Here is a 56,274-nt window from a genome sequence, read left to right as displayed (position 1 = left end):
CCGCCGCCCCCGGTGGCACGGCGCCCCAGGCCATGGCGGCCGGCTATAGCGTGGGCGGCAAGTCCGGCACGGCCCACAAGCAGGAGGGCAAGGGCTATGCCGGCAATAAATACCGCTCCTGGTTCGTGGGCATCGCGCCCATCAGCCGGCCCCGCATCATCGTCGCGGTGATGCTGGACGAGCCCAGCGCCGGCAAATACTTCGGTGGTGCGGTGGCCGGTCCGGTGTTCAGCCAGGTGGTCTCGCAAAGCCTGCGTCTGATGGCGGTGTCGCCCGATCTGGAAGTCAAGCCGCAAATCGTGGCCAAGACCCCGGTCGAAGCTGTGGAAGAGAGTTTTTGATGTTGACGAAATTGAAATCCCCCGAAGCCGCCGCCCGCTGGCTGCAGGAATGGACCACCGGCGCGCTGCGCACCGACAGCCGGGCCGTGCAGCCGGGTGATGCCTTCATCGCCTGGCCCGGCTATGCCCGCGATGGCCGCGAGTTCGTGGCCGCCGCGCTGGCCGCCGGTGCCGCCACCTGCCTGGTGGAAGACGAGGGGGTGGAGAGCCATGGCTTTGTCGACGCCCGCGTGGCCTCGCTGCCCGGGCTCAAGAGCAAGACCGGCCTGATCGCCGCTGCCTACTACGGCCAACCCGCCAAGGCCCTGGACGTGATCGCCACCACCGGCACCAATGGCAAGACCTCGACCGCTTGGTGGATGGCTCAGGCCCTGAGCCTGCTGGGCCAGCGCTGCGGCATCGTCGGCACGCTGGGCGTGGGCGAACCGCCTGTTCCCGGCCAGGCCTCCACAGCTGCGGCCATCGAATACACCGGCCTGACCACTCCCGACCCCGTGCTCCTGCAGCAGGGCTTTCGCCGCATGGCGGACCAGGGCTTTGCGGCCTGCGCCATCGAGGCCTCCAGCATAGGTCTGAAGGAACACCGTCTGGCCGGCAGCCAGCTGCGCGTGGCCTTGTTCACCAACTTCACCCAGGACCATCTGGACTACCACGGCAGCATGGCCGCCTACTGGGCCGCCAAGCGCGAGCTCTTTGACTGGCCCGGCCTGCAAGCCGCCGTGCTGAATCTGGACGACGCCAAGGGGTCTGAGCTGGCGCTGGAGCTGCAGGGCAAGCTGGATCTGTGGACCTATGCCCTGGGCGAGCGGGGCGCGCGCCTGTCCGCCCATGATCTGCATTACCGCGCCGGCGGCCTGGCCTTCACCCTGCGCGAGCAGGGCGGGGCCGAACTGCGGGTCGAGACCGGTTTGATCGGCGATTACAACGTCGCCAATCTGCTGGCCGTGCTGGGCGGCTTGCGCGCCCTGGGCCACGGCCTGGCGGATGCCGCCCGGGTGGCGGCCCAGGTCACGCCCGTGCCCGGCCGCATGCAGCGGGTGGGTTCGGGCAGCGAGCTGCCCCAGCTGGTAGTGGACTACGCCCACACGCCCGATGCGCTGGACAAAGCCTTGAGCGCCCTGGCGCCGCTGGCCGCGGCACGAGGCGGGCGCTTGAGCGTGGTGTTCGGCTGCGGCGGCAACCGCGACCGCACAAAGCGTCCGGCCATGGGGGCCATCGCTGCCGCCAAGGCTCAGCGCATCATCCTGACCAGCGACAACCCCCGCAAGGAGGCGCCCGAGGCTGTGCTGGCCGATATCGCTGCCGGTGTGCCTGCCGACGCGCCCTATCAAATCATCGAGGACCGCCGCGCCGCCATCGAGCAGGCCGTGCAGCAGGCGGGCAGCCGCGACGTCATCCTGGTCGCCGGCAAGGGCCATGAGGACTATCAGGAAGTGGCCGGCCTGCGCCATCATTTCTCCGATGTGGAAGAGGCCCGTGCCGCCCTGATCCGGAGGGCCGGCCTGTGAGCGCCCATCCCTTGATGACGCTGGGCCAGGCCCATGCGCTGCTGCATGCCTTGCTGCCCGAGGCGCGCCTGGTGGGCGACGCCGGCATCGCCATCCAGCGCGTGCACAGCGACAGCCGCACGCTGGCGGCGGGCGACCTCTTCGTCGCCTTGCGCGGCGAGCGCTTCGACGCTAACGATTTTCTTGCGCAGGCTGCGGCCGCCGGTGCCGTCGCCGCCCTGGCCGAGCGCGGCCTGGCCGAGGCCGGCCTGGCCGGCATCCTGGTGCCCGATGCCAAGCAGGCCCTGGGCCTGCTGGCCCAGGCCTGGCGCGCCCAGCTGCAATTGCCGCTGATCGCCGTTACCGGCAGCAATGGCAAGACCACGGTGACCCAGATGATTGCCAGCATTCTGCGCAGCTGGCATGGCGAGCAGGCCCTGGCCACGGCCGGCAATTTCAATAACGAGATCGGCGTGCCCCTGACCGTGCTGCGCCTGCGCCAGGACGAGCATCAATGGCACCGGGTGGCGGTGCTGGAGCTGGGCATGAACCACCCCGGCGAGATCGCGCCGCTGGCGGCCATCGCCCGGCCCACCGTGGCCCTGGTCAATAACGCCCAGCGCGAGCATCAGGAATTCCTGCAGACCGTGGCAGCCGCCGCACGCGAGAACGGCGCCGTCATCGAGGCCCTGGGCGATAGCGGCGTGGCCGTGTTCCCCGCCGATGATGACTGCGCCCCCATCTGGGCGGCCCAGGCCGGCCCGCGCGGCCATCTGAGTTTTGCCCTGCAAGGCCCCGCCGATGTGCGGGGCAGCGCCCGCTGGCAGGAGGCCGGCCACTGGGCGCTGGAGATTCAGACGCCGGCCGGTGCGATTCCCGTCGCCCTGGCCGTGGCCGGTCTGCACAATGTGCGCAATGCCCTGGCCGCCACCGCCTGCGCCCTGGCGGCCGGTGCGCCGCTGGCGGTGATACAGCGCGGGCTGGAGAGCTTCCGCCCCGTCAAGGGCCGCTCCCAGCTGCGCCGGGTCGAGCACGCCGGCCAGGCCCTCAATCTGATCGACGACAGCTATAACGCCAACCCCGACAGCGTGCGTGCCGCCATTGAGGTGCTGGCCGATCTGCCGGGCGCCTCCTGCTTGATCCTGGGCGATATGGGCGAGGTGGGTGATCAAGGCCCATCCTTCCACGCCGAGGTCGGCGCCTACGCGGCCCAGCGGGGCTTGCAAGCCCTGTGGACCGTGGGCAGCGCAACAGCGCATGCGGCCGCCGCTTACGGCCCGGCGGCACGGCATTTCGAGACGGTGGCCGATTTGATCGCCGCCCTCACAGACAAGGAACAAGCACCTCGGGTGCAGAACATCGTGGTCAAAGGATCGAGATTCATGCGGATGGAACAGATCGTCGCCGTGTTGGCGGGCGACACAGAGCAGGGCAATTCACATGCTGCATAGTTTGGCGATCTGGTTGCAAAGCATGTACCCCGAGCTGGGGTTTTTGCGGGTCTTCCAATACCTGACCTTCCGCGCCGTGATGGCGGCCATGACGGCCTTGCTGATCGGCCTGGCCTTCGGCCCCTGGGTGATACGCCGGCTGACCGAGATGAAGATAGGCCAGCCCATACGCGAATACGGCGTGCAACAGCATCTGGCCAAGAGCGGCACGCCCACCATGGGCGGGGTGCTGATCCTGATCGGCATCGCCGTCTCGACCCTGCTGTGGTTTGACTGGAGCAACCGCTTCGTCTGGGTGGTGATGGTCGTGACCCTGGGCTTCGGCGCCGTCGGCTGGGTGGACGACTGGCGCAAGGTGGTGGACAAAAACCCCGAGGGCATGAAGAGCCGCGAGAAGTTTTTCTGGCAGTCGCTGATCGGCCTGTTCGCTGCTCTCTACCTGGCCTTCAGCGTTTCGGAGACCTCTTTTCTGGGCGTGGTCCAGCTCTTCTTCCGCTGGATCAGCAGTGGCTTCTCGACCGAGCTGCCGCCGCGGGCCGACCTGATCGTGCCCTTCTTCAAGACGGTCAGCTATCCGCTGGGCGTGTTCGGCTTCATCGGCCTGTCCTACTTCGTCATCGTGGGCACCAGCAATGCGGTGAACTTCACCGACGGCCTGGACGGCCTGGCCATCATGCCGGTGGTGATGGTGGGCTCGGTGCTGGGTCTGTTTGCCTACCTGACCGGCTCGACGGTGTTCTCCAAATACCTGCTGCTGCCCTATATCCCGGGCGCCGGCGAGCTGCTGATCTTCTGCGCCGCCATGGCCGGCGCGGGCCTGGCCTTTCTGTGGTTCAACACCCACCCGGCGCAAGTCTTTATGGGCGATGTGGGCGCGCTGTCGCTGGGCGGGGCCCTCGGCACGGTGGCCGTCATCACGCGCCAGGAGATTCTGCTGGGGCTGATGGGCGGCATCTTTGTGGCCGAGGTCTTGTCGGTGATGTTGCAGGTGACCTGGTTCAAATACACCAAGCGCAAATACGGCACCGGCCGCCGCATCTTCAAGATGGCGCCGCTGCACCACCATTTCGAGAAATCGGGCTGGAAGGAGACGCAGGTGGTCGTGCGCTTCTGGATCATCACCATGCTGCTGTGCCTGATCGGCCTGGCCAGCTTGAAGCTCCGCTGAGGCAGGCGATGAGAAGCTACCAAGACCGCCACGCGCTGATCCTGGGCCTGGGTGACACCGGCCTGGCGATGGCCGTCTGGATGAATCGTTTGGGCATTGCCAGCATTCGCGTCTGGGACTCGCGCGCCAACCCGCCCCAGCTGGCGGCCTTGCGCGAGGCCTTGCCCGAAGCGACGTTTGTCAGCGGCGAGTTCGGCGAGGCCGCGGCCGAGCTGCAGGGCGTGCATCTGCTGCTCAAGAGCCCCGGCCTGTCGCCCCGCGATGCGCGCATCGCGCCCCTGCTCGAGCTGGCGCGCCAGACCGGCGTGCCGGTCTTGGGCGAGCTGGATTTGTTTGTGCAGGCCCTGGCCGATCTGAAGGCCGAGCGCCAATACGCCCCGGCCCTGCTGGCCATCACCGGCACCAATGGCAAGACGACCACCACCTGCATGACCGCCTTGCTGGCCGAGCGAGCCGGCAAGCGCGTGGCGGTGGCCGGCAATATCGGCCCCAGCATGCTGGGCATGCTGGGCCAGGCCCTGGATCTGGAGCCTGCGCCCGTCGAGGAAGCGCCGTTGGCCTTGCCGGAACAGGCGCCGGCCGAACAGGCCGAGGAGGCCTCCGAAGCCGGGGCCGAGGCCGAGCTGAGCGTGGACGCCCCTGCCGCCGAGGCTGCAATCGAGCCGGCTGAATCGCCTGAAGTCGCCGAAGCCGCCGCGCCTGCCGAGGCCGCTCCCGAACAAACAACCATGGAAATGGTCGAGGCCTTGCTGGACGAGGCCCCCCTGCCCATCAAGCCGCCATCGCCCAAGGGCCCGGTGTTCGAGCATCTGCCCGAGGTCTGGGTGCTGGAGCTGTCCAGCTTCCAGCTCGATGGTGTGCAGGGCTTTGAGCCCACGGCCGCCACCGTCCTCAATATCACCCAGGACCATCTGGACTGGCATGGCGATATGGCCGATTACACGCGCGCCAAGGCGCGGGTGTTTGGCGAGCAAGGCCTGATGGTGATCAATCGCGACGATCCCCTGGTCGAGGCCATGGTGCCGGCCGCCGTGCTGGTCAAGCAAGGCCGTGGCCGCGCGGCCAAGAGCGTGTCGCGTCGCGTCACGCGCTTCGGCCTCGACGCCCCCGACCGCCCCGGCGATTTCGGCCTGGTGGAGGAGGGCGGCATGGCCTGGCTGGTGCGGGCTCGCGAGGTGGATGAAACCATCAAGAAAAAGAAGGGCGAGGACGAGGAAGAAATCTCCTTGCAGCGCCTGATGCCGGCCGACGCCCTGCGCGTGCGCGGCCGCCATAACGCCGCCAATGCGCTGGCTGCCCTGGCCCTGGCCAGCGCGGCCGACTGCGCCCTGGCCCCCATGTTGCACGGCCTGCGCGAGTACCGCGGCGAGCCGCATCGGGTCGAGCATGTGGCGACGATAGACGGCATCGACTTCTACGACGATTCCAAGGGCACCAATGTCGGCGCCACCGTGGCCGCCATCAGCGGTCTGGGCGCCGACCGCGAGCCGGCCAAGCTGCTGCTGATCCTGGGTGGCGACGGCAAAGGCCAGGACTTCAGCCCCTTGGTCGCCGGCGTGGCCCGCCATGCGCGCGCCGTGGCCTTGATAGGCCGCGACGGCCCGCAGATCGCCGCAGCCCTGGCCGGGACCGGCGTGCCCATGCAGTCGCATGAAAGCCTGGAGGCCGCCACCGCCTGGTGCCTGGCCCAGGCCCAGGGTTCGGACAGCGTGCTCCTGAGCCCGGCCTGCGCCAGCCTGGACATGTTCCGCAACTACGCCCACCGTGCCGAGGTCTTTGTGGCCGCGGTGCAGGACTTGGCGGCCGAGCGAGGCCTGTCGGCATGAGCGAGCAGGGCGCCAGCGTCCGGCCAGGCCTGCTGGAGCGCCTGCGTGGCCTCGTGGGCGGCGAGGGCTCGGCCAAGGAAAAAGTGCCGGTGCGGGACTGGGTCTCCACTTCGGCCGGCCAGCCCACACAGATCCAGGGCCTGGACCTGACGCTGATCTGGGTGGTGCTGGCCTTGATGGGCCTGGGCCTGCTGATGGTTTACTCGGCCTCCATCGCGATGCCGGACAACCCGCGCTTTGCCAAATACATGCCGACGCATTTTTTGATCCGCCACATCGTGGCCATCTGCTTCGGCCTGGTGGCGGCGCTGGTGACGGTGATGGTGCCCGTCAGCAACTGGGAGCGCTGGGCGCCCTGGTTGTTTGTGCTGGCCTTGGTTCTGCTGATCCTGGTCTTGATTCCCGGCGTGGGCAAGGTGGTGTACGGTGCGCGGCGCTGGCTGCCGCTGGGGGTGATGAACTTCCAGCCCTCGGAGCTGGCCAAGTTCGCCATCGCCATGTATGCGGCCAACTACATGATGCGCAAGATGGATGTGAAGGAGAACTTCTTCAAAGCCGTCTGGCCCATGGTTGTGGCCCTGGGCGTGGTGGGTGTGCTCTTGCTGGCCGAACCGGATATGGGCGCCTTCATCGTGATCGCCGCCATCGCCATGGGCATCCTCTTTCTGGGCGGTGTGAACGGCCGCATGTTCTTCCTGATCGTGGCCGTGCTGGTGGGCGCTTTTGTGCTGATGATCACCTTCAGCGAATTCCGCCGCGAGCGCATCTTTGCCTATCTCAACCCCTGGGACGAGAAATACGCCCAGGGCAAGGCCTATCAGCTGACGCATTCCCTGATCGCACTCGGCCGCGGCGAATGGTTCGGCCAGGGCCTGGGCTCCAGCGTGGAGAAGCTGCACTATCTGCCCGAGGCGCATACCGACTTTCTGCTGGCCGTGATCGGCGAGGAGCTGGGCTTTCTGGGCGTGGCCACCGTCATCCTGGGATTTTTCTGGCTCTCGCGCCGGCTCTTCCACATCGGCCGCCAGGCCATTGCCCTGGACCGCGTGTTCGCCGGCCTCTATGCCCAAGGCATAGGCATCTGGATGGGCGGCCAGGCTTTTATCAATATGGGCGTGAATCTGGGCGCCCTGCCTACCAAAGGACTGACTTTGCCCCTGATGAGTTTTGGAGGGTCGGCGATTCTGATGAATTGCGTGGCGCTCGCGGTGGTGTTGAGGATTGATATTGAAAACCGGCAACTCATGCGCGGAGGCCGCGCATGACGTCCAAACACTTGGTCATCATGGCCGCTGGAACCGGCGGCCACATCATCCCCGGCCTGGCCGTGGCCGAGGAGATGCGTCAGCGCGGCTGGAGCGTCAGCTGGATGGGCACCGAGCTGGGCCTGGAGAACAAGCTGGTGCCGCCCAGCGGCATCCCGCTGGACCGCATGGCCTTCGCCGGCCTGCGCGGCAAGGGTTTGATGCACACCGTCAAGGGTTTGTTCAAGCTGGTGCAGGCCTTTGTGCAGAGCCGCCAGGTCTTTGTGACCCGCAGCGCCGATGCGGTGCTGGGCATGGGCGGTTATGTCTGCTTCCCCGGCGGCCTGATGGCCTGGCTGAGCGGCAAGCCGCTGATGCTGGTGAATGCCGACGCGGCCATGCTGATGAGCAATGCCAGCCTCAAGCACTTTGCGCGGCGCATCGCCTTTGGCTTTGACGGCGCAGCAGCAGCGGCCACGGCCAAGGCGGTGGTGACGGGCAATCCGGTGCGCGCCGAGATCGAGGCCATCGCGCCGCCCGAGCAGCGCTTTGCCGGCCGCAGCGGCCCGCTGCGCATCCTGGTGGTGGGCGGCTCCCTGGGGGCCAAGGCCATCAACGAGGTCTTGCCCAAGGCCCTGGCCCTGTGGCCGGCCGAGAGCCGCCCGCAGGTGCTGCACCAGACCGGCCAGGTCAATCTGGCCGCCGTGCAGCAAGGCTATCGCGAGGCCGGTCTGGCGCTGGGCAATGGTTTGGAGCTGCGCCCCTTCATCGAGGACATGGCCGAGCAACTGGCCCAGGCCGATCTGATCATCTGCCGCGCCGGTGCGGTGACGGTGAGCGAGCTGTGCGCCGCCGGCCTGCCCAGCGTGCTGGTGCCCCTGGTCGTCAGCACCACCTCGCATCAGCGCGACAACGCCCAGTACATGGCCCAGCATGCGGCGGCCATCCACCTGCCCCAGCCCGAGCTGAGCGCGCAAGCCTTGTACGAGTTGCTGCACAGCCAGGACCGCGACAGCCTCTTGCAAATGGCCCAGCGCGCCCGCGCCCTGGCCAGGCCGCGCGCGGCGGCCCGGGTGGCGGACGAGTTGGAGGCTTTGGTGAGTCCTCAATCATGAAACACGCGATCCAACACATTCACTTCGTCGGCGTCGGCGGCGCCGGCATGAGCGCCATCGCCGAGATCCTGCACGATCTGGGCTATACCGTCTCGGGCTCCGACCAGTCGGACAGCGCCACCGCCCAGCGCCTGGCGGGCCTGGGCTTGCGCATCTTTGTCGGTCATGCGGCCGAGCACATCGCGGGGGCTCAGGTGCTGGTCACCTCCACCGCGGTCAAGGCCGACAACCCCGAGGTGATCGCCGCGCGCGCCCGGGGCGTGCCGGTGGTGCAGCGCGCCGTCATGTTGGCCGAGCTGATGCGGCGCCAGCAAGGCATTGCCGTGGCCGGCACCCACGGCAAGACGACCACGACCTCGCTGCTCAGCTCGGTACTGGTCGAGGCCGGCCTGGACCCCAGCTTCGTCATCGGCGGCAAGCTGCTGGCCGCGGGCGCCAACTCGCGTCTGGGCCGGGGCGAGCACATCGTCGTGGAGGCTGATGAGTCGGATGCCTCCTTCCTGCATTTGCTGCCCACGCTGGCCATCGTCACCAATATCGACGCCGATCATATGGAGACCTATGGCCATGACTTCGCGCGCCTGAAGCTGGCTTTTATCGAGTTCCTGCACCGCATGCCTTTCTACGGCGCGGCGGTCTTGTGTGGTGACGATGCCGGTGTGCGCTCCATCATGCCCCTGCTGTCCCGGCCGGTGATCAGCTACGGCATGCAGGCCGGCAACCAGGTGCGGGCCCTGGATGTGCAGGCCCTGGCCGGGGGGCAGATGCGCTTCAAGGTCCGCCGTGAACTCACGCCGGCTCGGGTCTTGCCCGAGCTGGACGTGACGCTCAATCTGGCCGGTAATCACAATGTCCTGAACGCCCTGGCGGTGATTGCCGTGGCCACCGAATTGGAGCTGCCGGACGCACCCATCGTTGCGGCCCTGCAGAAGTTCGGCGGCGTGGGCCGGCGCTTCCAGCGCTACGGCGAGCTGCCCACGCAGGACGGCGGCACATTCGCGCTGATCGACGACTACGGCCACCACCCGGTGGAGATGGCCGCCGTGCTGAGCGCGGCGCGCGGCGCCTTCCCCGGCCGCCGCCTGGTGCTGGCCTTCCAGCCGCACCGCTACACCCGCACGCGCGACTGCTTTGCCGACTTCGTCCAGGTGATGAGTCAGGCCGACGCCGTCTTGCTGAGCGAGGTCTACGCGGCCGGCGAGGCGCCGATTGCCGGCGCCGATGGCCAGGCCCTGCTGCGGGCGCTGCAAGAAAAGACTCAGGTTCCGGCCCTGTGGGTCGAAAACATTGCCGCGCTGCCCAAGGCCATTGCCGGGCAGGCCCGGGCCGGCGATGTGCTGATCGTGATGGGTGCCGGTTCGATTGGCGCCGTGCCCGCCCAGACGCTTGAGTTGTTTGAAGAAGAAATGAAGAGAAGAAGCAAGGACGCTGCGGCATGAGCAATACCATCCCCCCCGTTTCATCCGCCCCGCTGGATCTGAATATCGACGCCAAGGCCTTGGGCAAGGTCGCCGTGCTGCTGGGTGGCAGCTCGGCCGAGCGCGAGGTTTCGCTGACCATGTCGGGTCCCGGCGTCTTGCAGGCCTTGCGTGAGGAGGGGGTGGACGCTCACCCCTTCGATCCCTCGCAGACGGAGTTGGGCGAACTCAAGCGCCAGGGCTTCGAGCGCTGCTTCATCGCCCTGCATGGCCGCGGCGGCGAGGACGGCACGGTGCAGGGCGCGCTGGAGCTGCTGGGCATTCCCTACACCGGCTCGGGCGTGATGGCCTCCAGCATGGCCATGGACAAGATCACCACCAAGCGTCTGTGGCTGGCCGACGGCCTGCCCACACCGCGTTACGTCAAGCTCAAGCGCAAGGACATCAGCCGCGAACGCTGCCTGGCCATCCCCGACGAGCTGGGCCTGCCGGTGTTCGTCAAGCCGCCGCACGAGGGCTCGTCCATGGGCGCCAGCAAGGTGGAGGGTTATTCGCAGATGCAGGAGGCCGTGCAACTGGCCGCCCAGTTCGACGCCGAAATCCTCTGCGAGGAATTCATCGAAGGCCCCGAGCTGACCTGCCCGGTGCTGGGTGAGGGCGAGGCGGCCTTCGCCCTGCCGGTGGTGCGCATCGTGGCGCTCGAAGGCAAGTACGACTACCAGAACAAATACTTCACCAACACCACCCAGTACCTGACCGGTTCCCTGAGCGAGGCACAGGAGCGCGAGGTCCAGGCCCTGGTGTTGGCGGCTTACCGCTCGCTGGGCTGCCGGGGCTGGGGCCGGGCCGACCTGATGCTGCGCGCCTCCGATGGCAAGCCCTTTTTGCTGGAAATGAATACCTCGCCCGGCATGACCTCGCATTCCCTGGTGCCGGTGTCGGCCAAGGCGGCGGGCATTCCTTATTCCAAGCTTTGTCTGTGGCTGCTTGCGCAAGCGCGGCTGGACAACACCCAAGCTTAAGCCGCAGCCTTCATCGCCTATCCAGCCATGCGTGCCAATCACAAAGCCCCCAGCCTCCCGCCGGACATCCGTCTGATGCAGGCGGTGACGGCTTTGCTGCTGGCCGCCTTTGTGCTGGCCTCGGCCGTGCTGGCGCTGCGCTGGTTCAGCCGCCTGCCGGTGTTCGCCATCCGCGCCATCCAGGTCGAGGGCGATGTGAGCCGCAATAGCGCGGCCTCGCTGCGGGCCAATGCCTTGCCCCATTTGTCGGGCTCGTTCTTGAGCATGAGCTTGCAAAGCGGCCGCCGCGCCTTCGAGGCCGTGCCCTGGGTGCGCAAGGCCCAGGTGCAGCGCGTCTGGCCCAATCGCCTGCTGGTCAAGCTGGAAGAACACCAGCCCGCCGCCTACTGGGAAACCAAGGCCGAAGGCGCCGATGCGCAAAGCGACGCCGCCGTGGACCGCCTGCTGGTGAATAGCTATGGCGAAGTCTTCCAGGCCAATCTGGGCGATGTGGAGGATGAAGACCTGCCGGTGCTGGCCGGCCCCAAGGGCAGTTCTGCCGCCATGCTGAAGATGTGGCAGCAGCTGCAAGCCCTCAGCAACAAGCAGCAGGACGGGGTCGACAGGCTGGACTTGTCGGGCCGCGGCTCCTGGCGGGTGACGCTGGAAAAGGGCGCGGTACTGGAATTGGGGCGCGGCAGCGAAGAAGAAGTGCTGGCGCGCTATGGACAATATATGCATGTGATGCCGCAGATCAGCTCGCGCTACCAGGCGCCGGTCTTGTCTGCCGATTTGAGGCATGCGGATGGATTTGCCGTGCGTTTGCGCGGGGTAACAACCCTGGAAAAACCCGGCAAGGCCCGCTGAACCGGATGCGGCCGGTTTCAAGGGGTTTGGCAAGAGGCTGCAGCGATGACGAGAAAACTCTAAGGAAAAAGAGATATGGCCAAGGAATACAAGGATTTGGTCGTCGGATTGGATATCGGCACCGCCAAGATCATGGCGGTGGTGGCCGAGGTGCTGGGCAATGGTGAATTACGCATTGCCGGCTTGGGCGTGGCCACCTCGCACGGCTTGAAGCGCGGCGTGGTCGTCAATATTGACGCCACCGTGCAATCCATCCAGCAGGCCTTGAAAGAGGCCGAAATGATGGCCGACTGCAAAATCAGCCGGGTTTACACCGGTATCACCGGCAGCCATATTCGCGGCCAAAACTCCACCGGCATGGTGATTGTGCGCGACAAGGAGGTCACGCCGGTGGATGTGGCGCGGGTGGTGGAAACCGCCAAGGCCATCAATATCCCCAACGATCAGCGCCTGCTGCTGGTGGAGCCACAGGAATTCGTCATCGACGGCCATGAGGTGAAAGAACCGATTGGTATGAGCGGCGGCCGTCTGGAGGTCAAGGTACATATTGTTACCGGCGCCCAGAGTGCCGCCGAAAACATCGTCAAATGCGTGCGCCGCTGTGGTTTGGAGGTCGACCAACTGGTTTTGAATCCCAGCGCCTCCAGCCATGCCGCGCTGACGCCCGATGAGCGCGACCTCGGTGTCGCCATCGTGGATATTGGCGCGGGCACCACCGATGTCGCCATATTCACCGGCGGCTCGATTCGTCATACCGCCGTCATACCAATCGCCGGTGATTTGATTACCAGCGATATTGCGATGGCCTTGCGCACGCCCACCAAGGATGCCGAGGAAATCAAGGTCGAGCATGGCGTGGCCAAACAATTGCTGGCCGACCCGGCCGATCAGGTGGAAGTCCCTGGTTTGGGCGACAGGGCGCCGCGCATGCTTTCCAAACAGGCTTTGGCGGGCGTGATCGAGCCGCGCGTCGAGGAAATATTCTCCCTGGTCCAGCAAGTCATCCGGGAAAGTGGTTACGAAGAATTGTTGTCTTCCGGAATCGTCCTAACGGGGGGGGCGGCGGTGATGCCTGGCATGATTGAGCTGGCCGAAGACATATTCCTCAAACCGGTGCGCCGCGGGAATCCCACCTATAGCGGTGCGCTGTTCGACATGGTTTCCAACCCGCGTTCCGCCACCGTCATGGGTTTGCTGGAAGAAGCGCGCATGTCGCGCACCCGGGGTTTGAAGGCGGCGCAGCAAGCGGGTTCGATGAAGACCGCTTTCGGGCGCGCCAAGGATTGGTTTCTAGGCAATTTCTAAGCCCGCTGGGGGCAGATTCAGAGCGGCAGGGTTTTGAGGACTTAACTGTCGGGAAACAACGGCAGTAAGTGAAAAAAGAGGGTGACCCCCGTAGTTTTTCACTGCTGTTAACGGCACAATCGGCACAGGAGGTTTGTTATGGCGATCGAAATGATTGAAGAGTTTGACCAAGGCACTCAAATCAAGGTGATTGGTGTTGGCGGTGGCGGCGGTAATGCCGTGGAGCACATGATTGCTCAGGGCGTGCAAGGGGTGGAATTCATCTGCGCCAACACCGATGCCCAAGCGCTCAATCGCTCGAAGGCAGACCAGCTTTTGCAACTGGGCACCTCCGGCCTGGGCGCAGGCGCCAAGCCTGAAAAAGGCCAGGAAGCCGCGCTGGAAGCGGAGGCCCGCATCCGCGACGCCATCCAGGGCGCCAATATGCTCTTCATCACCGCCGGCATGGGCGGCGGCACCGGCACCGGCGCCGCACCCGTGATCGCCCGCGTGGCCAAGGAAATGGGCATCCTCACCGTCGGTGTGGTGACCAAGCCCTTCGAATTTGAAGGCAAGCGCCGCTCCGTCGCCGCCGACGCCGGCCTGGCCGAGCTGGAAGCCAATGTCGACTCCCTGATCGTCGTGTTGAACGACAAGCTGCTCGACGTGCTGGGCGACGACGTCACCCAGGATCAGGCCTTTGCCCACGCCAACGATGTGCTGAAGAATGCCGTCGGCGGTATCTCCGACATCATCCACATTCCCGGCCTGGTCAACGTCGACTTTGAAGACGTCAAGACCGTGATGAGCGAGCCCGGCAAGGCCATGATGGGAACGGCGCAAGCCAGCGGCCCGGATCGCGCCGCCAAGGCCGCCGAAGCCGCCGTGGCCTGCCCGCTGCTGGAGGGCATCGACCTGTCCGGCGCCCGCGGCGTGCTGGTGCTGATCGCCGCGAGCAAGGCCAATTTCAAGCTGAGCGAGTCGCGCAATGCCATGAACGCCATCAAGCGTTACGCCTCCGACGAAGCCCACATCATCTACGGCACGGCCTATGACGAGAGCCTGGGCGAAGCCCTGCGCGTGACCGTCATCGCCACCGGCCTGTGCTCGCAACGTGCGCGTCAGGCCGCACCGCTGCAAGTGGTGCAGCAACAGGTGCAGCTGCGCACCGGTACCGACAATATGCCGGTGCTGACCCAGGCGGTCACCATGGCCGCAGCCGGTGTGGGCCAGGGCGTCAGCGCCGCCGCTCCGGCCATGGGCTCGGCGGCCGGCGTGGGTGCCCTGGGCGCCGGTGGCGACTTCGCTGGCATGAGCGTGCCCAGCGTCTGGCGCAACAGCCGCACGGCCGCCGCCAAGGTGGAAGCCCTGTCGTCCAATGGCATGGACGAAATCGAGATCCCGGCTTTCTTGCGCAAGCAAGCTGACTGAGCCCGCACGGCCAAGCCGGAAGGCTTGGCCCGGTCAGTACCCAACCTCCGCCGAACCCGGTGCATGAGCCTGCCGCTCATGCACCGGGTTTTGTTTTTGGCGCGCACGCTGGCTGCGTGCCCGGCCTGCCAATCCCCCAGAAGACGGGCTTGGGCGCCCGGCGCGGCGACCCCGCAACAAAGCGGCTTGCGCGGCCAAAAGCTCGGCTGTTCGGCGCGGGCCTGTGGCATGCTAGGTGCTTCCCTCTGGCCGCCTGGCGTTCGCATTGAATGCAGTTCCCGATTCTTGATCCCGGTTTGACGATGATGCGGCCGCCCATGCCGGCCGAGCGGCCGCGTGGCCCGGTAGCTGCCCGCCTATGGGCCCGCTGGCTCGGCCTGCTTGCGCTGAGCCTGCTGCTCTGGCTGCCCGCCCAGGCCCAGTCGCGTCTGACGACGCCTCCCGGCGCTGCCAACAAGCAGCTGGGCCAGCAGATGCAAAGCGCCGATCTGGCCGTCAGCTCATGGTCGCGCAGTGATTTGCATGAGTGGTGGGCGGCCTTGCGCTCCATGGATGGCAGCCCCGGCAGCATGCCCGCGCATCTGCAGCCGCCCAGCGACCCGAGCCGCTGGAGCCGGGTGCAACTGCCCGATGTGCGGGGCCGCGATGTGGGCAAGCCCTTTGTCGAAGACCCGCAGTACCAGATGCGTTGGTACCGCTTCCGCTATGCGCCGGCGCAAGGAGGCTGGCCCACCAGCGTTGCCCTGTATATGCCCCGCCTGGTGACCATGGCCGCCGCCGTGCTCGTGCATACCGACGAGGGCTGGCGCCCGGTGTTTGACAATCAGGCGGGTGCACGCGAGCAATGGGTGCGGCCGCTCTGGGTGGTTTTCCCCGCGGCCCTGACGGCCCTGCACCAGGATCAGAGCCTGGAGGTGGTCTTGGCCGTGCCGGCCATCAATGGCACTTTCTACTCGGTCTCCAAGGCCTGGCTGGGCCCGCGTGAAGAGTTGGAAGCCCTCTATCAGCGCCGTTGGGCCCTGCAGATCGGCGTGCCCCAGGCCACTGGCCTGACCCTGGTGGTGCTGGGCCTGTTCTCCTTCACGCTGTGGCTGCGGCGCCGGAACGAGTCGGCCTTTCTGCTGTTCGCGTTGGCCTCGGTGGCTTGGCTGCTGCGCAATCTGCATTACCACGTCGATCTGCCGCGCACCCGGGCGGGCCTGGAGTGGTTCTGGTGGGGCACCCACGCCTCCATGTCCTGGGTGATGTGGCTGACCTTTCTCTTCGTCCTGCGCTTTTCTCGCCGGAGCTCCCCCCGCTTCGAATTCGCGGTGGCGGCGCTGGTCTTGTCGGGGAGTTTTCTGACCCTGCCCTTCTGGCGGCCTATGTTCGATGGCCTGTACTTCCAGCAGTTGGTCAATATGCTGCTGGGGGTTGCCTGCACCAGCTTTGTGGTGGTCGTGGCCCTGCGGGAGCGGCGTTATGGCCTGCGCATGATCGCCTTGTCCCTGGTGCTGAGCCTCTTGCTGGGCATTCACGACTTGCTGCTGCTGGCGGGCTGGGCCTGGCCCGAGCATGTCTATCTGATGCCTTTTGCCACCTTGATTGTGGTCGCCAGTTTTTTGTATGCGCTGCAAAACCGTTATGTGGGCGCCAGCTATGAAGTCGAGATGCTGAATGAGAACCTGGCCCAGCGCCTGGACGCGCAAAGCCGCGAGATGCAGGCCCAGCACGACCGCCTGCGCGAGGCCGAGCGCCAGCAAGCCCTGCTGCTGGAGCGCCAGCGCCTGATGCAGGATATGCACGACGGCCTGGGCTCATCGCTGCTCTCGGCCATGGTGGCGGTGGAGCAGGGCAGCATGGACCAGGACCGGGTGGTCGAGGTCTTGCGCGAGTGTGTGGACGATTTGCGTCTGGTGATCGATTCGCTGGAGCCCATAGGCCATGACCTGGTCTCCCTGCTGGCCACCATGCGTTACCGCCTGGGCAAGCGCCTGCAGGCCGGTGGTTTGACGCTGGAGTGGGATGTGCAGGATTTGCCGCCGCTGGAGTGGCTGGAGCCGCCCGACGCCCTGCATGTGCTGCGCCTGATGCAGGAGGCGCTCAGCAATGTGCTCAAGCATGCACGCGCCAGCCGGGTGCGCATGGTGACCCGCCATCACGGCAGCTATGTGGAGATCCGGGTCGAGGACGATGGCGAGGGCTTCGACATCAACACCGCCCAGCGTGGCCGTGGCCTGAAGAGCCAGCAGCGCCGCAGCCAGCGTCTGGGCGGCTCCTTGCGTATCGACTCCAGCCCCGGTGCCGGCACCCGGCTGAGCCTGCGCCTGCCGGTCACCCGGCCGGAAGCCCCAGGCCAGCAGAGCCCGGCCTGATCGCCGACAATCGTCCCCATGCTGCAACAAAGAACGCTGAAGTCCCTGACCCGTGCCGTGGGCGTGGGCATACACAGCGGGCAAAGAGTCGAGCTGACCCTGCGCCCCGCCGCGCCCGACACGGGCATCGTCTTTCGTCGGGTCGACCTGAACACGCCGGTGGACATCCCGGTGCGCACCGACACCGTCTGCGACACCCGCATGGCCACCACCATCAGCCCGAATGGCGACCCCGGCGGCCCCAAGGTACAGACCATCGAACATCTGCTCTCGGCCTGCGCCGGCCTGGGCCTGGACAATCTCTACGTCGACATCAATGCCGACGAGGTACCCATTCTGGACGGCTCGGCCGCCAGCTTTGTCTACCTCCTGCAAAGCGCCGGCATCGAGCTGCAGAAGGCGGCCAAGAAGTTTTTGCGCGTCAAGAAAACGGTGGAAGTGCGCCAGGGCGAGGGCAAGCGCCTGATGTGGGCGCGGCTGGCGCCCCACCATGGTTACACGCTCAGCTTCGAGATCGAATTCGACAACCCGGCCGTCTCGGCCACCGGCCAGCAATATGTCTTCGACATGGGCTCGGGCCAGTACAAGCGCGAGATCGCGCGCGCCCGCACCTTCGGCATGACCAGCGACATCGAACTGATGCGCTCGCGCGGCCTGACCCTGGGCGGCTCCATGGACAACGCCATCGTGGTGGACGACTACCGCGTGCTGAACGCTGATGGACTGCGTTATGACGACGAATTCGTCAAACACAAAATCCTCGACGCCATCGGCGATATGCAGGTGGTGGGCCATCCCTTGCTGGCCGCCTACACCTCCTTCAAGGGCGGTCACGCGCTGAACAACAAGCTGCTGCGCGCCTTGCTGGCGGATGAGACGGCCTATGACTACGTCACCTTTGAGGATGAGACCAAGGCGCCGCAGGGCTTTGCCAAGCTGGCACCGGCTTGGTGATGGCAATCAGCCAGTCTCAGCTGACCAAACTCGGTGAGCGGCTGAAGAAGGAGCCGCTGGAAGAGGCGGACTTGCGGATGCTGGACGAGTACCGTCGTTCGTTTGGCGCGGTCAGTGAAATGCTGATGCGGGTGCTGCGGGACGAGATGGGTCTGGCGCCCACGGCGCGATCGGCAAAGTCCACTCTGGCCATTGTTGACAAGCTGCGCCGCCAGTCGATTCGTTTGGGGCAGATTCAGGACATTGCGGGGTGTCGGGTGATCGTGGCCGATATGGCGGAGCAAGATCGGGTTCTGGCGGAAATCTCCCAAAGGTTTTCGGGGGCCATCGTTGACGACAAGCGTGAACGGCCGACCTTTGCTTACCGCGCCCTTCATGTCATCGTCAAGCATGACGCCTATCTGGCGGAGATGCAGATTCGAACCCAGCTGCAGCACCTATGGGCTTCGCTATCTGAAAAGTTGGCCGATATTCATGGACACGAAATTAAGTACGGACGGGGCCCTGAGTGGCCTCGATCAGCCTTGTCTTTGTTATCGGCCTTGGTGCATAAGCACGAAACACAAGAGTTGAAGTTCTTTGAGCTCGACCGCCAGCGCGCCTTGGATCTCAGGACCATCGCGGATGAATCGTTCAACGAAGAGTGGACGCTCTACATTCAGGACATCGAGGAAAATCGGGCTATCTTGCTTCGCTACCTGACTGAATTCCTCTCTGATCCACAAAAAATGAATGCAGGAAAATCGTGATCTTCCTACTTGAATACGATCGACACAGGGGTGTACTGGCGAGCATTAAAAGCTATGCCGATGTCGAGCGCGAGGCCGCCGAAATGGCGCGTTTGAATCTTGAGTTGGATCTGAACAGGCGCGCATTGATGCACGAAGTTGTCTTGCTTGAAGCTGCTGATGAACAAGCCCTGCGCCTGACTCATGGCCGGTATTTTGAAAGCCTGCAGCAGATCGCTGCGGCGGGTATTCGTTCCAATGAAAAGGTCATGCCAAATGTCCGTTGAGGAGGCGATTTCACCGTGATGATCTTCCGCCTCGTCGTCGGCCTGCTGTTGTTCGCGGGCGTGCTTTGCTTTGCGCTTTACATCGCCACCGGCCAGGTCAGCTGGCGCCAGCGTGGCCTCGTCATCGTCAAATGGACGGTGTTGGCCGGCCTGGGCTTCTTCGCCATGCTGATCCTGGAGCGGCTGGCTATCTTGCTATGAGGGCAGGGCGGCCCGGAGACCGCCCTGCTGACCCCGCCATGCTCACTGCGGCGTGTACGTCACCGTCAGCCGGTAGCTGCCCGCGCTATAGCCCTTGAGCAGCACATAGACCTCGGTATTGGTCGCGCTGTTGACGCTGCAGCTCTCGCTGGCCGTGTTGCCATCGCTCTTGCAGTCATAGCTGCTGGTGCTGGCGGCCCCGCCTTTCTTGACGAATAGATCGATATCGCCCGTGCCCGTGGTGCTGGCCTTGAGCGTGCCGCCTGCCTTGAGCTTGAAGGGGCCGAAGCTGCGCGTCTGATTGAGCGTCAGGTTGCCGCTGAAATTCTCGGTCTTGTCGGCAGGGGGCGTGACGGCCGGGCCGTCCGCGCCCAGTTCCACCGCGTAGGCCAGGGCCATGCGGGCAAACTTGAGCGAATGGTCGGCCTGGTTGCCGCTATTGGCGTAGGTGTCGTTGGCGCTGTGGATATAGGGGTTGTCGGCCGCGAAGGAGGACTCGAAGGGCATGCTGGTGGCATAGCCCTGGGCGTTCCAGGAGGCATGGTCGGAGCAGGCATAACCGCAGCGATCAGTGCCAATCTTCAGCGTGGGCAGATAGGTCTGGATCAGCTGGCTCAGGAACTGGTTCTGCCCCGCATCGGTGTAGTCGCTGAAGAGGTAGATGTCGTTGGCCGCACCCTTGTAATTGGTCATGTCCAGCTGGATCACGCCCACCACATTGGCATTCTGGTTGGCAAGGCTCTTGGCGATTTCCTGCGAGCCGCGCAAGCCCACCTCCTCGGCGGCATAGGCCATGAATTTGAGCGTGCGGCGCGGTTTGAAATTGCTGGCCACCAGGCTGCGGATGATCTCGGTCAGGCTGGCCACACCGGAGGCATCGTCATCGGCGCCGGGGGCGCGGGTGCTCTCGCCGGTATTGGCACCGGCGATGGAGTCCAGATGGGCGCCCAGCACCACCAGCTCGCTGGCGTTGTCCGTGCCCTTGAAGGTGGCGATCACCGATTTCTGCGCCCAGCCCGGGTGATTGAACTGCTCGACCGTGATGTCGCTGCGCCCGGCGGCCAGATTGCTCCAGCGGGTCTTCAGCCAGTTCGAGGCGGCCACCCCGCCGCTGCTGGTGTAGTAGCGGTTGGTGTGGGCCGACAGGTCCAGAATGGTCTGGCCGATATTGCTGGCCTGCATCTGGCTCAGCATGGGCGTCACCAGGGCTTGCTGGTCGATGACATAGCTGGGTTTGCTGGCTGCCAGCAGCGCTTGCTGCCTCGGCCGGCTCAGGCGCTGCAGGCTGCGCAGGCCGTCCTCCTTGCTGGCGTGGAATAGATAGCCGCCGCAACGGCGCAGGCTCTGGTGCACGGCCTCGGACAAATCGGCCAGGCCGGCCTCATCCACCTCGACCAGATGGACTTGCTCCAGCGCCGCCGCGCCTTCCAGGCTGGCGCCCGGCATGAGCGCCGGGGCCGGGCCCGAAGCCAGGGCGGCGACCGAGGCCTCGCTGCGGGCCTTGAGCCTGGGCAGTTTTTGCAGCTGCTGGTAGGCCGCGTCGCCCAGGCTGATCCAGATCCGCTGGCTGCTGCTGCTGACGCTGGCGGCGGCTGGCGTGGCCTGGGCATTGCTCAGCAGCAGGCTGCCGAGGGTGATGGCAATGAGGGTTTTCAGAGGGTGCATCGTGTTCTCCGGATTTCTCCAAATGGGTGGTTGAAGGCCGCGGTTCCCGCAAAGCCCGGTCCCCTTGTTCTGGGGTCGGTCGGCTGAATCCTGCTGGCGACGGCACTTTTCGCAGGCCTCCGGCGGCTTGTAAATACCGAGTTACGTACCTGTCAGATATGACAGCTTGTGCGCTGATCGCCCGTGCCTAGGATGCGCCCCACGGGTCCGCCCTGGGGCGGCTCGCACGTGGCGGTGGCCGGCCTGTGATCCAGGTCTGGCGCCGCTGCGGCCCGCCTCCGCCCTGCGGCAGGCAGGTGTCCAGGGATTGAAAAAACCACTTCGAAACCAAGGAAATCATGATGAGATCACCCCAATTTGGCGCGCTGCGCCTCAGCCTGCTGGCGGCTCTCTCGGCCCTGGCCTGCCAGGCCATGGCTGCCGAGCGTGTGGACCTGAATGGTCAGGACTTGCAGCGCAGCGGCATCACCGCCCTGCGCGGCGGCAGTGGCCCGGCCGCTGCCCTGGGCCTGGCGGCCGAGGAGTTGCAGCCGCTGCGCAGCCAGAGCTATGCCAACGGCCTGGTGGTTACCCGCCATCAGCAGTTGTACAAAGGCGTGCCCATCTGGGGCGAGGCGGTGGTGGAGCATGCCTCCGCCAGGGCCCAAACCAGCAACTTCAGCGGCGCCCTGGTGCGCAATCTGGTGCAGGACCTGGCGCATACCCAGCCCAGCCTGTCGCAGGCCGCGGTGCTGAGCCAGGCCAAGGGCTTGCACGGCGCCAGCGGCGCCCGTTCCGCTGCCCTGAGCACGAATGAGCAGGTCAAGCTCTTCATCAAGCTGGATGAGCGCAATGTGGGCAAGCTGGTCTATCTGGTGTCTTTCGTGGACAGCAGCGATGGCCAGCACCCCAGCCGCCCCCACTTCCTGATCGACGCCAATAGCGGCGCGGTGCTGGAGCGCTGGGAAGGCCTGAACCACCGGGACGCGACCGGCCCCGGCGGCAATGCCAAGACCGGCAAGTACGAGTACGGCACGACGTATGGGCCCCTGGTGGTCACCGACGACTGCCAGATGAATAGCGGCAATGTGATCACCGTCGATCTGCGCGGCGGCAGCAGCGGCACCACGCCCTTCAAGTTCAGCTGCCCGCGCAATGAGTACAAGCTGACCAACGGCGCCTACTCGCCGCTCAACGACGCGCATTACTTCGGCAATGTGGTCTTCAATATGTACCAGGGCTGGTTCGGCCTGCGGCCCATCAGCCAGACCTTGTACATGAAGGTGCATTACGGCAGCAATTACGAGAATGCCTTCTGGGACGGCACGGCCATGCACTTCGGCGACGGCGCCAGCACCTTCTACCCCCTGGTGTCGCTGGATGTCTCGGCCCACGAGGTCAGCCACGGCTTTACCGAGCAGAACTCGGGCCTGGTCTATGCCAAGCAATCGGGCGGCATGAACGAGGCCTTCTCCGATATGGCGGGCGAGGCGGCCGAGTTCTTCATGAAGGGCAGGAATGACTGGCTGGTGGGCAGCGAGATCTTCAAGGCCAGCGGTGCCTTGCGCTATTTCGCCGACCCGACCCGCGACGGCCGTTCGATCGGACACGCCAGCAATTACAACGACAGCCTGGACGTGCACCTGTCCAGCGGCGTCTACAACAAGGCCTTCTATCTGCTGGCCACCAAGGCGGGCTGGAACACGCGCAAGGCCTTCGAGGTGATGGTCGACGCCAACCGCCTGTACTGGACGGCCAATAGCACCTTCAACCAAGGCGCTTGCGGGGTGGAGAAAGCCGCCACCAACCGGGGTTATGCCGTGGCTGATGTGACCTCGGCCTTCGCCGCCGTGGGTGTCAGCTGCGCGACCCAGCCGCCGACGGGCACGGCCCTGAGCAAGGGCGTGGCGCAGACCGGCATCAGCCTGAGCAAGGGCGCGAGCAAGCTCTACACCCTGGTCGTGCCTGCCGGCGCCAAGAACCTGACGTTCAAGCTCTCCGGTGGCACGGGTGACGGCGATATCTATCTGAAGTTCGGCAGCGCCCCGAGCACGACTTCGTATGAGCTCAAGTCCGACGGTTCGAGCAATAGCGAGACCATCACGGTGGCCACGCCCAAGGCCGGCACCTACTATCTGCTGCTGAGCGCCTATGCGACCGTCGGCAGCACCAGCCTGGTCGCCAACTACAACTAAGAGCCGCGCCGCAAGGCAGCAAGGCCGGGCCTGGCGCCCGGCCTTTTTCTTATTTTCCTTTTCGCTACTCGCTCAAGTCCTGCAACTGCACCAGGCGCTGGTAAATGCCGCCCTCCCGCGCCATCAGCTCCTCGTGCCGGCCACGCTCGGCCAGGTGGCCGTGGTTGAGCACGATGATTTGATCGGCCGCGCGGATGGTGGAGAGCCGGTGGGCGATAGCCAGCACCGTCACTCGGCCGCGCAAGGCCGCCAGGGCCTCGCTGACGATGCGCTCGGTGGCGCTGTCGATATTCGAGGTGGCCTCGTCCAGGAACAGGATCTTGGGCGCGCCGGCCAGGGCGCGGGCCATGGCGATCAGCTGCTTCTGGCCGGTGGAGACGCGGGCCCCGCCCTCGCCCAGCATCGTGTCATAACCTTGAGGCAGGGCGGATAAAAACTCGTCGATGCGGGCGGCTTGCGCCGCGGCGCGCAGCTGGGCCTCGGGGATGTCGCGGCCCATGGCGATGTTCTCGCGCGCCGAGGCCGCCATCAGATAGGGCTCTTGCGGCACCAGGCCGACGGCGGCGCGGAAGGCGGCGTCCGGGATGCTGGCCAGGGCCTGGCCGTCGATGCGGATGCCGCCCAGCTGCGGCGTGTAAAAGCGCAAGAGCAGCGAGAGCAGGGTGGACTTGCCGCTGCCGGTGTGGCCGACGATGCCTACAAAGGAGCCGGCCGGAATCTGTACATTCAACTCATGCAGCACGGGCCGCTCGGGCGCGTAGCCGAAGCTGAGCTGCTCGATCTCGATTTGGCCTTGGGTAATCGGCCGGCCGTTGGCGCTGGCCACGACGGGCGCGGTCTCTTGCAAAAGGCTGCGCACCCGCGCGGCCGCCACCATGGACTGCTGCAGCTGGCCGAACTGCATGGTGATCTGGATCAGCGGCTCCACCACCCGGGCGATATAGCTGAGGAAGGCGTAGAGCAGGCCCACCTCCAGGCCCGACATCTCGCGCCGGCCAAAGCCGTAGATGACGGTCACCAGCAGCAGCACATTGAGCAGGTCCAGGGCCGGGCGCAGGAGCCAGGCATTGGCGCGCAGCTCTTTCTGGCGCGCCTCGAAGTGGGCGGTGTTGGTGCTGCCGAAGCGCTGGCCAAAGCGCTGGGCCGCACCGGCCGCCTGCAACATGGCCATGCCGGCCATGCTCTCGGCCATCTGGGCATTGATTTCGCTGCGCAGCTGGCGGGCGCGGGCCACGGCCGGCGCGCTCAGGCGCTGGTAGAGCAGGATGATGATCAGCATGGCCGGGATCAGGGTGGCGACGATCAGCATCAGCCGCCAGTCCAGCCAGGCCATCGCGACCAGCGAGCCCAGCACCACGATGCTGGAGTCCAGCATCACGTACAGCACCTGGCGATACAAGGTGTTGACCGCCTCGCTGTCATTGGTGACGCGGCTGACCAGCTGGCCGGTGATGGCGCGGTCGAAAAAAGCCATGGGCAGGGCCAGCACATGGGCGTAGACCTGCTCGCGCAGGCGCAGCACCGAGCGCTGGGCCACGCCGGCCATGCGGCTGAGCTGGGCGTAACGTATCCAGCTGGCCACCCAGCCGCAGGCCAGCAAGGCGATCAACAGCCCGGCCATGGCGGGGAGGTCGAACTGGCGCGGCAGCAGATGGGCGTCGATGAACTGCTTGCCGATGATGGGCCCCAGCGCCTCCAGCCCGGCGGCCACCAGCAGCCACAGCACGCCCCACAGCATGGTGCGCTTCTCGGGCCTGGCGGCGTCCAGCAGCAGGCCGACCGAGGCCCAGGGCCGCTCGTCTTTTTTTGTTTCTTCAGAGGGCATCAAGGCTGGCCTCCAGTTGTTGATAACGCCATTGGCTGGCGTACCAGGCGCCGGCCTCCAGCAGCTGGGCATGGCTGCCCTGTTCGCTGATGCGGCCCTTGCGCAGCACGGCGATCTGGTCGGCCTCCATCACGGCGCTGAGGCGGTGGCTGACGATGATGACGCTGCGCTCGGGGCGCGCCTGGCGCAGCTCGCGCAGATGATCGAGGATCTGCGTCTCGGTGCCGGTGTCCACGGCCGACAAGGCGTCGTCCAGCAGCAGAATGGGCGCCTCGGACAGCAGGGCGCGCGCGATCGCCACCCGCTGGCGCTGGCCGCCGGACAGGGTCACGCCGCGCTCGCCCACCTCGGTCTCGTAGCCCTGGGGCAGGCGGGCAATGTCCTCGTGCACGGCCGCCATGCGGGCGGCCTGTTCGACCTCGGCGCGCGTGGCCCCGGGGCGGGTCAGGGCGATGTTCTCGGCGATGGAGGCCGAGAACAAAAACGGCTCTTGCGGCACCCAGGCGATGGCGGCGCGCAGGCTTTGCAGGCTGATCTCGGCCAGGTCATGGCTTTGCCCACCCGCACTTACCGCGATGCGGCCTTGGCTAGCTTCGAACTGGCGCAGCAGCAGATTCAGCAGGGTCGATTTGCCCGCTCCCGTGGGGCCGACCAGGCCCAGGGTCTGGCCGGGCCGCAGCTGCAACTGGATGTCTTGCAAGGCCGGCTGGCCGGCCCCGGCATAGCTGAAGCTCAGATGTTCAAAGCTCAGCCCGGCCTGCGCCGGCATAGGGTGCAGGCCCTTGTCCTCCAGGCTCAGCGGCGCTTCGAGCACCGGCAGCAAGCGGTCCCAGGCGGCGCGGCCGCGCTCCAGCAGGGACAGCACCCAGCCGGCGGCAAACATGGGCCAGATCAGCTGGCCCAGATACATGGTGAAGGCCGTCAGCTGGCCGATGCTCAGCTCCTGCCTGGCCACCAGCAAGCCGCCCAGACCCAGGGCGATGACGGTGGCCGCGCTCAGCGTCATGCCCACGGCCGGCTCGTAAGCCGCCTCCCAGCGCTGGGCCTGGTAGCTGGCCTCGCCGGCGCTGGCCGCCAGCGTGCGGAACTGGCCGCTATTGTGCTCGGCCAGGCCCAGGGCGCGCAGGGTGCGCACGCTGGCCAGGCCTTCCTGCACATGCTGGTTGAGCTTGGAGAAACGCGCGAGCGAGCTTTGCCAGGCCTGGTGGATGTGGTCGGAGATGCGCCAGAAGGCCAGCGCCATCAGCGGGAAGGGCAAGAGCGCCGCCAGGCCCAGGCGCCAGTCCACCCCCACGGTCATCATCAGCAGCACCAGCACCAAGGTCAGCGTGCCGTCAAAGGCGGCTAGCAAGGCCTCGCCGGCGGCCATCTCCACGGCGTCCACATCGTTGGTGGCCAGGGCCATCAGATCGCCGCTGCGCTTGGCCTGGAAGAACACCGGGCCTTGCAGGGTGAGCCGGGCATAGAGCTGGGTGCGCAGCTGCTGGCCCAGGCGGTAGGCGGCGGCGAACAAGGCCAGGCGCCAGCCCACCCGCAGCAGATAGATGGCGGCGCCGGCCGCCACCAGCAGACCCAGCTGCTGCAGCAAGACCTGACCCTGCAGGGCGCCGGCCACCATGCCGTCCACCACATGGCCCACCTGGCGCGGGATCCAGGTGCTCAGCACGGCGATGCAGGCCAGCATCAGGGCGGCGGCGGCATAGGAGCGCCAATGCCGGCGTACAAAGCCGAGCAACATTTTGCTTAGGGTCATCGCGCGGGGCCCGCCGCAGGAGGCGGGTGATTGGAGGGCAGCGGCCGATTTTAGGAGGCCTGTGCGCGGGTCGCTGGCCAGTTGGATTTAACCCTTGGCGAGATCCAGTACAGCCAGCGCAGCGTCAAAGTCAAAGCGCTGCAAATGCCTCAGCAAGGTCTCGGTCCGGGTCGGCCCCAGCCAGGTGCGCAGCAAGGGGGTCTGCGCCTCGGCCAGGGCCAGGGCGTCCAGATCGGAGTCCTGCAGCAGCTGGCGCAGCCGCTCTTGCAAGGCCTGGGCGGCGGCGGGGTCGCCGGGCGCGCTGTTCGCGCCGCCGGCTTGCACAAAGAGTTCCACCGTGGCGGCGGTGCCGAAGTAGGCATGCAACTGAGCGAGCACGCTTTGCAAGACCTGGCTCAGTTCCGCCATGCCGCTGCGCAGGGCTTGGGCCTCGGGTTCGGGCTGGCGCAGGGCCTGTTCAAGCGCGGCCGAGGCCCGCGCCAGCGCGCCCATGCCGAAGGTGGCGGACAAGCCCTTCAAGGTATGCGCCAAGCGCTCGCCCTCGGCCCAGTCCTGCCGCTGCAAGGCGCTGCCCAGCTCCTCCAGCGCATGGCCCTGGTTGACGCAAAAGCCTTGCAAGGTGTTGCGCAGCGAGCCGGCGTCGTTGACAAAGCGTGGCAGGGCGGCGGCGATGTCCAGGCCCGGCAGGGCGGCGATCAAGGCCTCGCCCTCGGGGCTGGGCTTGGCGATGAATTTGGACAGGCGCTGCTGTAGGTCCTGGGCCGCGGCCTCCGGGGACAAGCCGGCCGGCTCGGTGTCCGGATCCTGGGGCTTGAGTTCCTTGCCGCTGAACTGGGCGATGTGGCGGTAGAGATTGCCCGGATCCAGGGGCTTGGAAATATGGGCTTGCATGCCTTCGCTGAGGCAGCGCTCGCGCTCTTCGGCCATGGCGTGTGCCGTCATGGCGATGATGGGGAGTGGGTCGAAGCGCGGGTCGGCGCGCAGGCGGCGGGCGGCCTCGTGGCCGTCCATCACCGGCATCTGCATGTCCATGAAGACGATGTCAAAAGGCGCGGGCCCGCTGCGCGTCAGCAGCTCCAGCGCCTCCTGGCCGTTGAGCGCCACCTCGGCGCTGACGCCGACCAGGGCGAACAGCTCGAGCGCGATCTGGCGGTTGATCTCGTTGTCTTCCACCAGCAGCACATGCACATCCTCGAAGCGCAGCCTGGACTCGTGCGCGGCGGGGGCGGGCAGCTTGATCTTGTAGTCGCCGTAGAGGTCCAGCAAGGCGTCGAGCAAGGAGGAGGGGCCGACGGGTTTGTGCAAAAAGCCGTCCACGCCTATGGCCTCGGCGCGGGCGCGGGTTTCCTCCATGCCAAAGGCCGTCACCATGACCAGGCGCGGCGGGTGGCTCAGCGGCATCTCGTGGCGGATGTGCTGGGCGGCCTGCATGCCGTCCACCACCGGCATCTTCCAGTCCAGGAAAACCAGTTTGTAGGGGTCTTGCCCATCGGCGGCGGCCAGCAAATCGTAGGCCGCGAGGGCGGACTGGCAGCTGTCCACCCGCAGCTCCAGGCGCTCCAGCAGGGTGCGCAGAATGCGTTCGGCCACGGGGTTATCGTCCACCAGCAGGGCGCGGGCGCGATGCAGCTGGGGCGGTAGCACGGGGCGGGGCTGGCCGCCCTCGCCGCGGCCGAAGTGGGCGCTGAAGAAGAAGCGGCTGCCTTTGCCCTGCTCGGAGCTGACGTCGATCTCGCCGCCCATCATCTCCACCAGGCGCTTGCTGATGGCCAGGCCCAGGCCGGTGCCGCCGTATTTGCGGGTGGTGGATTCGTCCGCCTGCGAGAAGGCCTTGAACATCTTGCGGCATTGCTCGGGCGACATGCCGATGCCGGTGTCTTCCACGCTGAAGCGCAGCTGCAAGTCCTGGCCACGGTCAAGCAGCAGGCTGATCTCCAGGCCGACCTGGCCCTGCTCGGTGAACTTGATCGCATTGCCGACCAGATTGGTGAGGATCTGGCCCAGGCGCAGGGGGTCGCCGATCAGATGGGCGGGAACGTCCTCGTGCACATCGATCAGCAGCTCCAGGCCCTTGCCGTAGGCGCGCTGGGCGATCACGGTGACAAGGCTGTCCAGCACGGTGCTGAGCTCGAACTCGATCGCCTCCATGGCCAGCTTGCCGGCCTCGATGCGGGAGAAGTCCAGGATGTCGTTCAAGATGCCCAGCAGGGACTGGCCGGAGTGGTGGATCTTGGTGACGTAGTCGTGCTGGCGTGCGTCCAAGCCGGTCTTCAGGCAGAGATGGGCCAGGCCGATGATGGCGTTCATGGGCGTGCGGATTTCATGGCTCATATTGGCCAGGAAGGCGCTCTTGGTTTCGACCGCCGCCTCGGCGATGGTCATGGCCTGCTGCAGCTCCATGGTGCGCTCCTTGATGCGCTGCTCCAGGGTCAGGCGGGCCTCTTCCAGCGCCTGGTTTTTCTCGTGGATGTCGGCGAACAACTCCTCGGTGCTGCGCAGCGCCAGGCATTGGCGGGCCTTGTCCAGGCGCTCGGCGTCGCCAATTTCCAGTGCATCGGCGCCGTCGCCCACCAATAGCTGCAGCTGTTGGCGGCCATCGGCCAGGGTTTGTTGCCGCCGGCCTTCGCAGGCCGGCAGGCGCTCGGCCTCGACGGCCGGCCCTGCATGGTGCAGGGTGTAAGCCAGCTGGCCGCTCATGCTCAGGAATTGCACCCGCACGTCGGAGACCTCGGGCAAGTCCGTGGCCAGACGGGCCAGATGCGAGAACACCACCGCCTGGCGCAGCAGCACGGGGGCCGGCCAGGCCAGGGCACGGCCCATCTCCAGCAGGCGGCGGCGCCCCTGGGTATTGGGCAAGAGGCCGGCCGGGCCGCGGGCGCAGGGTTTGAGCAGGCCCAGATCAATCATGACGGCACCGCACGACCAGGCAGCTGGCGTCGTCGTGGAAACGGCCTTGCTGGCGCACCAGATTGAGCGCGCAATCGGCGGCCGACAGGGTGCGCAGCTTGGCGGCCGGGAAACCGTCGTCGCAGATGGCGTTGGAGGCGAGGCCGTCGGAGGCCAGCACGATCACATCGTCCAGGCCCAGGGTGACGTGGCGCTCCTCCAGCCTTGGCAGGTACTGGCCGATCAGGCCGGGCTTGGAGGGGAAGCTGTGTACCTGATGCTTGTCCACCAGCCAGAGCAAGGGGTTGCCGACGCCGCAATAGCTCAGCAAGGCCCGCCGGCTGTCCAGATGGCAGACCATGCCCACGCCGCTGCCGTGGCCGCGCAAGCGCTTGTCCAGTTGCTGCAGGAAGGTGAGGGGCCGCTCGGCTGCCTTGTCGCCTATCCAGGCCTGGATCTCGCGGGCCACCTTGGCCGCTTGCTCGCCATGGCCCGAGACATCGATCAGGCCGAACAGCAGCCCCTGCGCGCTGGCTTGCGTGAAGAGCAGATCACCCGACTCGGTCTGCCCGAAGCAGGGGAGGCTGTAGCTGCCGTATTCGAGCTTCATCAGCGTCGGCTGAAGCGCGCGGTGACCACGGTGCCCGCCCCCGGCTTGGATTCGATCTTGAAGTGCTCGCTGAGCCGGCGTACCCCGGGCAGGCCCAGGCCCAGGGTGCCGCCGGTGCTGTAGCTGTCGCGCATGGCGACGCTGATATCGGCAATGCCCGGGCCCTGGTCCTGCGCCACCAGCTCGCAGGCGCCGGCCTGCAGATAGGGGTCGAGCAGGCGCAGGCAGAGGCGGCCGCGGCCGGCGTATTTGAGGATGTTCTGGGCCAGCTCGGAGGCCGCCGTCTTGAGCCGGGCGGTGTCGGCCGCCGGGAAGCCGGCCGCGCGCGCCAGATGGTCCACCTCGGCCAGGGCGATCCAGAGGTCCGCCTCGTCGCTGATGATCACCTCGACATCCTTGCCGACCTTCATGGCTTGCGTCCGTAAACAGAGAGGGCCTGCTCCAGCGTGCCGGCCACGCGCAGGCCCCGGGTGTCGGCGCCCAGATTGACCAGCAAGGCCGCCAGCCCGGCCTGCAGGCCGATCAACACGGCGCGGGCGCCCATCAGGTGGATGGTGTCCAGCATCTGGCGCAGGGCGCTGAAGTCCGCCAGGTCCAGCAGGTCCACGCCGGACATATCGATCAGCACCATATGCTGCTCGCTGTGGCCGAGTTGCTGCAGCAAGGGTTGGTTCATGGCCTGCAGGGATTCGGCCGTCATCTCGCCGTGGACGGTGGCGACCAGGCAGCCCGAGACCAGGCTGTAAATGACGTTGGTGGAGGCGTCCAAGGGCTTGGATTCGTTCAGTTGTCGCTGATCTGTTTGACGCTGACGCCGGCAAATTTGAAGGCGATCTCCAGCGCATTGCGCAGGGTGGAGGTGGTGCGCAAATCGTTGACCGGGATGCCCAGCTCCACAATGGTCTGGGCGATGGCGGGCGAGAGGCCGGAGAGGATGCAGACACAGCCCATCAGCTGCGAGGCCTGCACCACCTTGATCAGATGATTGGCCACCGCCGTGTCCACCACCGAGACGCCGCTGATGTCGATGATGAAGACCTTGGCGCGCGACTCGGCGATGCGCGAGAGCGAGGAATGCATGATGTCCTGGGCGCGCCGCGAATCGACCAGGCCAATGATGGGCAGCAACAGAATGCCCTCCCACAGCGAGGTCACCGGGGTGGACATGGCGATCAGGCTGCGGGTCTGCTCGGCCATGCGGCGGCCGAGCAGATGCGAGTAGGTTTCCACCACGGCCGTGGTGTCGAAGTGCACCAGGCGGGTGACGGCGCGGGCGCAGCGGATGTAGTCGTCCGGCGGCAGGGAGTTGTCGTAAAAGTTCTCCAGCAGCATGGCGAGCGACACATCCATCGCGGCGAAGTAGGTGGGCAGGGGCAGGCCGATGCGGGCATGGACCTCGCCGACATCGCGCAGGCGGCGCAGATAGTTGTCGTCCACCTGGGCGCGGAAGAAGCCCTGCCAGTAGCGCAGCTGGCCGCCCTTGACGCGCTGCAGCCGTTCGGGGTCGGAGAAGAAGGTGCGGTAGTCGGGTTGGTGCGCCATCCAGGCGTAGAAGGCATCCAGGAACTGCGGCAGCTGCGGAATGGCGATCTTGCCGTAGCGCTGCACGGCATCCAGCAAGTCATCGTCAATGTCCAGCATGCTGCGCAGCTGCTGGACATTGGCGAGCGATTCATTGTGAAGATCGACCGAGGACATGGATGTTCTCCGTGGTTCACGTGACGAATGGCAGGGACAGGCGTCGCCGTCTGATTAGGCGATTATTTCCATCTTCGACGAAAGCGCCAGAAAAATGAAACTATTTCGTGTTCTGCTGGGGTCGGGATAACTTCAACAAGAGGCGGACTGCACGACGTTGTGCTTTGCGCAAGTTGGGGCGGCTCTGCCCCTCATTTCTTGCAATCGAATTTGCTGATCCGCATACTATTGAGGCCTTGCTTGAGGTTCGGTTCTGGCTTGTGGATTCGGGCGTATAACTTCAAGCCTTGCCGGGTCTGCTTGCGCGTGCTTTAGGCCCTCTGAACGTCGGACGATACATAGGAGATCTATGGTGGAACAGACGCTTCGGCAGTCGGTCTTGGTGGTTGACGATACCCCCGAGAACCTTGCCCTGATCTCGCGGCTGCTCAAGCAGCATTACCAGATCAAGGTGGCCACAAACGGGGAAAAAGCCTTGGTGATTGCCAGCAGCGACCCGCAGCCGGACCTGATCCTGCTGGACGTGCTGATGCCGGGCATGGACGGCTACGAGGTCTGCCGCCGTCTGAAGCTTGACGCCCGCACCGCCGAGATCCCGGTGGTCTTCCTGACCGCCCGCAGCGACACCTCGGCCGAGGCCCAGGGCTTTGAGCTGGGCGCGGTGGACTTTCTGTCCAAGCCGGTCAGCCCGCCGATTCTGCTGGCCCGTATCGAAACCCATCTGGTGCTGAAGAACGCGCGCCAGGTGCTGAAGGACCGCAATGCCACATTGGAAGAGGAAGTCCGCCGCCGCGTGCATGAGATCCAGGTGGTGCAGGACGTCACCATCATGGCCCTGGCCTCGCTGGCCGAAACGCGCGACAACGAGACCGGCCACCACCTCGTCCGCACCCAGCTTTATGTGCAGGCCCTGGCCGATCATCTGCAAGGCCATGCGCGCTTCTCGGCCGAGCTGACGCCCAGCAATATCGAGCTGATCGTCAAGAGCGCGCCGCTGCACGATATCGGCAAGGTGGGCGTGCCGGACCGCATCCTGCTCAAGCCGGGGCGGCTGACGCCGGAGGAGTTCGAGGTCATGAAGACCCACACCACGCTGGGCTATCGCGCCCTGGTGGAGGGCGAGTCCCGCATGCAGCAGCAGGCGCCGTTCCTGCGCTTTGCCAAGGAGATTGCGCTCAGCCACCAGGAGAAATGGGATGGCAGTGGCTACCCCAACGGCCTGGCCGGCGAGGCCATTCCGATCTCGGCCCGCTTGATGGCCCTGGCCGATGTGTATGACGCCCTGATCAGCCGCCGCGTCTACAAACCCGCGATGTCGCACGAGCAGGCCTATGGCCTGATCGTGGCCGGCAGCGGCATCCATTTCGACCCCGACATCGTCGCCGCCTTCATCGCCGAGGCCGACAACTTCAACCAGATCGCCCAGCGCTTCTCCGACACCGAGGCTCAGCACGAGGAAGAGCAGGCCCGGGTGCTGCGAGCCATGGGTGAGAACGCCTGAAGTCATGCTGCCCCTCGCCCAGGCTCAGCCGCGCTGAACGCGGGCGAGCCTGGTCGGTCCCCCGGGGGGACGAGGCCGTCAGCGGCATTGAGCCGCAGACGGCCTCAGGCGGGCCGGCTTGGGGCGGCCCGGCGCTCGGCCCGAATACCCAGTTCCGTTGGCAACTGAGCTTTTCGCCTAGCGCGGCACGACGAAGCTGGACGCCGCGCTGACCTCATCGCCCTGCGCATTGCGGATGCTGAAGGCCATGGCATGGCTGCGGCTGTCGCGGCCGCCGCCCTGGCCTCGCAAGGCCTGGGCCTCCCGTGCTGGCAGGCGCACGGCCAGCACCAGGCTGCGCGCTTCGCCGCCGCGGAGCTCCCAGCGCTCGCCGCCTATCAGCTGGCCGCCGGCCAGGCCTTGCAGCTGTAGGCTGATATGGCGCGGCGACTCCGAGAGATTCACCACCTGCAGGCGGTAGATGTTTTCCACCGCGCCCTCGTCCACCTGGCGCGCCATCACGCCGCGGTCGCGTATCACGTCCAGGCGCAGCTCGGGCCGCTGCGCCAGGCCCCAGGCCATGGCCAGGCAAAGGCCTAGCAAGAGGCCGCCGTAGATGCGCACCCGCGGGCGGGCCAGCAGGCCGCGCAGCGGGCTCGGGGCGACGGCCCTGGCCCCGTTCTCGCTGGCAAAACGGATCAGGCCGCGTGGCGCCTGCAGCTTGTCCATCACCTGGTCGCAGGCATCGATGCAGACGGCGCAGCTGATGCAGGCCGATTGCACGCCCTGGCGGATGTCTATGCCCACCGGGCAGACCTGCACGCACAGGCTGCAGTCCACGCAGGCGCCGCTGGATTTGGCGGTGGCCTGCTTGCCGCGCGGCTCACCGCGCCGGGCGTCGTAGCTGACGAGCAGGGTGTCGGCATCCAGCATGGCGCCCTGGAAGCGGCCGTAGGGGCATATGTGCTGGCAGATCTTCTCGCGCAGCAGGCCGGCGTTGAGATAGGTGAAGCCGCCGTAGAACAGGGCCCAGAAGGCCTCCCAGCGGCCCAGCTCCCAGCTCATCAGCTGGCTGGCCACTTCGCGCATGGGCGAGAACCAGCCGACAAAGCTCAGGCCCACCCAGAGGCTGAGCAGCAGCCAGGCCAGATGCTTGCCGCCGCGGCGGGCCAGCTTCTCCGGCCCCCAGCCGGCCCGGTCCAGGCGCAGGCGCAGATGGCGCTCGCCCTCGAAGCGCTTCTCCAAGCCCAGGAAGAGCTGGGTGTAGACGGTTTGCGGGCAGGCGAAGCCGCACCAGACCCGGCCCAGCAAGGCGGTGACGAAGAAGAGCAGCAGGGCGCTGATGACCAGCAAGCCGGTCAGATAGATCAGGTCCTGCGGCGCCAGCACCAGCTTGAAGAGGTAGAAGCGCTGCGCCTCCAGATCGAAGCGCACGGCCTGGCGGCCGTTGATCTGCAACCAGGGCAGGCCCAGGAAGACCAGCTGGGTCAGCAGCACCAGCGCGCTGCGCAGGCGGCTGAAGCGGCCGCGCATGCTGCGCACCTGCACCTTGTGGGCCGCTTCAAAGCCTTGCAACTCGGGCAGCAGGCGGTGGATGGGAATGACGGGTTGGCGAGTGCTAGTCATGGCCATGATCTTGGCCCGGGGCGATCTGAGATGGTGTAATCACATTTCTGGCAAAACAACCGGATCAGATGGAGTCTCATGAGCGCCGCAACCCTGTTCGAGAGCCTGGCCGAGGAGCTGGAGGAGCGCATCCACAGCGGCGTGCTGGCCGCTGGCGACCGCCTGCCCTCGGTGCGCCAGGCCTGCCTGGCCCGCGGCATCAGCCCTTCCACCGTGTTCCAGGCCTATTACCTGCTGGAGGCGCGCGGCCTGGTCGAGGCGCGGCCGCGCTCGGGCTATTACGTGCGCAAGCCCAGGCGGGCGCGCGGCGGGCCGCTGGCGGCGGCCGTGCAGGCGCCGGCGGCCACCGAGGTGGTGATCAGCGAGCTGATCTTCGACGTGCTGGGCTCCACCCGCGATGCCGAGGTCGTGCCCCTGGGCTCGGCCTTTGCCGCGGCCGGGCTGTTTCCGCTGGCCCAGCTGGCGCGCTGCGGCGCCCGCGCCATGCGCCAGCTGCCGCCCGCCCAGCTCAGCGCCGAGCTGACCAGCGGCAACACCCGATTGCTGCAAGCCCTGCGGCGGCGTTATGGCCAGCACGACATCGCCCTGGCGCCGCAGGAGCTGGTGATCTGCAATGGCGCGATGGAGGCCCTGGGCCTGTGCCTGCAGGCCGTGACCCGGCCGGGCGATGTGGTGGCGCTGGAAAGCCCGACCTTTTACGCCGCCCTGCAAGCCCTGGAGCGCCTGCATCTGCGCGCCGTCGAGGTGCCGACCGACCCGCGCCTGGGCGTGGACCCCGACGCCCTGGCCGAGCTGCTGGCCCGACAAAAGATCGCCGCCTGCTGGTTCATGCCCAATTTCCAGAACCCGCTGGGCGCCCTGATGCCGCCGGCGCGCAAGAAAGCCCTGGTGGCCTTGCTGGCCCACCACGGTGTGCCCCTGATCGAGGACGATGTCTATGCCGAGCTCTATCACGGCATCCGGCGCCCGCGCCCGGCCAAGGCCTTCGACCCGGCCGGCGGCGTGCTGCATTGCAGCTCTTTCTCCAAATGCCTGGCGCCCGGCTACCGGGTGGGCTGGGCGGCGGCCGGGCGCTTTGCGCCGCAGGTCCAGCGGCTCAAGATGATGAGCTCGCTGGCCACGGCCGTGCCCTCGCAACTGGCCCTGGCCGAGTATCTGGAGCAGGGCGGTTATGAGCGCCATCTGCGTGGCCTGCGCCAGGCCCTGGCCGCCAGCATGGCGCGGGCGCGGGCCCTGGTGTTGCGGCACTTCCCGGCGGGCACCCGGGTCTCACAGCCGGAGGGCGGCTACTTTCTGTGGCTGCAGCTGCCGGCCGGGGTGGACACCCTGGCCCTGCATCGCGAGGCGCTTGAGCAGGGCATCAGCACCGCGCCCGGCCAGCTGTTCTCGGCGGACCGGCGTTTCCGCCAGGCCCTGCGCCTGAATGCGGGGCATCCGGACGATGCGCGGGTGGAGCCGGCGATTGCCGAGCTGGGCCGGATGGCGGCGCAAATCCAGCGCCGAGCCCGCCCCTGATGCGGGTACACCCGGTACCGTGGTCTAGGGTTTTGCATGTCATCAATCGTCATATTTGGGCGCTAGCATGGTCCGCAGCGCCTGGGCTGTTTGGGCGCGAGAGCCGGGTTTGCAGCATTGGATCGGCCCCGTGTCGGTGAGGAATGCCTGCTTTCAAGCCCGGAGTGCGGTTTCTCTCTTCTACTCCAACACCATGAAACTCAAACCCATTGTTGCCTTGCTGGCCGCCGCATTTGCGGCCCCGGCGGTGCTGGCTTCCGCGCAAGGCGTGGTCATCAGCCAGGTCTACGGCGGCGGCGCGGCCACCTCCGGCTCGCCCAGCTACAAATACGACTACATCGAGATCTTCAACGGCGGCAGCAGCCCGGTCGATCTGAGCACCTACTCCCTCCAGTACGGCAGCGCCACCGGCACCGGCAACTGGGCCGTCGCGGCATTGAACAATCTGGCCAATCCGGTGCTGCAGCCGGGCCGCTACCTCTTGATTCGCCAAGGCACGGGCAGCGGCGCGCTGGGGGCCGACATCACCATCCAGGACGGCACGGGCAATCTGAATATGAGCGCCTCCAACGGCAAGGTCGCCCTGGTCAGCAGCAGCCTGGCCCTGAGCGGCGCCAACCCCAGCGGCGGCAATCTGGTCGATCTGGTGGGCTATGGCTCGGCCAATGGCTACGAGACGGCGGCCACCCCGGCTTTGAGCAGCACGACGGCCGCGCTGCGCAAGGGCAATGGCTGCACAGACAGCGACAACAACAGCGCGGACTTCACGGTGGGCACCCCGCTGCTGCGCAATTCCGCCACACCGGCAAACGTTTGCGGCGGCGTGCCGGCCTTCCAGCCCATCGTCCCCAACTGCCCGGATGCAAGCGTCAGCTCGGGCGCCAACAGCGTCTTCAGCGTGAGCGCCAGCGATGCCGACAGCCGAGTCAATAGCGCCGTCGCCACGGCCAGCTGGCCGGCCGGCATCAGCCTGGGCAGCTTCAGCGCCGCCACGGCCCCCGGTGGCACGGCCACCCAGAGCATCAATGTCGCGGCCTCGCTGGCGGGCGGCACCTACAACCTGGGCCTGCAATGGGGCAATAACGATGGCCAGTCGGCCAGCTGCAGCTTCAAGCTGACGGTGGCCGGCATGACGCCCATCTACAGCATCCAGGGCTCGGGGGCCAGCAGCCCGCTGCTGAACCAGACCGTCAGCACCAAGGGCATCGTGACCCTGCTCTCGCCCACCGGTTTTTATATGCAGGACCGCCTGGGCGATGGCGACCCCAGCACCTCGGACGGCATCTTTGTCTACACCGCCACCGCACCCACCGTGGCCGTGGGTGCCGAAGTGAGCCTGAGCGGCCTGGTGACCGAGTTCACATCCGGCCAGAGCAGCATCACCCAGCTGAAGAACATCAGCGGGCTGACGACGCTGAGCACGGGCAATGCCATCACGCCCACCGTGGTGGACCTGACGAGCCTGGCCCCCGGCGGCCTGGAGGCTTTTGAGGGCATGCTGGTCAAGCTGAGCGGCCCCATCACCGTGCAGCAGAACTACTTCCTCGGCCGCTACGGCCAGCTGACGATGGCGGCCGGCGGCCGCCTGCTGAACCCCACCAATGTGCTGCGCCCCGGCCCCGACGCCCAGGCCCTGGCCACGGCCAATCTGGCCCGCGCCATCATCCTGGACGACAACAGCTCGGCCCAGAACCCTGCCGTCGTGCCCTATATGGGCGTGGACAACACCAACCGCGCCGGCGACACGGTGGACAGCCTGACCGGGGTGATCGACTACGGCCCGGCCACGGCCAATGCCAGCGGCGCCTCCATGTACCGCTTGCAGCCCAGCGTGGCGCCGGTGTTCACCCGCGCCAATCCGCGCCCTCTGGCAGCGCCCTCCGTGGGCGGCAATGTGAAGATCGCCAGCGCCAATGTGCTGAACTTCTTCACCACCTTCAGCAATGGCCAGACGGCGGCCGGCGGCTCGGGCCAGGGCTGCTCGCTGAGCGGCACGGTGTCGGCGGCCAATTGCCGCGGTGCGGACAATCTGAACGAGTACCAGCGCCAGCTCGCCAAGACCGTGGCCGAGCTGAGCACGCTGGGTGCCGACGTCGTGGGCTTGATGGAGATCCAGAACAATGGCGAGGTGGCGGTCACGACCCTGGTCAATGCGCTGAACGCCAAGATGGGCGCCGGCACTTATGCCGTGACGCCGCCGCCCGCGCAAGGCACGGGCGACGACGCCATCCGCGTGGCGATGATTTACAAGCCGGCTAAGCTGAGCCTGGTGGGCGCCTCCATCTCCGACCCCTCACCCGTCAACAACCGCCCGACCTTTGCCCAGGGCTTCCAGGCCGCGAACGGCGAGCGCTTCGCCGTGGTGGTCAACCACTTCAAGTCCAAGAGCTGCTCGGGCGCCGCGGGCGCGGATGCCGACCAGGGCGATCTGCAAGGCTGCTACAACGCGCACCGTATCGACCAGGCCTTGCAGCTGCAGAACTTCGTCAACCAGGTGAAGGCGGTGGCAGGCACCCAGGATCTGGTGCTGCTGGGCGACTTCAATGCCTATGCCCAGGAAGACCCCATCCACACCCTGACCCAGAACGGCCAGATCGTGGACCTGGTGGGCTTGTTCGAGCCGGCCGATTACTCCTACGTCTTCGACGGCTTTGCCGGCCGCCTGGACCATGGCTTGGGCACGGCCTCCCTTGCCCCAAAGGTGGCGGGCGCGACCTCCTGGCATATCAATGCCGACGAGCCCCTGGTGATCGACTACAACACCGAGTTCAACCCGGCCGCCTACTACACGCCCACGCCCTTCCGCTCCTCCGATCACGACCCCATGGTGCTGGGCCTGAATCTGTACAAGCAGATCAAGGGCACGGCGGGCAATGATGTGATCGTCGGCACCCCGGGCGACGATGTGATCGAAGGCGGCCTGGGCCGCGACACCTTGACGGGCGGTGCGGGCAATAACCAGTTCGTCTACACCACCGGCGCCGATGGCCTGGACACCATCACCGACTTCAAGCCCGGTCAGGACCTGCTGGTCTTCACGGGCCTGCTGAAGAATGTCGGCATCAATAGCGCCAACCCGCTGGGCGAAGGCTTTGTGACCTGCAGCACGAGCACGGCCGGCGCCCTGGTGGGCTATGACCCCGACGGCGCCGCCGGTGCCGCCAAGTCGCGCCCGGTGGTGCTGCTCAAGAACGTCGGCTGCCAGGCCTTGCAGGCCAATAGCTTCCGCTTTTAAGCCAGCCAGGCCGGCCCGCGCGCAGCGGGCCGGCCGCCGCGGCCTCCAACAAGATTTCTCCGGAGAAAAAACATGTTCAAGAAAACCGCCATCGCCCTGGGTCTGCTGGGTGCCATGTTCTCGGCCCAAGCCGCCATCTTCAACTTCAACGGCCTGATCGACGCCGGCCCCGAGGCGGGCAAGAGCTTCAGCGGCCAGTTCAGCTTTGCCGACGCGGCCCTCACGGGTAGCGGCTTCGAGACGCCCGCGCTGCTGAGCTTCAGCCTCAACTTCCTGGGCCAGAGCTACCAGCTCGCCGGCGCCAGCGGCACGCCCACGGCCGATCATCAGGACGGCGTTTTCCTGGGCCTGAGCGTCCAGTTCGCATCAAGCACGCAAAGCCTCGTCTTCAGCTCGGGCAGTTTTGATCTGAGCGACGCCTATCTGCACTTCACCCCGGTGGGCGGCGTGGAAAGCTCGGGCGGCTACAGCATCAGCGCCGTGCCCGAGCCCTCGAGCTGGGCGCTGGGCTTGGGTGGATTGCTGGGGCTTGGGCTGATGCTGAGGCGTCGTCCAGCCCAGGTTTGAGCCGCCTGCTGGGCACGGGTAAACTTCGCTTGCACGCCTGCCGCTGATCAAGCGCTGGTCTTGAAGGGGTAGGCGTTTTTGGAGGATGCCCCATGTCTGACCTTGTTGCCGAACTCGCTGAGCGCAGTCTTGCCCTCGCGCTTGAGGATCGTTCGCGCCTGGTGGAGATGATTCTGGCGACCCTGCACCAGCAGCCCGCCGCGGAGGTCGCCGCCGCCTGGGATCAGGAGATTGAGCGGCGTCTTGCCGCCTATGAGCGCGGCGAGGTCGAGACCTATTCGGCAGAGGATGTGTTTGCGGAGGCCAGGCGCATCGCCCCTTGATGCGAGCCAATGCAAGCCCGTTTTACACGGCAGGCGCGAGCTGAGTTGCTGGCCCAGACTCGTTACTACGAGAATCTGCGGCAGGGGCTGGGGAGCCGTTTCCGTGGCGAAGTTGAGGCGGCGGCGCTGCGCGCGGCCGAATTTCCTCTGCATGGCAAGGCTTCGGCCGGCGGCACCCGGCGCAGGCTGGTGAACGACTTCCCCTTCGCTGTGATCTATACCGAAATAGCCGGGGGCGTGCTTGTACACGCCATTGCCGATGAGCGCCGCCCGCCAGCGTACTGGCTGGCCCGGCTTCCCGAGTGATCGGCAAGCGCTTGGCTCAATAAGTCCGGCTGCCCTTGAACTGCGCGTGCTGGCGGCGCTGCAAGGTGGTGCTGCGGCTCATTGCCTCGAAGGAGACGTTGGCGTGCGCATGCATGATGGCCAGGCCCAGGGCATCGGCGGCGTCCTTGCCGGGCTCGGCGGGCAGGCTGAGCAGGCGCTGCACCATGTGTTGCACCTGCTCCTTCTTGGCGTGGCCATGGCCGACCACGGCTTTTTTCATCTGCAGGGCGGTGTACTCTGACACCGCCAGATCGCGTGACACCAGGGCCGTGATGGCCGCGCCGCGCGCCTGGCCCAGCAGCAGGGTGGACTGCGGGTTGACGTTGACGAAGACGATCTCCACCGCCGCGCATTGCGCGCCATAACGGCCTGCCACCTCACACACCCCGTCGAAGATGATCTTCAGCCGCGCCGGCAGGTCGCCGGTGGCGACGGCATTGGTCTTGATGGTGCCGCTGGCCACATAGCTCAGGCGCGGGCCATCGGCTTCAATCACTCCAAAACCCGTTGTCTGTAGGCCAGGGTCAATGCCGAGAATACGCATGGTTGTTGATGCTGGTGAGCAGCGAAGTTGTACAGGATTTCAGCGCAGGCTCATGTCCGCGCAGCGGACGTGAAGGCGCGCAAGCGCCGGGCCGAAGCTAAAACCGGTGGTTTGTAGCCCTGGGTCAATGCCCAAAATTCTCATTGCGCCCATTTGAAATACCAGCGAACCGAGTGGAAGAAGACGGGGGCCGAGAAGCACAGCACGGCGATGCGGTCCAGCAGGCCCACGGCCCCGGTGATGGAGCTGCGGTTGCCCCAGGAACGCACGCCGGCGTCGCGTTTCAAGGCCTCCATCACCAGGCCGCCAAAGCTGCCGGCCCCGGCCGCCACGGCGGCCATCAACATGGCCTTGACGGCGGTGAAGGGGGTGATCCAGAACAGGGCCGCACCCAGCAGGGCGGCGGCGAAGATGCCGGCCCACCAGGCGCGCATGGAGAAGGTCCGGCTGACCTGGCGCGCCACCGGCCGGCGGCGCAGGCGCTGGGCGGCGGCCTGCTCGATCAGCTGGCCAAAGCTGACCACCATCACCAGGAAGAACAGCAAGAACGCACCGCGGCCCTTATAGCCCGGGATGTCCAGCAGGATCAGCGCCGGGGCATGCGAGAGCCCGTAGACGCAGACCATGATGCCCCACTGGATCTTGGCGTTACGTTCCAGAAAGTCCTCCGGGTCGCCGGCCAGGGCGCTGACCACCGGGATGGCCAGAAAGGCGTAGACCGGCACCAGCACGGTGAAGAGATTGAACTCGCGCAGGCCCACCACCAGGTATTGCAGGGGCAGCAGCACGAAGAAGGCCAGGATCAGGCTGCGGTGGTCGCCGCGCCGGGTGTGCAGCAGCGTGATGAATTCGCGCAGGGCCAGAAAGGACAGCACGCCGAACAAGAGCGTGGCGCCCAGCGGCCCCGAGATCCAGGCGGCCCAAAAGAGGGAGGCGCCCAGCCATAGCAGATTCAGCTCGTGCTGAATCTTGCGGCGCCGGGCCAGGGCGTGTTCGCCATCTTCCTCGCGCGCCCGCAGGCCGAGCAGGAAGCTGGCGGCGCTGGCCAGGGCCAGGGCGCCGAACAAGGTGACGAAGAGCAGGGCGATCTGCTCGTTGCTGTCCAGGGTCTTGAGCCAGTTCATGGGCGTGCCCCGCCGGGTCGGCCCGGCTTTTGCGCCAGCACGGCGGCGCGCGCTCGCTCCAGAAAGGCGCGCTTGTCCTCGCCCGGCTCCAGGCTGAGCGCGGCGCCGAAGGTGACGGTACACAGAATGGGCACGGGCACGACCTCGCCCTTGGGCATGACGCGCTGGACGTTGTCGATCCAGGTCGGGATCAGTCTGACCTGCGGGAACTGCTCGGCCAGGTGGTAGAGCCCGGCCTTGAAGGCCTGCGGCTCGCCCTTGTTGGAGCGGGTGCCCTCAGGGAAGATCACCACCGAGTCGCCCGCGGCCAGGGCCTGGGCCAGCGGTTCCAGCGGGTCTTCGTCGGCTGTGCTCCGGTTGCGGCTGACGTAGACGGCATTGAACACGGCCGTGGTCAGCCAGGTCTTGAGCGGACTGCTGGTCCAGTAGTCGCGGGCGGCGATGGGCCGGGTCTGGGCGCGCAGCTCATGCGGCAAGGCGGCCCAGATCAGCACCCAGTCGAAATGGCTTTGGTGATTGGCGAAATAGATGCGCTGCTCGGCCATCGGCGGGCAGCCCTTCCAATGGCCTTGCGTGCCGGTGATCAGGCGCGCAAGGCCGGCCAATAGCAGGCCGGTGTAATGGGCAAGAGACATGGCGTTATCGTAGCTCTTGCGCGCCACCCACTGCCGATGGAGCCGGGGCATTTCGGGCCGAGCGCCGGGCCGCCCCAAGCCGGCCCGCGTGGGTGCTGCTTGCCGGTCAATCCGGCAAGCAGCACCGTCCCCTTGGGGGACCGACTGGGCTTGCCCGCGTTCAGCGCGGCAAGACCGGGCGAGGGGCTCACTTCAATCTGCTCGGGCTGACCCCGTACTGCTTCTTGAAGGCGGTGGCGAAGTTGGCGGGGTTCTCGAACGCGGCCTCCAGCGCCGCCTGGGCCACCGAGGCGCCTTGCCGCAGCAGGGCATGGGCGCGCGCCAGGCGGCGCCGGCGCAGGTAGTCGAACACCGAGCAGCCCTGGGCGGCGCGGAAGTGACGCTGCAAGGTGTTTTCGTGCAGGCCCAGTTCCAGGGCGATGTCGGCCAGGCTCCAGCGGTCGGCGGCGCCGCTGTCCAGCAGCTCGCAAGCCAGTTGCATGCGCGCGGCGGTGGGCATGGCCGGGCTTTGCTCCGCCTGGCCCAGGGCTTCGCTGAGCAGCTCCAGGGCCTGGCATTCCAGCCGCAGGCGCAACAGGCCTTGCCGCTCGCCGCGGCCCTGCTGCAGGGTCTGGGCCTGGTTCAGCAGGCCCTGGCCCAGCTCCTGCAAGCGCCGCCCCATGCTGGGTCGGTTGGCGGCCAGATGGCGGCCCGGCAGATGCAGGCCGGCCTGGTCCAGCCAGGCGGGGCTGAGCTGCAGGCTGAAGCGGCATTCGCGGGCGCCTTCCGGGTCGCGGCGTTCAAACAAGGCCGGCGTGCGCAGCGAGATCAAGGCCAGCTCGGCCCGGCCCGCCTCGCCCAGGCGCTGGGCGCGGCCACCGTAGGCAATATGCAGCCGGCCTTGCAAAACCATCACCAGATGCAGGCCCGGGGCGGCCTGCACCTCCTGGCCCGGCGCATGGCCATGGCTGCAGGTGCTGTAGCTGAGGGACAGGCCGGGCCGCAGCGGCAGCGAGGCCCGGCGGGCGAGGGGGGCTGAGAGGGCAGAGGAGGCGGGCACGATGAGAGCTGGAGCAAAGAGGAGTGGTCGGCGCAAAGGCAGGCGCTTGTCAAGACGGGGATACTAGCGCCGCCAGCGGGTTAATGCAAACCATTCTCATTTAGAATGCCTGTGCCTAGCCGCTTGGCCCCCGTCTTGCGCGGGGCGGCTCGCCGGGTTTCTCTGTGTGCAACAGCACTGGGCAGTCCCGGCCGGGTGGCTGCCGCGCCCCATCCCTCCTTCTCCTGGCTCTTGCTGTATGCGCAAACCTTGTCTGACATCGACCGCCCCTGCTCGACACCGTCTTTCACGTCGTCTTCCCCCCCTCCTGCCCCTGAGCGCGGCCCTGTTGGTGGCGTGCACCGCCAGCCAGGCGGCGCCGGTGCCTGCCGAGCAATTGGAACGCGTCACCGTCAGCGCCTCGGCCAGTGCCCGTGCCGTGGTGGACGCGCCGGCCAGCATCACCGTGCTGACGCGCGAGCAACTGGAGCGCGAACCCATCACCAGCTTGGAAGATGCGCTGCGCCGGGTGGAGGGCGTGTCGGTGGTGGGCAGCGGGGCCAATGATTCGGACATCAATCTGCGTGGCATGCCGGGCGAATACACCTTGATCCTGGTCGATGGTCGGCGCCAGAGCACCCGCGAGACCATGAACCGTGGCACCGGCGGCGTGCAGTCCTTCTGGATGCCGCCCGTGGCCGCCATCGAGCGCATCGAGATCGTGCGCGGCCCCATGTCGGCCTTGTACGGCGCCGACGCCATGGGCGGCGTCATCAACATCATCACCCGCAAGCAGCTGGCGCGCTGGGGTGGCAGCGTCAGCCTGGGCGCCACCCAGCAGCTGGGCGACCGCCGTCTTGGCGATGGCCGGCAGGGCGATTTCTGGGTCGGCGGGCCGCTGGCTGAAAGCCTGAGCCTGCAGCTCTGGGGCGGGCTCAGCCAGCGCGAGGAAGACCGGCTGTTCTACCCCGGCAGCGTCACGGCCGCCACGCCCGCGCAGCGCAACCAGAACCTGGGCGCCAAGCTGGGCCTGCAGCTGGGCGAGGCGCAGCAGCTCGCGCTGGAGCTGGGCCAGGGCAAGCTGCGGCGCGAGGCCAAGCCCGGCAAGAGCCTGGCCGCCAGCGATGAGGACTACGACACCGAGCAGACGCGCGATTACTGGGCCCTCAGCCACAGCGCCCGCCTGCCGCAGAACGCGCGCTGGCGCTCGGCCCTGTACCGCGAGAACGGCCAGCAGCGCGAATGGGATGCGGGCGCCCAGCTCGCGCTGGAGCCGCGCGTGGCCAATACCGTGCTGGACAGCGTGCTGACCCTGCCGCTGGACCGCCACAGCCTCAGCCTGGGCCTGCAGTGGCAGCGCAACGACTTGTCCGGTGTGTCCAACGAGACGCCGGCCCAGGGCCATGCCCGCAGCCCGGAGCAGATCAAGGCCACGGCCGCCGCCTTGTTTGCCGAGGACGAGATCGAAATCAGCGAGGCCCTGGCCCTGACCCTGGGCCTGCGCGCCGATCATGAAAGCCGTTACGGCACGCACTGGAGCCCGCGCGCCTACGGCATCTACAAGCTGGGCCAGGGCTGGAGCCTGCGCGGTGGTGTGGGCAGCGGCTTCAAGGCACCCAAGTTGCGCCAGGCCGAGGCCGGCTACTGCATGAGCACGGGCGGCAACTCGCCGCGCCGGGGCTCGCTCTGCGGTAACCCCGAACTCAAGCCCGAGACCAGCCGCAGCACCGAGCTGGGCCTGCGCTGGGAGGGCCAGCGCGGCAATTACGCGGCCGCCACGCTGTTCCACAACAGCTTCCGCAACAAGGTCGTGTCCTTCAACACCGGCAAGGTGGATGCGCTCAACCCCAAGCTGGACGTCTATGTCTACGACAACGTCGACCGCGTCAAGCTGCAAGGCCTGGAGCTGAGCGGGGCCTGGCAGTTCAGCAGCGCCTGGAGCCTGGGCGGCAATTACAGCTACACCGATTCGCAGCGCCAGGGTGGTCGCGAGACCAGCTTTGACGGCAGCAGCCTGGACGGCCGGCCGCTGGACAAGACGCCCAAACATATGGCCTCGCTGCGCCTGGATTGGCAGGGCATGGCGGGATTGCAGGGCTTTGTGCGGGCTAACTACGAAGGCGCGCAGTATTGGGCCGCCCTGCGCAACGGCGCGCGCGGCGTGCGCGAGCGCCCCGGCCAGGCCACCGTGGACCTCGGCGCCAGCTACGCCATCAACCCCATGCTGACGCTCAGCGCGGCCCTGCTCAATCTGACGAACCAGCAATTGGCGGTGGATGAGCGCACCCGCAACACCGGCCTGGACGGCAATTGGCAGATCGACGAAGGCCGACGCGTCTGGGTTCGTCTGGGGGCACAGTTTTGAGCGCTTTGCCGCCGCCGCTGGCCGAAGGTTTCCTGCGCCTGCCGCTGCAGAGCTGGGCGCAGCTGAACACCGACAGGGCCGATGCCTATCTGTTCAAGCTGGCCAAGCATTTCGCCAAGAAAGTGCCGGTGCAGCTGAGCGATGAGTTGGCGCAGGTCGAGTTTGCCTTCGGCCAATGCGAGCTGCGCTCGCCCCCAGGGGCCCAGGTCTTGCGCATCCATTGCGCCTGCGCCCATGCACAGGCTCAAACCACCATGCATGCGGTGCTGGCCTCGCACCTGGCCTTGCTGAACCGGCAGGTGCCGGTCGAATTGTTTTGGGAGAACTTGCCATGCTGAATCGCCGTGTCATGAGTCTGGGGCTGGCTGCCGGCCTGGCCCTGCCCCTGTCCGGCCGGGCCCAGCCCGCCGGCCGCAAGGTGCAGGACGCGCTGGGCCGCAGCCAGACCTTGCCGACCCAGGCCAGCCGGGTGCTGGCCTTGTCGGAGCGTGATCTGGACGCCGCCCTGGCCCTGGGGCTGAAGCCCGTGGCCGCCACCCTGGGGCGGGCGCAGGCGGGCTTTCCGCCCTATCTGGCGGCGCGCGCCGAGGGCGTGGCCAGCCTGGGCCAGTTTGCCAACCCCAGCATGGACCGGGTGCTGGCCGCCCGGCCCGATCTGATCCTGGCCGGCGGCCTGGCCGACGCCAAGCTGTTCGCCCAGCTGGAGCGCATCGCACCCACCGTCTCCACCTACCGGGGTCCCGAGCCCTGGACCCAGAGCCTGCAGCAACTGGCCGCCTGGCTGGGCCGCGAGCCGGCGGGTGCCGATTGCCTGCAGCGTTATCAAACCCGTGTGGCCGGCCTGCGCCAGCGCCTGGCGGCGCAGCAAGGCCGCAGCGTCAGCCTGGTGCGCTGGACGCCGCAAGGCCCCACGTATATGAAGGGCCAGGCCTTTGCCGGCCTCTTGCTGGGCGAGCTGGGCCTGCTGCGGCCGCCGCGCCAGCAGGAGCCGGGGGCCGGGCACTCGGCCCCGCTGTCCAGCGAGGCCCTGGGCGAGATCGACGCCGATTGGCTCTTGATCGGCATGTTCGGCAGCGGTGCCGGCCACGACCCGCAGGCCTTGCAAGCCTTGCTCAAGCAGCCCGAGTTCCGCGAGCTGCGCGCCGCCCGTGCGGGCCGGGTGCGCCAGGTCGATGCGGCGCTGTGGACCGTCACCGGCGGCCCGCTGGCCGCCATGGCGGTGCTGGACGATGTGGAGCGCCTGATGCTGGCAGCGGCATGACGCCATCGCGCGGCCTGGGGCTGGGCCTGGCCTTGGCGGCCCTGATGCTGACGGCCTTGTTGTACGGGCCCGGCCGGGTCGGCATGGCCGAGGCCTGGGCCGGGCTGTGGCGGCCCGGGCAGCTGGACGAGCATGGCCGCATGGTCTTGCTGCAGCTGCGCCTGCCGCGCCTGCTGGCCGCCCTGGCCGTGGGCGCGGCTCTGGGTCTGGCCGGCTGCCTGATGCAGCGCCTGACCCGCAACCCGCTGGCCGAACCGGGCCTGCTGGGCGTCAACAGCGGTGCCACCCTGGCCATCGCCCTGGGCCTGAGCCTGCAGGGCAGCTTGGGTTCGCTGGGGCTGATGTTGTGGGCCTTGGGCGGCGCCCTGGCGGCCACCCTGGCCGTGCTGCTGCTGGCGCGGCGCGGCAAGGCCGGCCGCTCGCGCCTGTCGCCGCTGCGCCTCTTGCTGGCCGGGCTGGCGCTGGCCGCCACCGCGCGCGGCCTGATGGCTTTCCTGCTGCTGATGGACCAGCAAGGTCTGGACCAGTTCCGCTTCTGGGTGCTGGCCTCGTTGGCCCGGGTCAAGCCGGACAGCCTGCTGCTCAGCCTGGCGCCCCTGGCCCTGGGCCTGCTGCTGGTGCTGGCGGCCGGGCCACGCCTGAGCCTGCTCTTGCTGGACGACGAATTGGCGGCCGGCCTGGGCGCGCGCCCGGCGCGGCTGCGTGCGGTGGCGGTGCTCGCGGTGGCCTTGCTGGCCGGCGGTGCCGTGGCCTGGGTGGGGCCGATCGCCTTTCTGGGCTTTGCCGCGCCCTATCTGGCGCGCAGCCTGGGTTGGCAGGCGCCGCTGGCCCAGCTCTGGGCCAGTGCGGGCCTGGGGGCGCTATGCCTGCTGGCGGCCGATCTGCTGGGGCGCTGGCTGTTCGCCCCCTTCGAGCCGCCGCTGTCCGCCCTGTGCGCCCTGGCCGGAGCGCCCTTGCTGGTGCTGGCGGTGCGGCGCGATGCCAGCTTGGGGCTGCAGCGATGAGCCGCTTGCGAGTTAGCGCGCTACAGCCGGGGCTTTACTACCTGGCTGAGGGTTCGCCGCAGCTGCGGCCGCGGCGCTGGGCCTTGAACGCCTTGCTGGCGCTGGGGGTGTTGGGCTTGCTGCTGCTGAGCCTGCTGGCCGGCGAGCTGAGCCTGAGCCCGCTGCAAGCTTGGAAGGCTTGGCGGGGCGAGGATGCGATGGCGCTCTTCCTGCTGCAGGAGATCCGTCTGCCACGCGCCCTGGCCGCCCTGCTGGTGGGGGCCAGCCTGGGCCTGGCCGGCCTGCTGCTGCAGACCCTGGCCCGCAACCGCCTGGCCAGCCCCGATGTGGTGGGCGTGCATGACGGCGCCGTGCTGGCCTTGGGGCTGGGCTTGATGTTCAGTGCGGATGGTTTGTTAGGCCCCTGGTGGCTGGCCCTGGCCGGCGCCTTGCTGAGCCTGGCCCTGGTGTTGCTTTGTGCCGGCGGCGTGGGGCGCCAGGGCCAGCGGGCCCTGATCGTGGGCCTGGCCGTGGCGGCGCTGGCGCGGTCCGGTTTCGAACTGGTGCTGGCCACGGTGGAGCTGGCGCACAGCAGCGCGCTCTACAGCTTCAGCATGGGCAGCTTGCTGGCCAGCTCCTACACCCAGCTGCTGCCGGTCAGCCTGGGCCTGGGCGGGCTGCTGATCCTGCTGCTGCCCTGGCTGCCGGGCCTGGCCCTGCTGCAGCTGGGCGAGAGCCAGGCCCAGCTGCTGGGCCTGCGGGTGGGCCGCCACCGGCTGATGCTGGTGCTGCTGGCGGGGGCGCTGGCGGGTTTGGGCGTTAGCGTGGCCGGGCCCATCGGCTTTGTGGCCCTGGTGGCGCCCTTGCTGGCGCGTGCCTGGCTGGGCTCTTTGCCCTTGCTGGGGGCGGCCCTGCTGGGCGCGGCTTTGACCCTGCTGGCCGATCTGCTGGGCCGCCTGCTGCTGGCACCGGTAGAGCTGCCGGCCGGTGTGCTCAGCGGCATGCTGGGCGGGCCGGTGTTGTTGTGGCTGTTGTTGCGGGATGCCGGCCGGGAGGATGGGGAGTGAAGAGCGAGATGGATGTTCAGAAAGAAGGCCTGCAAGTCCTGGGCCTGCACGCCGGCTACGGCAGCACACCGGCCCTGCGCGGGGTGGATCTGCAATTGCGGCGCGGCCAGGTGATGGCCGTGGTGGGGGCGAACGGCTGTGGCAAATCGACCTTGCTGCGCTGCATGGCCGGGCTGCTGCCCTTGCAACGGGGTCAGGTCTTGCTGGACGGCGAGGCGCTGGCGTCCATGCCCCTGGCCAGCCGGGCGCGCCGCCTGGCCTTGCTGCCCCAGCAGGCGCTGGCGCCCGAGGGGCTGACGGTGGCTCAGCTGGTGGCCTTCGGGCGGCGCCCGCATCAGCAGGCCGCGCTGGGCCTGTGGCAGCGCTGGTCGGCGCAGGACGAGCAGGTACTGGCGCAAAGCCTGCGCGATTGCGATCTGCTGGATCTGGCCGGGCGGCGCCTGGACCAGCTCTCCGGCGGCCAGCGCCAACGCGCCTGGCTGGCCATGGTGCTGGCCCAGCAAACCCCCTGGCTCTTGCTGGACGAACCCACCAGTGCCCTCGACCTGGGCCATGGCCATGAGCTGCTCTGCCTGGTGCGCCGGCTGGCCGAGGCCGGGCGCGGCATCTTGATGGTCTTGCACGATCTGGGCGCGGCAGCCCGCCATGCCGATTGGCTGCTGGCCCTGCAGGACGGCCGGGTCGTGGCGGCCGGCCCGCCGCGCGAGGTGGTGACCCCCGGCCTGGTGCGCCAGCTCTACGGCTTGGAGGCGCGTGTGCTGGCCACGCCGGGCGATGGCGCGCCCCTGGTCGTGCCCCTGATGACAGCGGAGTTGCAAGCATGAGACGTCGTGAATCCCTGGCCTTGAGCCTGCGCGTGACCCTGGCCCTGCTGGCGAGCCGGCAAGCCTGGGCCGAGCCTGCATTGCCCGCGCTGCCCCAGTTGCAGCCCGCTCAACTGGACCATGCCCAGACCTTTGAGCTGACATCCCGCCACACCGGCCAGCGCTACCGCATCTGGCTGGGCCTGCCGGACGGCCCGCTGGCGCCGGGCCAGCGTGGCTACCCGGCCCTGCTGGCCCTGGACGGCCAGGCCGCCTTCGCGCTGATGGAGCCCCAGCGCGCCCGGCCCGAGCTGCGGAGCGAGTTCCGCCGCGCCAAGATGAGCGGGCGCCGGCCCGGCCTGGTGCTGGGCATAGGCTATGCCAGCGGCGACCCCATCGATGTGGATGCCCGGGCCTTGGATTACACCCCCACCAATCACTGCGCGCCCTGCGACAAGCTCTCGCCGCGCCATGGTGGCGCGCCGCGCTTTCTGGACTTCATCGAGCTGGAACTGCTGCCCACCTTGGCTCGGGTTCTGCCGCAAGTACCGCTGGACCCTCAGCAGCTCAGCCTCTTTGGCCATTCCTACGGCGGCCAGTTCACGCTTTACACATTGCTGAACCGGCCTGCTCTGTTCAGGCGTTACTGGGCCTCCAGCCCCTCGTTGTGGTTTGGCGATCGTTTTCTGCTCAAAGACCTTGCCGCGCGGCTGGCCGCCCTGGACAAGCCGCCCGGTGAGCGCCGCGTCCACATCGCCGTGGGCCTGCTGGAGCAGGCGGCCGACCCCAGCCGCACGGCCGAGCGCAATGCGCGGCTGGCCGCCAACCGCATGGTGGACAACGCGCGCGACTTCAGTGCCGCCCTGCGCGCCAGCGACTGGCCCGGCCTGCGGCTCAGCCTGGCCGAGCTGCCCGGCCATGACCACGGCGCCATGTTCATGCAGGGCGCGGCGGCGGTGCTGGACTTTGCGTTTGGGGATTGAACGGCAAGTGGCCGGCCGATGGCCAGTTCACTGCGATCTGGGAGTCGTGAACTGTGCCGCGGTTCCCCGGTTCGTAAACATAACTCTTAATTAGGGCGGAATAAAATCCATCTCCTTGTTTTTCATGGCTGAAGCGGATTGACACTGGGTGTCAATTTTGTGTCTGACAATTTGTGTCACGCAGATTCGCTACTGAAGTTGAGTGCAGGAGAGATGGTTTTGGGTTGTCAGGGGCAGGGCATTGCCGAGCGCATGTGCCATATTTTCGAGTTGTTGCTGGATCAAAAGCCTATCGACAAGGCCAAGCTGGCGCAGCGATTCAATACCAGCGAACGCACCATTTACCGGGATCTGCGCCGCATTGCGCCTTTGCTGCAGCGGCGTGGGAAGCTGGGCCTGGTGCGCCCCGATGTATTGCGGCATGTGACGATGGCTACCGGCCTGTCTGGGCTCTTCCCGGACCCTACGCTGCAGCATTTGCGTGCGCATATCGCGCAAGACCCTGCCGCTGGCAGCGCGTCTCCTTTTGTCGTCCATGGGCCCGACTTCAGCCTGCATGCGCCCCAGGGGTGCGCGGTGTTCGATGCTGCCGCACTGGCCATCCAGGAGCGGCGCTTGGTGGGCTTTTTCTACAAGGAAAAAGCCCGCGAGGTGCAGCCCTACCGGCTGATCAACAAGGGCGGCGTCTGGTATCTGGTGGCCGTGGAGGCAGGGCTGCTGAAATCTTTTGACCTGAGCCGGGTCGGGCGCGTTGAAATCCACAGGCAGGGCTTCGAGCCCGAAGCAGCGATGCTGGAGCGCGTGCAGGGCAGTGAAGGCATCTGGTTCGGTGGGCAGGAGATCGTCGTAGAAATACGAGTGTCAGTGCAAGTAACTCATTATTTCAAGCGACAAATGTTGTTGCCAAACCAGACTCTGGTGTCGCAGGATGAGGCCGGCAACCTGCTGCTGCGGGCCAGCGTGGTGCATCCGGACCAGATCCTGCCCATCATCAGGCAGTGGATTCCCCATCTGGAGATCGTCTCCCCGCCGCAGCTGCGTGAGGCCTTGTATGCCGGGCTTTCGCAATACCTGGCGGGCGGCGGCCATGCCATCTCATCCGCCCGCGCGGAACAAGAGGTTTGCTGAGCATGCCCGTCAAACCCCGCCTTCTGGTGTACCGCGCCAGCTGCCGCCAATGCGGCCATGTCTGGCACAGGGAGCAACGCAGCGATGTGTGGATGCCTGTGGGCGCCTGCCCGCGCTGCGCCAGCCCTGACCCGCAGGTGGACAGCCAACGCGGGCATCTGCCCGTTTTGCTGGCGCGCCTGGAAGACCTGTTCCGTAGCCGACGCTGAAAAGCGCCCACCCCTCCCTTTTAGCCGCATTGAGACCTCGTTTTGTCTGCTGAATCCTCCGATACCCTGGCCGCTGGCAAGCGGCGTGCCATGTTCTGGCTGCGCGCCGCCGCCGCTGGCTTTGCTGTCAGCTTTGTGCTGCCGCCCCATTTTTTGAGCAGCTTGCTGCGCCATGCCTGCGAGGCCGCCATGGTCGGCGGTCTGGCCGACTGGTTTGCCGTGACGGCGCTGTTCCGCCCCGTGCCCATCCCATTTTTGCGCCGCCACAGCAATGTGATACCGGCCAACAAGGACCGCATTGCCGAGCAGTTAGCCAGTTTCGTCAAGGACCGTTTTTTTGGCAAAGATGAAATCAGGGCGATGCTGCGCAAGCATCAGCCGCTGGAGCTGTTGGCAAGGTGGCTGATTGACGGGCGCAATGCCAAGCAGGTCTCGACCTATGCCTTGCGCTTCACCAGCGAGGCACTCAGCACTCTTACGGACGCACCGATACGCCAGGCCCTGCAAGAGGGCGTCAAGAACGCGCTGAAAAAGCTGGACCTGAACGCCTCCGCGCTGACTCTGCTGCAAGGCCTGACCCGCAACGGCCAGCACCAGGCCTTGCTGGACGATGTGTTGCGCTTGCTCAAGCGCAAGCTGGCCGGTGAGCAAAGCGCCGAGCAGGCAGCCACCCGCATCGCCGAGTGGGCGCAGGCGGAATACCCCAAGCTGGACAAACTCGTTCCTGACAGCCTGTACGGCTACCTGGGCAAAAAATCCGTCGAAGCCGGCGAGGGCTTGCTGAGCCGGGTGCTGAACAGCCCTGAGCACGAGTTGCGCGCTTACGTCGATGAGCAGTTGCAAAACTTGCTCGAACGCATGCGCAACGACTCTGCGTTCGCCGCCCAGGTCGAACAATTCAAACAGCGCCTGCTGGCGCATGAGGAGCTGAACAACTACCTCGGCCAGCTCTGGGGCCAGTTGCTGGAATGGCTGCGCAAAGACATCGCCGACGAGCATTCCGCCATCGGCCAAAAGATCGCCGCCTTGGCCCAGGGCTTTGGCACCCGGCTGCTGCAAGACCCGGCCCTGCGTGAAGCGCTGGAGGCCCATATCGAAACCGCTGCCGAGCACATGACGCCCGAGTTGGCCGACTTCCTGGCCCGCCATATCAGCGCCACCGTGCGCGGCTGGGACGCCAAAGCCATGGGTGAGCAGTTGGAGCAAAGCGTCGGCGCCGAGCTGCAAGCCATACGCGTCAGCGGCACGGTGGTAGGTGGCTTGATTGGTGCGAGCTTGTATTTGGTGGGCTGGGTCTTGCAGACGCTGCCAACATTTTTCCCCTGACACAAGCGCGGAGCGACGACATGAAAGGCATTTTGGGACCCTTGCTGGCTCTCATCGGCGGAGCCATGGCTTTGTATTTCGGGCTGATCCTGCTGTACGCGTTCTGGCCACTCGTAGTCTTGGCTGCAGGCTTGACCATTACGCACAGCCCCAAAGCCATGGGGCTGGCGTGGAGTCATTGGGAATGGCTGGCGGTGCTGGGGGCGGTTTGGCTGCAGGTAAGGGTATCTAAGAGTTTGGGTAGGGGGAATTCTGCTGGGTGAGCAGCGTTGCCAATCAAGAAGTAGCTTTTTTATAAGAATAAATCTATGTTTGAAAGTGTGTTTGACGCTGTGGGGCCCTGTTAGTGACCCCTGCTAGCTGCTTCGGGTGATCATAATTAGAAAACCCAAGACTCTGCCGGGGGTAGACATTTTTGTCTTGCTGGTGCATATTTTTTGAATGCGTGTTGTCCATGAATTTTAAGTGAGCTAGGTATTGATGTTTCCATGTGACGGTTGTGGGCTATGTTGCCGACATGTTGATAGGAGTGACATAACGCGGCATATGGATAGGGGTGACGGTGCATGTGTTTATATTGAGGGCGATATGGTTACGTGCAAAATATATGATAATCGACCTGAATTTTGTCGCGTTGATGATTCATATAAGATTTTTGCTGGTAAGTTGAGTTTGATTGAGTATTACAAAGAAAACGTTGCTATCTGCAATGCGCTTCGTGCAGAGCATGGCTTTGATTATGTGTCTCTTGTTATTAAGGATTGTAAATAATGGCTATTCCAATTATTATTGGTGGTGTTGCTTTGGCAGCGGGTATGTTTGGGGCGAAAAAAGGGTTGGATGCAAAGAGAAATTACTCAGCAGCTGGCGAATTGGTGGATCGAGCGGAGCATGACTTAAATGCCGCCCGTGATCGTCTTAATTTGAAGAAGGATCAGGTTTCTTATGGCTTGGAGCAGCTTGGTATATTGCGGCTTGAAACAGAGAGTGCACAGCTCACGAAGTTCGTATGTATTGCCAGAGAAATAAATAACGTGTCTTGTGCGCCTATTGAGATTGGTGGCGTGCAGGTTCGCGTTGACTCGCCTGATATCGCTGCAATGGAGTTGAGCTCCTACAAAGCAGCGGATCTACTCAAGGATGGGGTGGGAGCCTTGTCGTCCGGCGTATTGGCTGGGGTAGGTGCTGGCGGCCTTGCATCCAGTATTGGTGTCGCGTCAACTGGAACCGCAATCGGCACTCTTTCCGGAGTTGCTGCCACAAATGCCACATTGGCATGGTTGGGCGGAGGTTCGCTTGCGACAGGCGGAATGGGAATGGCCGGTGGAATGGCAGTCTTAGGTGGTGCCATTGCTGGGCCGGTGATTGCCGTTATGGGCATGTCAGCCGCTAAAAAGTCAGAGCGAGCCTTGACAGAGGCTTTTGAGCGAGAGAGCCAGATTCGCGACGCAATTGAACAAGTTAACAATGGCGTGACTGTACTTTGCAGTATTCACTCGCGCGCGCAAGAGTTGGAAAAAGTTATTCGGATGTTGTCGGAGCGTTTCGAAGAATTGTTGTCTCAGGGTGAAGTGATGATTTGCCGTAGGAAAGTTGACGCGGCGAATATTAAAGATGCTATAAAAGTTAAACAGAAGGAATATGAAGAGAAAAATGTTTTTATGCGTGGTTTGGCAGGTTTGGTAGGGGGGCGGCCTAAGCTATCTTTTGATGATCCACTGAATTTCAATAACTTCTCATCGCAGGATAAATCGCTTTACATGGTGCTTGCTAGGTTTGCTTATGCCGTTAATGCATTGGTGCGAGTCAAGATTTTGGATGATGATGGCATAGTCACGCAAGACAGTGAGCAGGTCATTTCGGATGCCAAGAAGATATTGGAGGGTGCGTAAAGTGAATGACGCAATTAGTGGTCTGATGTCGATCTTTAGTAAGGTGAAAAATTCATCATCAAAGTCGATTTCTGTTGTACAGAATAAATCTCCTG

At 66.2% G+C, this 56,274-nt stretch carries 51 protein-coding genes and 1 pseudogene (2 of these 52 only partly in view); 38 read left to right on the top strand and 14 right to left on the bottom strand.

Annotated elements, in window-relative coordinates:
- From HNP55_RS18950 to HNP55_RS18870, 17 genes are all read left to right on the top strand, one after another.
- Positions 1 to 341, top strand: the 3' portion of a protein-coding gene (locus HNP55_RS18950) for a peptidoglycan D,D-transpeptidase FtsI family protein (RefSeq protein WP_184303239.1). It extends 1,459 nt beyond the left edge of the window; only the last 341 of its 1,800 coding nucleotides appear in the window; its start codon lies off the left edge, out of view; the stop codon is at positions 339 to 341.
- Positions 341 to 1,849, top strand: a complete 1,509-nt coding sequence (locus HNP55_RS18945) for a UDP-N-acetylmuramoyl-L-alanyl-D-glutamate--2,6-diaminopimelate ligase (protein WP_184303017.1) — start codon at positions 341 to 343, stop codon at positions 1,847 to 1,849. The genes HNP55_RS18950 and HNP55_RS18945 overlap by 1 nt, the downstream gene beginning before the upstream one ends.
- The gene (gene murF, locus HNP55_RS18940; RefSeq protein ID WP_409993756.1) at positions 1,846 to 3,279 is read left to right on the top strand and encodes a UDP-N-acetylmuramoyl-tripeptide--D-alanyl-D-alanine ligase; all 1,434 of its coding nucleotides are present in this window, start codon (positions 1,846 to 1,848) and stop codon (positions 3,277 to 3,279) included. Before HNP55_RS18945 ends, murF begins: the two co-directional genes overlap by 4 nt.
- Positions 3,269 to 4,447, top strand: coding sequence for a phospho-N-acetylmuramoyl-pentapeptide-transferase (mraY, locus tag HNP55_RS18935; protein ID WP_184303014.1), 1,179 nt, complete (start codon positions 3,269 to 3,271; stop codon positions 4,445 to 4,447). Before murF ends, mraY begins: the two co-directional genes overlap by 11 nt.
- 8 nt (positions 4,448 to 4,455) lie before the next feature.
- Entirely contained in the window at positions 4,456 to 6,273 is a 1,818-nt protein-coding gene (gene murD / locus HNP55_RS18930; protein WP_184303012.1) for a UDP-N-acetylmuramoyl-L-alanine--D-glutamate ligase, read from the top strand.
- Positions 6,270 to 7,538: a putative lipid II flippase FtsW gene (ftsW, locus tag HNP55_RS18925; protein WP_184303009.1), complete on the top strand. Its 1,269-nt coding sequence runs from the start codon at positions 6,270 to 6,272 to the stop codon at positions 7,536 to 7,538. Before murD ends, ftsW begins: the two co-directional genes overlap by 4 nt.
- Entirely contained in the window at positions 7,535 to 8,632 is a 1,098-nt protein-coding gene (gene murG / locus HNP55_RS18920) for an undecaprenyldiphospho-muramoylpentapeptide beta-N-acetylglucosaminyltransferase (protein ID WP_184303006.1), read from the top strand. The genes ftsW and murG overlap by 4 nt, the downstream gene beginning before the upstream one ends.
- A complete protein-coding gene (gene murC, locus HNP55_RS18915; protein ID WP_184303004.1) occupies positions 8,629 to 10,071 on the top strand; it encodes a UDP-N-acetylmuramate--L-alanine ligase in 1,443 nt (480 codons plus the stop codon). The genes murG and murC overlap by 4 nt, the downstream gene beginning before the upstream one ends.
- A complete protein-coding gene (locus HNP55_RS18910) occupies positions 10,068 to 11,072 on the top strand; it encodes a D-alanine--D-alanine ligase (protein ID WP_184303001.1) in 1,005 nt (334 codons plus the stop codon). Before murC ends, HNP55_RS18910 begins: the two co-directional genes overlap by 4 nt.
- A gap of 27 nt (positions 11,073 to 11,099) precedes the next feature.
- Positions 11,100 to 11,918 (top strand): cell division protein FtsQ/DivIB, encoded by an 819-nt coding sequence (locus tag HNP55_RS18905; RefSeq protein WP_184302998.1) that lies wholly within the window; start codon positions 11,100 to 11,102, stop codon positions 11,916 to 11,918.
- A 75-nt stretch (positions 11,919 to 11,993) separates the two neighbouring features.
- Positions 11,994 to 13,223, top strand: coding sequence for a cell division protein FtsA (gene ftsA, locus HNP55_RS18900; RefSeq protein WP_184302995.1), 1,230 nt, complete (start codon positions 11,994 to 11,996; stop codon positions 13,221 to 13,223).
- Positions 13,224 to 13,361: 138 nt separating this feature from the next.
- On the top strand, positions 13,362 to 14,633 hold the full coding sequence (gene ftsZ, locus HNP55_RS18895; RefSeq protein ID WP_184302992.1) for a cell division protein FtsZ: 1,272 nt from the start codon (positions 13,362 to 13,364) through the stop codon (positions 14,631 to 14,633).
- Positions 14,634 to 14,935: 302 nt separating this feature from the next.
- Positions 14,936 to 16,987, top strand: a complete 2,052-nt coding sequence (locus tag HNP55_RS18890) for a sensor histidine kinase (protein WP_221439681.1) — start codon at positions 14,936 to 14,938, stop codon at positions 16,985 to 16,987.
- A gap of 18 nt (positions 16,988 to 17,005) precedes the next feature.
- On the top strand, positions 17,006 to 17,941 hold the full coding sequence (gene lpxC, locus HNP55_RS18885) for a UDP-3-O-acyl-N-acetylglucosamine deacetylase (RefSeq protein WP_184302987.1): 936 nt from the start codon (positions 17,006 to 17,008) through the stop codon (positions 17,939 to 17,941).
- Entirely contained in the window at positions 17,941 to 18,690 is a 750-nt protein-coding gene (locus HNP55_RS18880) for a RelA/SpoT domain-containing protein (RefSeq protein WP_184302984.1), read from the top strand. The genes lpxC and HNP55_RS18880 overlap by 1 nt, the downstream gene beginning before the upstream one ends.
- Entirely contained in the window at positions 18,687 to 18,956 is a 270-nt protein-coding gene (locus HNP55_RS18875) for a hypothetical protein (protein WP_184302982.1), read from the top strand. Before HNP55_RS18880 ends, HNP55_RS18875 begins: the two co-directional genes overlap by 4 nt.
- Before the next feature lie 18 nt (positions 18,957 to 18,974).
- Positions 18,975 to 19,157, top strand: a complete 183-nt coding sequence (locus HNP55_RS18870; protein WP_221439688.1) for a hypothetical protein — start codon at positions 18,975 to 18,977, stop codon at positions 19,155 to 19,157.
- Positions 19,158 to 19,199: 42 nt separating this feature from the next.
- Here HNP55_RS18870 and HNP55_RS24880 read toward each other — a convergent pair whose 3' ends face one another.
- Complete coding sequence (locus tag HNP55_RS24880; RefSeq protein WP_409993758.1) at positions 19,200 to 19,538, bottom strand: PPC domain-containing protein; 339 nt, start codon at positions 19,536 to 19,538, stop codon at positions 19,200 to 19,202.
- Positions 19,527 to 20,822 (bottom strand): annotated as a pseudogene (locus HNP55_RS18865) (M20/M25/M40 family metallo-hydrolase); the annotation flags it as partial. The gene HNP55_RS24880 and the pseudogene HNP55_RS18865, both read right to left, overlap by 12 nt.
- A gap of 341 nt (positions 20,823 to 21,163) precedes the next feature.
- Here HNP55_RS18865 and HNP55_RS18860 point away from each other — a divergent pair.
- Positions 21,164 to 22,996 (top strand): M4 family metallopeptidase, encoded by a 1,833-nt coding sequence (locus tag HNP55_RS18860; RefSeq protein ID WP_184302974.1) that lies wholly within the window; start codon positions 21,164 to 21,166, stop codon positions 22,994 to 22,996.
- Between the two features lie 64 nt (positions 22,997 to 23,060).
- Here the strand turns inward: HNP55_RS18860 and HNP55_RS18855 are convergent, their stop codons facing one another.
- The 7 genes from HNP55_RS18855 to HNP55_RS18825 all read right to left on the bottom strand — a co-directional run bounded on the left by HNP55_RS18855 (position 23,061) and on the right by HNP55_RS18825 (position 31,768).
- Positions 23,061 to 24,821 (bottom strand): ABC transporter ATP-binding protein, encoded by a 1,761-nt coding sequence (locus tag HNP55_RS18855; RefSeq protein ID WP_184302971.1) that lies wholly within the window; start codon positions 24,819 to 24,821, stop codon positions 23,061 to 23,063.
- Positions 24,811 to 26,574: an ABC transporter ATP-binding protein gene (locus HNP55_RS18850; RefSeq protein WP_184302968.1), complete on the bottom strand. Its 1,764-nt coding sequence runs from the start codon at positions 26,572 to 26,574 to the stop codon at positions 24,811 to 24,813. The genes HNP55_RS18855 and HNP55_RS18850 overlap by 11 nt, the downstream gene beginning before the upstream one ends.
- A gap of 87 nt (positions 26,575 to 26,661) precedes the next feature.
- On the bottom strand, positions 26,662 to 29,481 hold the full coding sequence (locus HNP55_RS18845) for a hybrid sensor histidine kinase/response regulator (RefSeq protein ID WP_184302965.1): 2,820 nt from the start codon (positions 29,479 to 29,481) through the stop codon (positions 26,662 to 26,664).
- Positions 29,474 to 30,070, bottom strand: a complete 597-nt coding sequence (locus tag HNP55_RS18840; protein WP_184302962.1) for a SpoIIE family protein phosphatase — start codon at positions 30,068 to 30,070, stop codon at positions 29,474 to 29,476. Before HNP55_RS18840 ends, HNP55_RS18845 begins: the two co-directional genes overlap by 8 nt.
- Complete coding sequence (locus HNP55_RS18835; protein WP_184302959.1) at positions 30,070 to 30,480, bottom strand: ATP-binding protein; 411 nt, start codon at positions 30,478 to 30,480, stop codon at positions 30,070 to 30,072. Before HNP55_RS18835 ends, HNP55_RS18840 begins: the two co-directional genes overlap by 1 nt.
- A complete protein-coding gene (locus tag HNP55_RS18830) occupies positions 30,477 to 30,839 on the bottom strand; it encodes an STAS domain-containing protein (protein ID WP_184302956.1) in 363 nt (120 codons plus the stop codon). The genes HNP55_RS18835 and HNP55_RS18830 overlap by 4 nt, the downstream gene beginning before the upstream one ends.
- A gap of 14 nt (positions 30,840 to 30,853) precedes the next feature.
- Entirely contained in the window at positions 30,854 to 31,768 is a 915-nt protein-coding gene (locus HNP55_RS18825; RefSeq protein ID WP_184302954.1) for a protoglobin domain-containing protein, read from the bottom strand.
- A 349-nt stretch (positions 31,769 to 32,117) separates the two neighbouring features.
- On the opposite strand from HNP55_RS18825, the gene HNP55_RS18820 reads away from it, so the two are divergent.
- Positions 32,118 to 33,269, top strand: a complete 1,152-nt coding sequence (locus tag HNP55_RS18820; protein WP_184302951.1) for an HD-GYP domain-containing protein — start codon at positions 32,118 to 32,120, stop codon at positions 33,267 to 33,269.
- Between the two features lie 177 nt (positions 33,270 to 33,446).
- On the opposite strand, the gene ccoG is transcribed toward HNP55_RS18820, so the two are convergent.
- Positions 33,447 to 34,874: a cytochrome c oxidase accessory protein CcoG gene (gene ccoG / locus HNP55_RS18815; protein WP_184302948.1), complete on the bottom strand. Its 1,428-nt coding sequence runs from the start codon at positions 34,872 to 34,874 to the stop codon at positions 33,447 to 33,449.
- Positions 34,875 to 34,952: 78 nt separating this feature from the next.
- Between ccoG and HNP55_RS18810 the strand changes: the two genes are divergently transcribed.
- From HNP55_RS18810 to HNP55_RS18790, 5 genes are all read left to right on the top strand, one after another.
- Positions 34,953 to 36,389 (top strand): PLP-dependent aminotransferase family protein, encoded by a 1,437-nt coding sequence (locus HNP55_RS18810; RefSeq protein ID WP_184302945.1) that lies wholly within the window; start codon positions 34,953 to 34,955, stop codon positions 36,387 to 36,389.
- Between the two features lie 193 nt (positions 36,390 to 36,582).
- Positions 36,583 to 39,624 carry an ExeM/NucH family extracellular endonuclease gene (locus HNP55_RS18805; RefSeq protein WP_184302942.1) on the top strand — a complete coding sequence of 1,014 codons (3,042 nt, stop codon included), beginning with the start codon at positions 36,583 to 36,585 and terminating at the stop codon, positions 39,622 to 39,624.
- 72 nt (positions 39,625 to 39,696) lie between these two features.
- A complete protein-coding gene (locus HNP55_RS18800; RefSeq protein WP_184302939.1) occupies positions 39,697 to 40,191 on the top strand; it encodes a PEP-CTERM sorting domain-containing protein in 495 nt (164 codons plus the stop codon).
- A gap of 92 nt (positions 40,192 to 40,283) precedes the next feature.
- A complete protein-coding gene (locus tag HNP55_RS18795; RefSeq protein ID WP_184302936.1) occupies positions 40,284 to 40,514 on the top strand; it encodes an addiction module protein in 231 nt (76 codons plus the stop codon).
- 9 nt (positions 40,515 to 40,523) lie between these two features.
- Positions 40,524 to 40,820: a type II toxin-antitoxin system RelE/ParE family toxin gene (locus HNP55_RS18790; RefSeq protein ID WP_184302933.1), complete on the top strand. Its 297-nt coding sequence runs from the start codon at positions 40,524 to 40,526 to the stop codon at positions 40,818 to 40,820.
- 16 nt (positions 40,821 to 40,836) lie between these two features.
- Here the strand turns inward: HNP55_RS18790 and ruvC are convergent, their stop codons facing one another.
- From ruvC to HNP55_RS24810, 4 genes are all read right to left on the bottom strand, one after another.
- Positions 40,837 to 41,385: a crossover junction endodeoxyribonuclease RuvC gene (gene ruvC / locus HNP55_RS18785; protein WP_184302931.1), complete on the bottom strand. Its 549-nt coding sequence runs from the start codon at positions 41,383 to 41,385 to the stop codon at positions 40,837 to 40,839.
- A 140-nt stretch (positions 41,386 to 41,525) separates the two neighbouring features.
- Positions 41,526 to 42,509 carry a phosphatidate cytidylyltransferase gene (locus tag HNP55_RS18780; protein WP_184302928.1) on the bottom strand — a complete coding sequence of 328 codons (984 nt, stop codon included), beginning with the start codon at positions 42,507 to 42,509 and terminating at the stop codon, positions 41,526 to 41,528.
- Positions 42,506 to 43,144 carry a lysophospholipid acyltransferase family protein gene (locus tag HNP55_RS18775; protein WP_184302925.1) on the bottom strand — a complete coding sequence of 213 codons (639 nt, stop codon included), beginning with the start codon at positions 43,142 to 43,144 and terminating at the stop codon, positions 42,506 to 42,508. The genes HNP55_RS18780 and HNP55_RS18775 overlap by 4 nt, the downstream gene beginning before the upstream one ends.
- A 187-nt stretch (positions 43,145 to 43,331) precedes the next feature.
- The gene (locus HNP55_RS24810; RefSeq protein WP_184302922.1) at positions 43,332 to 44,183 is read right to left on the bottom strand and encodes a helix-turn-helix domain-containing protein; all 852 of its coding nucleotides are present in this window, start codon (positions 44,181 to 44,183) and stop codon (positions 43,332 to 43,334) included.
- Between the two features lie 331 nt (positions 44,184 to 44,514).
- On the opposite strand from HNP55_RS24810, the gene HNP55_RS18765 reads away from it, so the two are divergent.
- From HNP55_RS18765 to HNP55_RS18700, 14 genes are all read left to right on the top strand, one after another.
- Positions 44,515 to 46,527 (top strand): TonB-dependent receptor domain-containing protein, encoded by a 2,013-nt coding sequence (locus tag HNP55_RS18765; protein ID WP_184302919.1) that lies wholly within the window; start codon positions 44,515 to 44,517, stop codon positions 46,525 to 46,527.
- The gene (locus HNP55_RS18760) at positions 46,524 to 46,865 is read left to right on the top strand and encodes a DUF2218 domain-containing protein (protein WP_184302915.1); all 342 of its coding nucleotides are present in this window, start codon (positions 46,524 to 46,526) and stop codon (positions 46,863 to 46,865) included. The genes HNP55_RS18765 and HNP55_RS18760 overlap by 4 nt, the downstream gene beginning before the upstream one ends.
- Positions 46,859 to 47,788 carry an ABC transporter substrate-binding protein gene (locus HNP55_RS18755; protein ID WP_184302912.1) on the top strand — a complete coding sequence of 310 codons (930 nt, stop codon included), beginning with the start codon at positions 46,859 to 46,861 and terminating at the stop codon, positions 47,786 to 47,788. The genes HNP55_RS18760 and HNP55_RS18755 overlap by 7 nt, the downstream gene beginning before the upstream one ends.
- Positions 47,785 to 48,792: an iron chelate uptake ABC transporter family permease subunit gene (locus tag HNP55_RS18750; RefSeq protein ID WP_184302909.1), complete on the top strand. Its 1,008-nt coding sequence runs from the start codon at positions 47,785 to 47,787 to the stop codon at positions 48,790 to 48,792. The genes HNP55_RS18755 and HNP55_RS18750 overlap by 4 nt, the downstream gene beginning before the upstream one ends.
- Positions 48,789 to 49,838 carry an iron chelate uptake ABC transporter family permease subunit gene (locus tag HNP55_RS18745; protein ID WP_184302906.1) on the top strand — a complete coding sequence of 350 codons (1,050 nt, stop codon included), beginning with the start codon at positions 48,789 to 48,791 and terminating at the stop codon, positions 49,836 to 49,838. The genes HNP55_RS18750 and HNP55_RS18745 overlap by 4 nt, the downstream gene beginning before the upstream one ends.
- 8 nt (positions 49,839 to 49,846) lie before the next feature.
- On the top strand, positions 49,847 to 50,662 hold the full coding sequence (locus HNP55_RS18740; RefSeq protein WP_184302903.1) for an ABC transporter ATP-binding protein: 816 nt from the start codon (positions 49,847 to 49,849) through the stop codon (positions 50,660 to 50,662).
- Positions 50,659 to 51,624 carry an alpha/beta hydrolase gene (locus HNP55_RS18735; RefSeq protein ID WP_184302900.1) on the top strand — a complete coding sequence of 322 codons (966 nt, stop codon included), beginning with the start codon at positions 50,659 to 50,661 and terminating at the stop codon, positions 51,622 to 51,624. The genes HNP55_RS18740 and HNP55_RS18735 overlap by 4 nt, the downstream gene beginning before the upstream one ends.
- 138 nt (positions 51,625 to 51,762) lie before the next feature.
- Positions 51,763 to 52,752, top strand: a complete 990-nt coding sequence (locus HNP55_RS18730) for a helix-turn-helix transcriptional regulator (RefSeq protein WP_184302897.1) — start codon at positions 51,763 to 51,765, stop codon at positions 52,750 to 52,752.
- A gap of 2 nt (positions 52,753 to 52,754) precedes the next feature.
- Entirely contained in the window at positions 52,755 to 52,961 is a 207-nt protein-coding gene (locus tag HNP55_RS18725; protein WP_184302894.1) for a hypothetical protein, read from the top strand.
- A gap of 42 nt (positions 52,962 to 53,003) precedes the next feature.
- Complete coding sequence (locus tag HNP55_RS18720; RefSeq protein WP_184302891.1) at positions 53,004 to 54,287, top strand: DUF445 domain-containing protein; 1,284 nt, start codon at positions 53,004 to 53,006, stop codon at positions 54,285 to 54,287.
- A gap of 20 nt (positions 54,288 to 54,307) precedes the next feature.
- Entirely contained in the window at positions 54,308 to 54,550 is a 243-nt protein-coding gene (locus tag HNP55_RS18715; RefSeq protein WP_184302889.1) for a hypothetical protein, read from the top strand.
- Positions 54,551 to 54,767: 217 nt separating this feature from the next.
- Complete coding sequence (locus tag HNP55_RS18710; RefSeq protein WP_184302887.1) at positions 54,768 to 55,058, top strand: YkgJ family cysteine cluster protein; 291 nt, start codon at positions 54,768 to 54,770, stop codon at positions 55,056 to 55,058.
- The gene (locus tag HNP55_RS18705) at positions 55,058 to 56,179 is read left to right on the top strand and encodes a hypothetical protein (RefSeq protein WP_184302885.1); all 1,122 of its coding nucleotides are present in this window, start codon (positions 55,058 to 55,060) and stop codon (positions 56,177 to 56,179) included. Before HNP55_RS18710 ends, HNP55_RS18705 begins: the two co-directional genes overlap by 1 nt.
- 1 nt (position 56,180) lies before the next feature.
- On the top strand, positions 56,181 to 56,274 hold the start of the coding sequence (locus HNP55_RS18700; protein WP_184302883.1) for a hypothetical protein. The gene runs 398 nt beyond the window's last position; the window shows 94 of its 492 coding nt (coding positions 1–94); its start codon is at positions 56,181 to 56,183; its stop codon lies off the right edge, out of view.

The organism is Roseateles oligotrophus (genome assembly GCF_014204525.1).
In the GTDB taxonomy this organism is placed as follows: Bacteria; Pseudomonadota; Gammaproteobacteria; order Burkholderiales; family Burkholderiaceae_C; genus Paucibacter_A; species Paucibacter_A oligotrophus_A.
This window is presented reverse-complemented; position numbering and strand designations above follow the sequence as displayed.

Excerpts from the sequence above, each read along its gene's own strand:
- HNP55_RS18945 (WP_184303017.1), top strand. The coding sequence starts at position 341 with ATGTTGACGAAATTGAAATCCCCCGAAGCCGCCGCCCGCTGGCTGCAG.
- mraY (WP_184303014.1), top strand. The coding sequence starts at position 3,269 with ATGCTGCATAGTTTGGCGATCTGGTTGCAAAGCATGTACCCCGAGCTG.
- murD (WP_184303012.1), top strand. The coding sequence starts at position 4,456 with ATGAGAAGCTACCAAGACCGCCACGCGCTGATCCTGGGCCTGGGTGAC.
- ftsW (WP_184303009.1), top strand. The coding sequence starts at position 6,270 with ATGAGCGAGCAGGGCGCCAGCGTCCGGCCAGGCCTGCTGGAGCGCCTG.
- murG (WP_184303006.1), top strand. The coding sequence starts at position 7,535 with ATGACGTCCAAACACTTGGTCATCATGGCCGCTGGAACCGGCGGCCAC.
- murC (WP_184303004.1), top strand. The coding sequence starts at position 8,629 with ATGAAACACGCGATCCAACACATTCACTTCGTCGGCGTCGGCGGCGCC.
- HNP55_RS18910 (WP_184303001.1), top strand. The coding sequence starts at position 10,068 with ATGAGCAATACCATCCCCCCCGTTTCATCCGCCCCGCTGGATCTGAAT.
- HNP55_RS18905 (WP_184302998.1), top strand. The coding sequence starts at position 11,100 with ATGCGTGCCAATCACAAAGCCCCCAGCCTCCCGCCGGACATCCGTCTG.
- ftsA (WP_184302995.1), top strand. The coding sequence starts at position 11,994 with ATGGCCAAGGAATACAAGGATTTGGTCGTCGGATTGGATATCGGCACC.
- ftsZ (WP_184302992.1), top strand. The coding sequence starts at position 13,362 with ATGGCGATCGAAATGATTGAAGAGTTTGACCAAGGCACTCAAATCAAG.
- HNP55_RS18890 (WP_221439681.1), top strand. The coding sequence starts at position 14,936 with ATGATGCGGCCGCCCATGCCGGCCGAGCGGCCGCGTGGCCCGGTAGCT.
- lpxC (WP_184302987.1), top strand. The coding sequence starts at position 17,006 with ATGCTGCAACAAAGAACGCTGAAGTCCCTGACCCGTGCCGTGGGCGTG.
- HNP55_RS18880 (WP_184302984.1), top strand. The coding sequence starts at position 17,941 with ATGGCAATCAGCCAGTCTCAGCTGACCAAACTCGGTGAGCGGCTGAAG.
- HNP55_RS18870 (WP_221439688.1), top strand. The coding sequence starts at position 18,975 with ATGATCTTCCGCCTCGTCGTCGGCCTGCTGTTGTTCGCGGGCGTGCTT.
- HNP55_RS18860 (WP_184302974.1), top strand. The coding sequence starts at position 21,164 with ATGAGATCACCCCAATTTGGCGCGCTGCGCCTCAGCCTGCTGGCGGCT.
- HNP55_RS18855 (WP_184302971.1), bottom strand. The coding sequence starts at position 24,821 with ATGCCCTCTGAAGAAACAAAAAAAGACGAGCGGCCCTGGGCCTCGGTC.
- HNP55_RS18850 (WP_184302968.1), bottom strand. The coding sequence starts at position 26,574 with ATGACCCTAAGCAAAATGTTGCTCGGCTTTGTACGCCGGCATTGGCGC.
- HNP55_RS18845 (WP_184302965.1), bottom strand. The coding sequence starts at position 29,481 with ATGATTGATCTGGGCCTGCTCAAACCCTGCGCCCGCGGCCCGGCCGGC.
- HNP55_RS18840 (WP_184302962.1), bottom strand. The coding sequence starts at position 30,070 with ATGAAGCTCGAATACGGCAGCTACAGCCTCCCCTGCTTCGGGCAGACC.
- HNP55_RS18835 (WP_184302959.1), bottom strand. The coding sequence starts at position 30,480 with ATGAAGGTCGGCAAGGATGTCGAGGTGATCATCAGCGACGAGGCGGAC.
- HNP55_RS18825 (WP_184302954.1), bottom strand. The coding sequence starts at position 31,768 with ATGTCCTCGGTCGATCTTCACAATGAATCGCTCGCCAATGTCCAGCAG.
- HNP55_RS18820 (WP_184302951.1), top strand. The coding sequence starts at position 32,118 with ATGGTGGAACAGACGCTTCGGCAGTCGGTCTTGGTGGTTGACGATACC.
- ccoG (WP_184302948.1), bottom strand. The coding sequence starts at position 34,874 with ATGACTAGCACTCGCCAACCCGTCATTCCCATCCACCGCCTGCTGCCC.
- HNP55_RS18810 (WP_184302945.1), top strand. The coding sequence starts at position 34,953 with ATGAGCGCCGCAACCCTGTTCGAGAGCCTGGCCGAGGAGCTGGAGGAG.
- HNP55_RS18805 (WP_184302942.1), top strand. The coding sequence starts at position 36,583 with ATGAAACTCAAACCCATTGTTGCCTTGCTGGCCGCCGCATTTGCGGCC.
- HNP55_RS18800 (WP_184302939.1), top strand. The coding sequence starts at position 39,697 with ATGTTCAAGAAAACCGCCATCGCCCTGGGTCTGCTGGGTGCCATGTTC.
- HNP55_RS18795 (WP_184302936.1), top strand. The coding sequence starts at position 40,284 with ATGTCTGACCTTGTTGCCGAACTCGCTGAGCGCAGTCTTGCCCTCGCG.
- HNP55_RS18790 (WP_184302933.1), top strand. The coding sequence starts at position 40,524 with ATGCAAGCCCGTTTTACACGGCAGGCGCGAGCTGAGTTGCTGGCCCAG.
- ruvC (WP_184302931.1), bottom strand. The coding sequence starts at position 41,385 with ATGCGTATTCTCGGCATTGACCCTGGCCTACAGACAACGGGTTTTGGA.
- HNP55_RS18780 (WP_184302928.1), bottom strand. The coding sequence starts at position 42,509 with ATGAACTGGCTCAAGACCCTGGACAGCAACGAGCAGATCGCCCTGCTC.
- HNP55_RS18775 (WP_184302925.1), bottom strand. The coding sequence starts at position 43,144 with ATGTCTCTTGCCCATTACACCGGCCTGCTATTGGCCGGCCTTGCGCGC.
- HNP55_RS18755 (WP_184302912.1), top strand. The coding sequence starts at position 46,859 with ATGCTGAATCGCCGTGTCATGAGTCTGGGGCTGGCTGCCGGCCTGGCC.
- HNP55_RS18750 (WP_184302909.1), top strand. The coding sequence starts at position 47,785 with ATGACGCCATCGCGCGGCCTGGGGCTGGGCCTGGCCTTGGCGGCCCTG.
- HNP55_RS18745 (WP_184302906.1), top strand. The coding sequence starts at position 48,789 with ATGAGCCGCTTGCGAGTTAGCGCGCTACAGCCGGGGCTTTACTACCTG.
- HNP55_RS18740 (WP_184302903.1), top strand. The coding sequence starts at position 49,847 with ATGGATGTTCAGAAAGAAGGCCTGCAAGTCCTGGGCCTGCACGCCGGC.
- HNP55_RS18735 (WP_184302900.1), top strand. The coding sequence starts at position 50,659 with ATGAGACGTCGTGAATCCCTGGCCTTGAGCCTGCGCGTGACCCTGGCC.
- HNP55_RS18725 (WP_184302894.1), top strand. The coding sequence starts at position 52,755 with ATGCCCGTCAAACCCCGCCTTCTGGTGTACCGCGCCAGCTGCCGCCAA.
- HNP55_RS18715 (WP_184302889.1), top strand. The coding sequence starts at position 54,308 with ATGAAAGGCATTTTGGGACCCTTGCTGGCTCTCATCGGCGGAGCCATG.
- HNP55_RS18710 (WP_184302887.1), top strand. The coding sequence starts at position 54,768 with ATGTTTCCATGTGACGGTTGTGGGCTATGTTGCCGACATGTTGATAGG.
- HNP55_RS18705 (WP_184302885.1), top strand. The coding sequence starts at position 55,058 with ATGGCTATTCCAATTATTATTGGTGGTGTTGCTTTGGCAGCGGGTATG.